Annotated in this window: 53 protein-coding genes (2 of these 53 cut by a window edge); 23 read left to right on the plus strand and 30 right to left on the minus strand. The window is 68.3% G+C overall.

Annotated features, from left to right (window positions below; translation table 11 throughout):
• Both C8K36_RS07575 and C8K36_RS07580 read left to right on the plus strand, forming a co-directional pair.
• Positions 1–2,510: the 3' portion of an ABC transporter ATP-binding protein gene (locus C8K36_RS07575; RefSeq protein WP_107983876.1), read on the plus strand. The gene continues 1,318 nt to the left of window position 1, outside the view; only the last 2,510 of its 3,828 coding nucleotides appear in the window; its start codon lies off the left edge, out of view; the stop codon is at positions 2,508–2,510.
• 112 nt (positions 2,511–2,622) lie between these two features.
• Positions 2,623–6,393: a multifunctional oxoglutarate decarboxylase/oxoglutarate dehydrogenase thiamine pyrophosphate-binding subunit/dihydrolipoyllysine-residue succinyltransferase subunit gene (locus tag C8K36_RS07580; protein WP_107983877.1), complete on the plus strand. Its 3,771-nt coding sequence runs from the start codon at positions 2,623–2,625 to the stop codon at positions 6,391–6,393.
• Positions 6,394–6,553: 160 nt separating this feature from the next.
• On the opposite strand, the gene C8K36_RS07585 is transcribed toward C8K36_RS07580, so the two are convergent.
• Positions 6,554–7,165: a TetR/AcrR family transcriptional regulator gene (locus tag C8K36_RS07585; RefSeq protein WP_107983878.1), complete on the minus strand. Its 612-nt coding sequence runs from the start codon at positions 7,163–7,165 to the stop codon at positions 6,554–6,556.
• A gap of 70 nt (positions 7,166–7,235) precedes the next feature.
• Between C8K36_RS07585 and C8K36_RS07590 the strand changes: the two genes are divergently transcribed.
• The 3 genes from C8K36_RS07590 to C8K36_RS07600 are packed head-to-tail and all read left to right on the plus strand — an operon-like array spanning position 7,236 to position 10,625.
• Positions 7,236–8,849 carry a flavin-containing monooxygenase gene (locus tag C8K36_RS07590; protein ID WP_107983879.1) on the plus strand — a complete coding sequence of 538 codons (1,614 nt, stop codon included), beginning with the start codon at positions 7,236–7,238 and terminating at the stop codon, positions 8,847–8,849.
• Positions 8,846–9,676: an SDR family NAD(P)-dependent oxidoreductase gene (locus C8K36_RS07595; protein WP_107983880.1), complete on the plus strand. Its 831-nt coding sequence runs from the start codon at positions 8,846–8,848 to the stop codon at positions 9,674–9,676. The genes C8K36_RS07590 and C8K36_RS07595 overlap by 4 nt, the downstream gene beginning before the upstream one ends.
• 13 nt (positions 9,677–9,689) lie before the next feature.
• Positions 9,690–10,625: an alpha/beta hydrolase gene (locus tag C8K36_RS07600; protein WP_107983881.1), complete on the plus strand. Its 936-nt coding sequence runs from the start codon at positions 9,690–9,692 to the stop codon at positions 10,623–10,625.
• Here C8K36_RS07600 and C8K36_RS07605 read toward each other — a convergent pair.
• A complete protein-coding gene (locus C8K36_RS07605) occupies positions 10,584–11,447 on the minus strand; it encodes an ABC transporter substrate-binding protein (RefSeq protein ID WP_258195312.1) in 864 nt (287 codons plus the stop codon). The two genes, C8K36_RS07600 and C8K36_RS07605, sit on opposite strands and share 42 nt — an antisense overlap.
• A 246-nt stretch (positions 11,448–11,693) precedes the next feature.
• Here C8K36_RS07605 and C8K36_RS07610 point away from each other — a divergent pair, with 246 nt between their 5' ends.
• The 4 genes from C8K36_RS07610 to C8K36_RS07625 are packed head-to-tail and all read left to right on the plus strand — an operon-like array spanning position 11,694 to position 15,160.
• A complete protein-coding gene (locus C8K36_RS07610) occupies positions 11,694–12,641 on the plus strand; it encodes an ABC transporter substrate-binding protein (protein WP_107983883.1) in 948 nt (315 codons plus the stop codon).
• Positions 12,638–13,759, plus strand: a complete 1,122-nt coding sequence (locus C8K36_RS07615) for an ABC transporter ATP-binding protein (protein WP_107983884.1) — start codon at positions 12,638–12,640, stop codon at positions 13,757–13,759. Before C8K36_RS07610 ends, C8K36_RS07615 begins: the two co-directional genes overlap by 4 nt.
• A gap of 4 nt (positions 13,760–13,763) precedes the next feature.
• A complete protein-coding gene (locus C8K36_RS07620; protein WP_107983885.1) occupies positions 13,764–14,453 on the plus strand; it encodes an ABC transporter permease in 690 nt (229 codons plus the stop codon).
• Complete coding sequence (locus C8K36_RS07625) at positions 14,453–15,160, plus strand: ABC transporter permease (protein WP_107983886.1); 708 nt, start codon at positions 14,453–14,455, stop codon at positions 15,158–15,160. The genes C8K36_RS07620 and C8K36_RS07625 overlap by 1 nt, the downstream gene beginning before the upstream one ends.
• On the opposite strand, the gene C8K36_RS07630 is transcribed toward C8K36_RS07625, so the two are convergent.
• From C8K36_RS07630 to C8K36_RS07650, 5 genes are all read right to left on the minus strand, one after another.
• On the minus strand, positions 15,123–15,998 hold the full coding sequence (locus C8K36_RS07630) for an alpha/beta fold hydrolase (protein WP_181319462.1): 876 nt from the start codon (positions 15,996–15,998) through the stop codon (positions 15,123–15,125). The two genes, C8K36_RS07625 and C8K36_RS07630, sit on opposite strands and share 38 nt — an antisense overlap.
• Positions 15,999–16,121: 123 nt before the next feature.
• On the minus strand, positions 16,122–17,312 hold the full coding sequence (locus C8K36_RS07635; RefSeq protein ID WP_107983888.1) for an NAD(P)-dependent malic enzyme: 1,191 nt from the start codon (positions 17,310–17,312) through the stop codon (positions 16,122–16,124).
• A 368-nt stretch (positions 17,313–17,680) separates the two neighbouring features.
• On the minus strand, positions 17,681–18,001 hold the full coding sequence (locus C8K36_RS07640; RefSeq protein WP_107983889.1) for a hypothetical protein: 321 nt from the start codon (positions 17,999–18,001) through the stop codon (positions 17,681–17,683).
• Positions 17,998–18,885 (minus strand): PHP domain-containing protein, encoded by an 888-nt coding sequence (locus C8K36_RS07645; protein WP_107983890.1) that lies wholly within the window; start codon positions 18,883–18,885, stop codon positions 17,998–18,000. Before C8K36_RS07645 ends, C8K36_RS07640 begins: the two co-directional genes overlap by 4 nt.
• 104 nt (positions 18,886–18,989) lie before the next feature.
• Positions 18,990–19,577: a suppressor of fused domain protein gene (locus C8K36_RS07650; protein ID WP_107983891.1), complete on the minus strand. Its 588-nt coding sequence runs from the start codon at positions 19,575–19,577 to the stop codon at positions 18,990–18,992.
• Positions 19,578–19,794: 217 nt separating this feature from the next.
• Between C8K36_RS07650 and C8K36_RS07655 the strand changes: the two genes are divergently transcribed.
• Positions 19,795–21,306, plus strand: coding sequence for an MFS transporter (locus C8K36_RS07655; protein ID WP_107983892.1), 1,512 nt, complete (start codon positions 19,795–19,797; stop codon positions 21,304–21,306).
• Here C8K36_RS07655 and C8K36_RS07660 read toward each other — a convergent pair.
• Both C8K36_RS07660 and C8K36_RS07665 read right to left on the minus strand, forming a co-directional pair.
• Positions 21,237–21,725, minus strand: a complete 489-nt coding sequence (locus tag C8K36_RS07660) for a general stress protein (protein WP_107983893.1) — start codon at positions 21,723–21,725, stop codon at positions 21,237–21,239. The genes C8K36_RS07655 and C8K36_RS07660 overlap by 70 nt on opposite strands.
• A 150-nt stretch (positions 21,726–21,875) precedes the next feature.
• Positions 21,876–22,835, minus strand: coding sequence for an HpcH/HpaI aldolase/citrate lyase family protein (locus C8K36_RS07665; RefSeq protein ID WP_107983894.1), 960 nt, complete (start codon positions 22,833–22,835; stop codon positions 21,876–21,878).
• 56 nt (positions 22,836–22,891) lie between these two features.
• Between C8K36_RS07665 and C8K36_RS07670 the strand changes: the two genes are divergently transcribed.
• The 4 genes from C8K36_RS07670 to C8K36_RS07685 all read left to right on the plus strand — a co-directional run bounded on the left by C8K36_RS07670 (position 22,892) and on the right by C8K36_RS07685 (position 27,139).
• On the plus strand, positions 22,892–24,166 hold the full coding sequence (locus C8K36_RS07670; RefSeq protein ID WP_107983895.1) for a magnesium transporter MgtE N-terminal domain-containing protein: 1,275 nt from the start codon (positions 22,892–22,894) through the stop codon (positions 24,164–24,166).
• On the plus strand, positions 24,159–24,701 hold the full coding sequence (locus C8K36_RS07675) for a DUF1003 domain-containing protein (RefSeq protein WP_107983896.1): 543 nt from the start codon (positions 24,159–24,161) through the stop codon (positions 24,699–24,701). The genes C8K36_RS07670 and C8K36_RS07675 overlap by 8 nt, the downstream gene beginning before the upstream one ends.
• A 166-nt stretch (positions 24,702–24,867) precedes the next feature.
• The gene (locus tag C8K36_RS07680; protein WP_107983897.1) at positions 24,868–25,956 is read left to right on the plus strand and encodes a lytic transglycosylase domain-containing protein; all 1,089 of its coding nucleotides are present in this window, start codon (positions 24,868–24,870) and stop codon (positions 25,954–25,956) included.
• Positions 25,957–26,002: 46 nt separating this feature from the next.
• A complete protein-coding gene (locus C8K36_RS07685) occupies positions 26,003–27,139 on the plus strand; it encodes an Mrp/NBP35 family ATP-binding protein (RefSeq protein ID WP_107983898.1) in 1,137 nt (378 codons plus the stop codon).
• 101 nt (positions 27,140–27,240) lie between these two features.
• On the opposite strand, the gene tatB is transcribed toward C8K36_RS07685, so the two are convergent.
• The 4 genes from tatB to sigE all read right to left on the minus strand — a co-directional run bounded on the left by tatB (position 27,241) and on the right by sigE (position 30,349).
• Positions 27,241–27,645 (minus strand): Sec-independent protein translocase protein TatB, encoded by a 405-nt coding sequence (gene tatB, locus C8K36_RS07690; protein ID WP_107984299.1) that lies wholly within the window; start codon positions 27,643–27,645, stop codon positions 27,241–27,243.
• Positions 27,646–27,717: 72 nt separating this feature from the next.
• Complete coding sequence (locus tag C8K36_RS07695) at positions 27,718–29,217, minus strand: trypsin-like peptidase domain-containing protein (protein ID WP_181319463.1); 1,500 nt, start codon at positions 29,215–29,217, stop codon at positions 27,718–27,720.
• 79 nt (positions 29,218–29,296) lie between these two features.
• Complete coding sequence (locus tag C8K36_RS07700) at positions 29,297–29,656, minus strand: RNA polymerase subunit sigma-70 (protein ID WP_181319464.1); 360 nt, start codon at positions 29,654–29,656, stop codon at positions 29,297–29,299.
• A gap of 18 nt (positions 29,657–29,674) precedes the next feature.
• A complete protein-coding gene (gene sigE, locus C8K36_RS07705) occupies positions 29,675–30,349 on the minus strand; it encodes an RNA polymerase sigma factor SigE (RefSeq protein ID WP_107983900.1) in 675 nt (224 codons plus the stop codon).
• 283 nt (positions 30,350–30,632) lie between these two features.
• On the opposite strand from sigE, the gene C8K36_RS07710 reads away from it, so the two are divergent.
• Positions 30,633–31,265, plus strand: a complete 633-nt coding sequence (locus tag C8K36_RS07710; RefSeq protein WP_107983901.1) for an O-methyltransferase — start codon at positions 30,633–30,635, stop codon at positions 31,263–31,265.
• 21 nt (positions 31,266–31,286) lie between these two features.
• Here the strand turns inward: C8K36_RS07710 and glgC are convergent, their stop codons facing one another.
• Entirely contained in the window at positions 31,287–32,501 is a 1,215-nt protein-coding gene (gene glgC, locus C8K36_RS07715; RefSeq protein WP_022594859.1) for a glucose-1-phosphate adenylyltransferase, read from the minus strand.
• A gap of 101 nt (positions 32,502–32,602) precedes the next feature.
• On the opposite strand from glgC, the gene glgA reads away from it, so the two are divergent.
• The gene (glgA, locus tag C8K36_RS07720) at positions 32,603–33,775 is read left to right on the plus strand and encodes a glycogen synthase (RefSeq protein ID WP_107983902.1); all 1,173 of its coding nucleotides are present in this window, start codon (positions 32,603–32,605) and stop codon (positions 33,773–33,775) included.
• Here glgA and C8K36_RS07725 read toward each other — a convergent pair.
• From C8K36_RS07725 to dapE, 10 genes are all read right to left on the minus strand, one after another.
• Positions 33,748–34,605, minus strand: a complete 858-nt coding sequence (locus tag C8K36_RS07725; protein WP_107983903.1) for a putative RNA methyltransferase — start codon at positions 34,603–34,605, stop codon at positions 33,748–33,750. The genes glgA and C8K36_RS07725 overlap by 28 nt on opposite strands.
• A 133-nt stretch (positions 34,606–34,738) precedes the next feature.
• Complete coding sequence (locus C8K36_RS07730; protein WP_003406247.1) at positions 34,739–34,906, minus strand: DUF3117 domain-containing protein; 168 nt, start codon at positions 34,904–34,906, stop codon at positions 34,739–34,741.
• A gap of 150 nt (positions 34,907–35,056) precedes the next feature.
• Positions 35,057–35,629, minus strand: coding sequence for a DNA-3-methyladenine glycosylase I (locus tag C8K36_RS07735; protein ID WP_107983904.1), 573 nt, complete (start codon positions 35,627–35,629; stop codon positions 35,057–35,059).
• Positions 35,626–35,955, minus strand: coding sequence for a DivIVA domain-containing protein (locus C8K36_RS07740; RefSeq protein WP_107983905.1), 330 nt, complete (start codon positions 35,953–35,955; stop codon positions 35,626–35,628). The genes C8K36_RS07735 and C8K36_RS07740 overlap by 4 nt, the downstream gene beginning before the upstream one ends.
• A 49-nt stretch (positions 35,956–36,004) precedes the next feature.
• Positions 36,005–36,928: a glucosyl-3-phosphoglycerate synthase gene (locus tag C8K36_RS07745; RefSeq protein WP_107983906.1), complete on the minus strand. Its 924-nt coding sequence runs from the start codon at positions 36,926–36,928 to the stop codon at positions 36,005–36,007.
• The gene (folP, locus tag C8K36_RS07750) at positions 36,925–37,851 is read right to left on the minus strand and encodes a dihydropteroate synthase (RefSeq protein ID WP_420910861.1); all 927 of its coding nucleotides are present in this window, start codon (positions 37,849–37,851) and stop codon (positions 36,925–36,927) included. The genes C8K36_RS07745 and folP overlap by 4 nt, the downstream gene beginning before the upstream one ends.
• A gap of 29 nt (positions 37,852–37,880) precedes the next feature.
• Positions 37,881–39,662 carry a long-chain-acyl-CoA synthetase gene (locus tag C8K36_RS07755; protein ID WP_107983907.1) on the minus strand — a complete coding sequence of 594 codons (1,782 nt, stop codon included), beginning with the start codon at positions 39,660–39,662 and terminating at the stop codon, positions 37,881–37,883.
• Between the two features lie 83 nt (positions 39,663–39,745).
• Positions 39,746–40,285 carry a TIGR00730 family Rossman fold protein gene (locus C8K36_RS07760; RefSeq protein ID WP_420910867.1) on the minus strand — a complete coding sequence of 180 codons (540 nt, stop codon included), beginning with the start codon at positions 40,283–40,285 and terminating at the stop codon, positions 39,746–39,748.
• Positions 40,286–40,299: 14 nt separating this feature from the next.
• Positions 40,300–41,106, minus strand: coding sequence for a TIGR00730 family Rossman fold protein (locus C8K36_RS07765; protein WP_107983909.1), 807 nt, complete (start codon positions 41,104–41,106; stop codon positions 40,300–40,302).
• An 18-nt stretch (positions 41,107–41,124) separates the two neighbouring features.
• Positions 41,125–42,222 carry a succinyl-diaminopimelate desuccinylase gene (dapE, locus tag C8K36_RS07770; RefSeq protein WP_107983910.1) on the minus strand — a complete coding sequence of 366 codons (1,098 nt, stop codon included), beginning with the start codon at positions 42,220–42,222 and terminating at the stop codon, positions 41,125–41,127.
• 118 nt (positions 42,223–42,340) lie between these two features.
• Here dapE and dapD point away from each other — a divergent pair, with 118 nt between their 5' ends.
• From dapD to C8K36_RS07795, 5 genes are all read left to right on the plus strand, one after another.
• Positions 42,341–43,294 carry a 2,3,4,5-tetrahydropyridine-2,6-dicarboxylate N-succinyltransferase gene (gene dapD / locus C8K36_RS07775; protein WP_107983911.1) on the plus strand — a complete coding sequence of 318 codons (954 nt, stop codon included), beginning with the start codon at positions 42,341–42,343 and terminating at the stop codon, positions 43,292–43,294.
• A gap of 11 nt (positions 43,295–43,305) precedes the next feature.
• Positions 43,306–44,703 (plus strand): amino acid permease, encoded by a 1,398-nt coding sequence (locus C8K36_RS07780; protein WP_107983912.1) that lies wholly within the window; start codon positions 43,306–43,308, stop codon positions 44,701–44,703.
• A 76-nt stretch (positions 44,704–44,779) separates the two neighbouring features.
• A complete protein-coding gene (locus C8K36_RS07785) occupies positions 44,780–45,589 on the plus strand; it encodes an enoyl-CoA hydratase (RefSeq protein ID WP_107983913.1) in 810 nt (269 codons plus the stop codon).
• 161 nt (positions 45,590–45,750) lie between these two features.
• Positions 45,751–46,413 carry a TetR/AcrR family transcriptional regulator gene (locus C8K36_RS07790; protein WP_420910862.1) on the plus strand — a complete coding sequence of 221 codons (663 nt, stop codon included), beginning with the start codon at positions 45,751–45,753 and terminating at the stop codon, positions 46,411–46,413.
• Entirely contained in the window at positions 46,410–47,372 is a 963-nt protein-coding gene (locus C8K36_RS07795) for a TauD/TfdA dioxygenase family protein (RefSeq protein ID WP_107983914.1), read from the plus strand. Before C8K36_RS07790 ends, C8K36_RS07795 begins: the two co-directional genes overlap by 4 nt.
• Positions 47,373–47,375: 3 nt before the next feature.
• On the opposite strand, the gene C8K36_RS07800 is transcribed toward C8K36_RS07795, so the two are convergent.
• A complete protein-coding gene (locus tag C8K36_RS07800) occupies positions 47,376–48,407 on the minus strand; it encodes an NADP-dependent oxidoreductase (RefSeq protein WP_107983915.1) in 1,032 nt (343 codons plus the stop codon).
• A gap of 92 nt (positions 48,408–48,499) precedes the next feature.
• Between C8K36_RS07800 and C8K36_RS07805 the strand changes: the two genes are divergently transcribed.
• Positions 48,500–49,357 (plus strand): 3-hydroxyacyl-CoA dehydrogenase, encoded by an 858-nt coding sequence (locus tag C8K36_RS07805; RefSeq protein WP_107983916.1) that lies wholly within the window; start codon positions 48,500–48,502, stop codon positions 49,355–49,357.
• A gap of 65 nt (positions 49,358–49,422) precedes the next feature.
• Here the strand turns inward: C8K36_RS07805 and C8K36_RS07810 are convergent, their stop codons facing one another.
• Positions 49,423–51,546: an ABC transporter permease gene (locus C8K36_RS07810; RefSeq protein ID WP_219909994.1), complete on the minus strand. Its 2,124-nt coding sequence runs from the start codon at positions 51,544–51,546 to the stop codon at positions 49,423–49,425.
• Between the two features lie 216 nt (positions 51,547–51,762).
• On the opposite strand from C8K36_RS07810, the gene C8K36_RS07815 reads away from it, so the two are divergent.
• Positions 51,763–52,404: a TetR/AcrR family transcriptional regulator gene (locus C8K36_RS07815; RefSeq protein ID WP_258195314.1), complete on the plus strand. Its 642-nt coding sequence runs from the start codon at positions 51,763–51,765 to the stop codon at positions 52,402–52,404.
• 28 nt (positions 52,405–52,432) lie between these two features.
• Here the strand turns inward: C8K36_RS07815 and C8K36_RS07820 are convergent, their stop codons facing one another.
• The 4 genes from C8K36_RS07820 to dapC all read right to left on the minus strand — a co-directional run.
• On the minus strand, positions 52,433–53,830 hold the full coding sequence (locus C8K36_RS07820) for an acyl-CoA synthetase (protein ID WP_107984303.1): 1,398 nt from the start codon (positions 53,828–53,830) through the stop codon (positions 52,433–52,435).
• A 27-nt stretch (positions 53,831–53,857) separates the two neighbouring features.
• On the minus strand, positions 53,858–54,826 hold the full coding sequence (locus C8K36_RS07825) for a proline dehydrogenase family protein (RefSeq protein WP_107983918.1): 969 nt from the start codon (positions 54,824–54,826) through the stop codon (positions 53,858–53,860).
• Positions 54,826–56,469 (minus strand): L-glutamate gamma-semialdehyde dehydrogenase, encoded by a 1,644-nt coding sequence (gene pruA / locus C8K36_RS07830; protein ID WP_107983919.1) that lies wholly within the window; start codon positions 56,467–56,469, stop codon positions 54,826–54,828. Before pruA ends, C8K36_RS07825 begins: the two co-directional genes overlap by 1 nt.
• Positions 56,470–56,667: 198 nt before the next feature.
• A protein-coding gene (gene dapC / locus C8K36_RS07835) for a succinyldiaminopimelate transaminase (protein ID WP_107983920.1) crosses the window boundary here: on the minus strand, positions 56,668–57,671 show its 3' portion. Its footprint extends 97 nt past the window's final position; the window shows 1,004 of its 1,101 coding nt (coding positions 98–1,101); its start codon lies off the right edge, out of view; it ends in the stop codon at positions 56,668–56,670.

Here is a 57,671-nt window from a genome sequence, read left to right on the forward strand (position 1 = left end):
CCGACACAATCGCGGCGAACATCGCGCTCGGCCGTCCCGAAGCCAGCGCCGAGGAGATCCGGGCCGCCGCGAAACTGGCTCAGGCCGACGAGTTCATCGCGGCGCTCAGCGACGGCTACGACACCGTCGTCGGCGAGCGCGGCCTCACCCTGTCGGGAGGCCAGCGGCAGCGCGTCGCGCTCGCCCGCGCGCTGCTCGTCGACCCGCGGGTGCTCATCCTCGACGACGCGACGTCCGCAGTGGACGCCACCACCGAAGCCGTCATCTTCGACGGCATCCGCAGCGGCCGGGAGCGGACGACGCTCATCCTGGCGCACCGCCGGTCCACGCTCACCCTCGCCGATCGTGTCGCGGTCCTCGAAGGGGGACGCATCATCGACATCGGCACCGTCGACGAGCTCGACGAACGGTGCCCGCTGTTCCGCACGCTGCTCGCGTCGCCGGATCCGTCCGACACCACCACCACAGACGACGCCGCACCCGTCGCCGCCGTCCCCGAGCCCACCGAGGCCCAGCTGTGGCCCGAGGCCGACACCGAACGCGCGACAGGCGACGGTGCCCCCGCGCAGCCGGGTCTCGGGCACGGCGGCGGTGGCGGCGGCGGGCACATGTCGGGCGCGCTCGGTGGCGTGGCCGCGACGCCGGAGTTGCGGCGCGCTGTCGAGGCCCTGCCGCCGGCGGACGAGGATCCCGATACCGACACCGGCCGACTACGGCGCGACGACCCAGAGTTCCGGCTGGGCCGGCTGCTGCACCCGGTGCGGTGGATCCTCGCCGGTATCGTCGCGTGCCTCGCACTGGACTCGCTGATCGGCATCGCGTTCCCGGCGATCGTCCGCTACGCGATCGACCACGGCGTGGTTCCCGGTGACACGGCTCCGCTGTGGGCGGCCGCTGCCGTCGGCACGGTACTGGCGCTGGTCGGCTGGCTCGTCGTCGCGATCCTCACGGTGATCACGGCCCGGGCCGGCGAGCGGGTGCTGTTCGGGCTGCGTGTGCGCAGCTACGCCCACCTGCAGCGACTGGGTCTGGACTACTACGAGCGCGAATTGTCGGGGCGGATCATGACCCGCATGACCACCGACGTCGACGCGCTGTCGTCGTTCATCCAGACCGGCCTGTCGACCGCGGTGGTATCGCTGCTGACGCTCGTCGGGATCGCGGTCGCGCTCCTGGTCACCGATGTCACGCTCGCGCTCGTCGCGCTCGCCGCGCTCGTTCCGCTGACGGCCGCCACGGTGGTCTTCCGGCGAGTGTCGAGCACCGCGTACTCGGTGTCGCGTGAGCGGATCTCGCTGGTCAACGCCGAGTTCCAGGAGAACGTCGCCGGGCTGCGCGCCGCACAGGCCTATCGCCGCGAGGAGTTCACCGCGCAGCGATTCGCCGAACGCGCGGACAGCTACCGCCGCAGCCGCATGCGGTCGCAGCGGGCGATCTCGGTGTACTTCCCCTTCATCACGCTGCTGTCGGATCTGGCGCTGGCCGCGGTCGTGTTCGTCGGTGCGCACCGGGTCGCCGACGGCTCGGCCACGGCCGGCACGCTCGTCGCGTTCGTGCTGTACCTCGGACTGCTGTTCGGCCCGATTCAGCAGCTGTCGCAGGTGTTCGACGGCTACCAGCAGGCCGACGTCGGACTACGACGCATCGGCGACCTCCTCGCCACACCCAGTTCCATCGAGACCGCCGACGCCGAACGGACCGTCCCCATCACCGGGCACCTGCGCGGCGACGTGCTGTTCGACGACGTCACCTTCCGCTACCAGGGCGCCGAGTCGGACGCCCTCAGCGACATCTCGCTGCAGATTCCGTCCGGGACGACGGTCGCGCTCGTCGGCCGGACCGGGGCGGGCAAGTCGACCGTCGTGAAACTCCTCGCCCGCTTCTACGACCCGACGACGGGATCGGTCCGGGTCGACCACGAGGATCTGCGCCGTTATCCGCTCCACGACTATCGGCGGCGGCTCGGCGTCGTGCCGCAGGAGGCCCACCTGTTCACCGGCACCGTCGCGAGCAACATCGCGTACGGCCGACCGGACGCGTCCCGCGCCGACATCGAAGCCGCCGCGCGAGCGGTGGGCGCCCTGCCGACGATCGCGGCGCTACGCGGGGGTATGAACCAGCCCATCGGCGAGCGCGGACAGGGACTGTCCGCGGGGCAACGTCAGCTGATCGCGCTCGCGCGCGCCGAGATGGTCGATCCGGACCTGTTGCTGCTCGACGAGGCCACCGCGACCCTCGATCCGGCGACCGAGCGGATCGTCCTCGAATCGAACCGCATGGTCACCCGGAAACGCACGTCAGTGGTGGTCGCGCACCGGCTCGCGACTGCCGCGCGCGCCGATCTGGTGGTGGTCGTCGACGGCGGCAGAATCGTCGAAAGTGGTGCTCACAGCACCCTTCGCCATGCGGGCGGTCACTACTCGCGGCTCTGTGATGCGGCGGCGCGTGAACAGGGGAATAATTCGTCCGCGAGAACCGTCTTCGATGGTGACCCCATCGCAACAGTGTGAGACAGCCAACACGCGGCGGACCGGATGGCCACGTCCGCCGTACGGACGCTAGCCTCATGTGTATAGGCGCTCTGATCGGGTACCGAAGAAAGAAACGAGGCGAACACCTGCCGTGAGCAGCAGCTCTACTTCCCAGTTCGGACAGAACCAGTGGTTGGTTGACGAGATGTACCAACGCTTCCAGGATGATCCCTCATCCGTGGACGCGAGTTGGCACGAGTTTCTGACGGATTACTCGCCCGACGCGGCGAATGCCGCCGGGAACGGTGAGGCGCTGAACGGCGCCGGTGATGTCGCCACCAAGGCCGCGAACGGGGCCACCGCCCCGGCACCGGCAGCTGCAGCTCCCGCCGCACCGGCACCCGCTGCTGCTCCCCCGGCCGCGCCGGCTCCCCCGGCCCCGAAGCCCGCCTCCGCTCCGGCACCCAAGGCGGCAGCGCCGGCCCCCAAGGCTGCGACGCCGGCCCCCAAGGCTGCCGCGGCTGCTCCCGCGGAGACCTCCACGCAGGCCGCCAACCAGGTCCTGCGCGGTGCGGCCGCCACCGTTGCCCGCAACATGTCCGCCTCGCTCAGCATTCCGACGGCCACCAGTGTCCGCGCCATCCCGGCCAAGTTGATGTTCGACAACCGCATCGTCATCAACAACCACCTCGCCCGGACCCGTGGCGGCAAGATCTCGTTCACCCACATCCTCGGGTACGCGATCGTGCAGGCGGTCAACTCGTTCCCGAACATGAACCGCCACTTCGCCGAGATCGACGGCAAGCCCAACGTCGTCACCCCGGCACAGACCAACCTCGGTCTGGCCATCGACCTGCCCGGCAAGAACGGCAGCCGTTCGCTGGTCGTCGCTGCCATCAAGGGCACCGAGTCGATGAACTTCGTGCAGTTCTACGGCGCCTACGAGGACATCGTCCGTCGTGCCCGTGACGGCAAGCTCACTGCCGAGGACTTCTCCGGTGTCACGATCTCGCTCACCAACCCGGGCGGCATCGGCACCGTGCACTCCGTGCCCCGCCTGATGCAGGGCCAGGGCGCCATCATCGGCGCCGGCGCAATGGAGTACCCGGCCGAGTTCCAGGGTGCGAGCGACGAGCGCATCGCGGACATGGGCGTCGGCAAGCTCATGACGCTGACCTCCACCTACGACCACCGCATCATCCAGGGTGCCGAGTCCGGCGACTTCCTCCGGACCATCCACAACCTGCTGATCAGCGACGAGTTCTACGACGAGGTCTTCCACTCGCTGCACATTCCTTACGAGCCGGTCCGCTGGCGCAAGGATGTGCCGGAGGGCGCAGTCGACAAGAGCACGCGAGTGCTCGAGATGATCGCGGCGTACCGCAACCGTGGTCACCTGATGGCCGACACGGATCCGCTGCAGTTCGTCAAGGACAAGTTCCGCAGCCACCCCGACCTGGACGTCACGAGCCACGGCCTGACACTGTGGGACCTGGACCGCGAGTTCAACGTCGGCGGCTTCCACGGCAAGTCGCGGATGAAGCTCCGCGATGTGCTGTCGATCCTGCGTGATGCGTACGCACGCCACATCGGCGTCGAGTACACGCACATCCTCGAGCCCGAGCAGCAGTCCTGGCTGCAGGAGCGCGTCGAGGCCAAGCACGTCAAGCCGACGGTCGCGCAGCAGAAGTACATCCTGAGCAAGCTCAACGCCGCCGAGGCGTTCGAGACGTTCCTGCAGACCAAGTACGTCGGCCAGAAGCGCTTCTCGCTCGAGGGTGCCGAGTCGGTCATCCCGATGATGGACGCCGTCATCGACCAGAGCGCCGAGCACGCCCTCGACGAGGTCGTCATCGGCATGCCGCACCGTGGTCGCCTCAACGTGCTCGCGAACATCGTGGGCAAGCCGTACTCGAAGATCTTCACCGAGTTCGAGGGCAACATGAACCCGGCGGCCGCGCACGGCTCCGGCGACGTGAAGTACCACTTGGGCGCCGAGGGCACCTACATCCAGATGTTCGGCGAGAACGACATCAAGGTCTCGCTCACCGCGAACCCGTCGCACCTCGAAGCGGTCGACCCGGTCCTCGAGGGCTTGGTCCGCGCGAAGCAGGACATCCTGGACAAGGGCCAGGAAGGCTTCACCGTCCTGCCGCTGATGCTGCACGGCGATGCGGCGTTCGCCGGCCAGGGTGTCGTTGCCGAGACCCTGAACCTGGCGCTGCTGCGCGGCTACCGCACCGGCGGCACCGTGCACATCGTGGTCAACAACCAGGTCGGCTTCACCACCGCCCCGGAGCACTCGCGTTCGTCCGAGTACTGCACCGACGTCGCGAAGATGATCGGCGCGCCGATCTTCCACGTGAACGGCGACGACCCCGAGGCATGTGTCTGGGTGGCCCAGTTGGCCGTCGACTTCCGTGAGAAGTTCGGCAAGGACGTCGTGATCGACCTCATCTGCTACCGCCGTCGCGGTCACAACGAGGGCGACGACCCGTCGATGACGCAGCCGGCGATGTACGACCTGATCGACACCAAGCGCAGCGTCCGCAAGAGCTACACGGAGGCCCTGATCGGCCGCGGCGACATCTCGCTCAAGGAGGCCGAGGACGCCCTGCGCGACTACCAGGGCCAGCTGGAGCGGGTGTTCAACGAGGTTCGCGAGCTCGAGAAGTTCAAGCCGGAACCGTCGGAGTCGGTCGAGCTCGACCAGACCCCGCCGGCCCGCCTCACCACCGCGGTCGACGCGGCGACACTCGCCCGCATCGGCGACGCGTTCGTCAACGTCCCCGAGGGCTTCACGGTGCACCCGCGCGTCAAGCCGGTCATCGAGAAGCGCCGCGAGATGTCCCGCGAGGGCAACGTCGACTGGGCGTTCGCCGAGCTGCTCGCGTTCGGTTCGCTGGCCGAGCAGGGCGCCATGGTGCGCCTGGCCGGGCAGGACTCGCGCCGCGGCACGTTCACGCAGCGTCACTCCGTGCTGATCGACCGCAAGAACGGCGACGAGTACAGCCCGATCGCGGATCTCGCGACGAGGGCCGACAACGGCGGCAAGTTCATGGTCTACGACTCTGCGCTCACCGAGTTCGCGGGCCTGGGCTTCGAGTACGGCTACTCGGTCGGCAACCCCGACGCCCTGGTGCTGTGGGAAGCGCAGTTCGGCGACTTCGTCAACGGCGCGCAGACCATCATCGACGAGTTCATCTCGTCCGGTGAGGCCAAGTGGGGTCAGCTGTCCGACGTCGTGCTGCTGCTGCCGCACGGCCACGAGGGCCAGGGCCCGGACCACACGTCCGGCCGCATCGAGCGCTTCCTGCAGCTGTGCGCCGAGGGCTCGATGACGGTGTCGATGCCGTCGACCCCGGCCAGCTACTTCCACCTGCTGCGTCGCCACCACCTGGACGGCATCCGCCGCCCGCTCGTGGTGTTCACGCCGAAGTCGATGCTGCGCAACAAGGCTGCGGTCAGCAATCTCGAAGACTTCACCACGGGCAAGTTCCGCTCGGTGTTCGAGGAGCCGTCGTACGAGTCCGACGGTGGCGACCGCACCAAGGTCAAGCGTGTGCTGCTGACCGCGGGCAAGATCTACTGGGAGCTGCTCGCCAAGAAGCAGAAGGAGAATCGCGACGACGTCGCGATCGTCCGGATCGAGCAGCTGTACCCGATCCCGCGCCGCCGCATCGCGGAGACGCTGGACCGCTACCCGAATGTCACCGAGTTCAACTGGGTGCAGGAGGAGCCGGCGAACCAGGGCGCATGGCCGTTCCTCGGCCTGGCCCTGCCGGAGCTGCTTCCCGAGAAGCTCGCGGGCATCAAGCGCGTCTCGCGTCGTGCGATGTCGGCACCGTCGTCGGGCTCGAGCAAGGTCCACGCCGTCGAGCAGCAGGAGATCATCGACGCGGCGTTCTCGCCCACGAAGTGATCCGCCTGATCGGCTGAGACAACGACACCGGCCCGTCCACTCTTCCCGAGTGGGCGGGCCGGTGTCGTCTCTTCGGCTCCTCTGAAACCGCGATAAGTGCGCAAAGCGCGGCTTCGGGCCCTCGAGAGCCGCGATAAGTGCGCGAAACGCGAGAGACCGGTCAGCCGCCGAGCAGGGCTGCGGCCGCTCCGGCGCTGAGCGCGACCGCGGGCAGTGCCGTGACCAGCATTTCGATCAGCTCGTCGCGGGGGATCTCCGGTGTGCGCAGCCACGTGATGGTGGCCTCCTCGACGAAGGCGATCCAGCCTCGCACCGAGAGGGCGATACGGGCATCGGGTTCGATTCCGAGTGTCGGGAGTTGCTCGACAACTCGGCGGGCCATCTCGGCGCGGGTCGCCTCGAAGACCTCCCGCATCGCGGGGTCACCACTGGCCGTGCCGCGCAGCAGTGACACGTAGGTGTCGCAGTTGTCGGAAACGTAGTCGACGTACGACGCCATGACGTCGCGCAGGATGTCGATGGGCGCGAGGTCGAGGTTCGGAGCGGTGCGGGCGAGCATCTCGGCGCTCGTGTGTCGCACGATCTCGACGTGGAAGTCGTGCTTGGACGCGAAGTAGTGGAACAGCAGGCCACGCGAAACGCCGGCCTTGTCGGCGATGTCCTCGACCGAGATCTGCTCGAGTGGACGATCTGCCAGCATGCGGACGCCGAGGTCGATGAGCTGGGCCCGCCGCTCTTCCGGGCTCAGTCGTACGCGTTTGACTGCATCCATGCGACCACCTTACTGAATCGCAGTCAGTAAGCTATTGACTGTCGATCAACAAGCTCCTACGCTCCCATATATGAGTCTTCCAGTCACAGATACTTCCGCCAGGGCCGCGTCCCCGCGCCAGGTCGACACCCTGATCATCGGCAGCGGCTTCGCGGGTCTCGGCGCTGCTATCAAGCTGGCACAGGCGGGCAAGAAGGACTTCCTCGTTCTCGAGCGGGGCGACGACGTCGGCGGCACGTGGCGCGATAACACGTACCCCGGTGCCGCGTGCGACGTCCCCTCCCACCTGTACTCGTACTCCTTCGCCCTGAACCCCGAGTGGACGCGATCCTTCTCGCCGCAGCCCGAGATCCAGAACTACATCTCGTCGGTCGCGCGCCGGTACAGCGTCCTCGACAAGCACGTCTTCGGGTGCGAGGTGCAGTCCGCGCACTGGAACGAGACGTCTGCGCACTGGGAGGTGCAGACGTCGAAGGGCAACTTCGTCGCCAAAATCGTCGTCGCCGCCGTCGGCGCCCTGTGCGAGCCGTCGCTGCCCGACATCGAGGGCATCGAAGGCTTCGAGGGCGAAATCTTCCACTCCGCGCAGTGGAACCACGACGCCGACCTGAGCGGCAAGCGGATCGCCGTGATCGGCACGGGCGCGTCGGCCATCCAGATCGTGCCGCAACTCGCGGCGAAGGCCGCACAGCTCGACGTCTACCAACGCACCGCGCCGTGGATCCTGCCGCGCGCCGATCGCGAGTACACCAAGGCCGAGCACCTCGCGTTCAAGTACCTGCCCGGCTTCCAGAAGCTGTGCCGCACCGGCATCTACTGGATGCGTGAGACTCAGGTCGTCGGCCTCGCGAAGGCCCCGATCTTCATGAAGCCGCTGCAGTTCGCCGCCGAGCGGCACCTTCGCCGGCAGATCAAGGACCGGGACCTGCGCCGCAAGGTCACCCCGAACTTCCAGATCGGCTGCAAGCGCATGCTGATCTCCAACAACTACTACCCCGCGCTCGCGCAGCCGAACGTCGACGTCGTCACCGACGGTATCGCCGAGGTCCGCAAGGATTCGGTCGTCGACCGGGGCGGCGTCGAGCGCAAGGTCGACGCAATCGTCGTCGCCACCGGCTTCCATGTCACCGACTCCCCCACGTTCGCAGGCATTTTCGGCAAGGATGGGCGTTCGCTCGCACAGACCTTCGACGACGGAGGCCAGCAGGGTTACAAGGGTTCGGCGATCGCGAACTTCCCCAACATGTTCTTCCTGGTCGGCCCCAACACCGGACTCGGCCACAGCTCGATGGTGTTCATGATCGAGTCGCAGCTCAACTACGTCGTCGATGCGATCAAGGTGATCGAGCGCTACGACATCGGCACGATCGAGGTCCGCAAGGACGCGCAGGACACGTACAACCGAGAACTGCAGAACAAGCTCTCGAAGAGTGTGTGGAACAACGGCGGTTGCGCCAGTTGGTATCTCGACAAGCACGGCAACAACACGACGCTGTGGCCGGGTTTCACGTTCGAGTTCCGCAACATGACCAAGCAGTTCGATCTGGGGGCCTACCGCAGCGTGACGACCGGCGATCTGCCGGTGCCCACGATCGCGGCGCAGAAGCCGGCCGTGAATACCGCCTCCATCGAAGCGGACCTGGCCGATACCGATCTCGACGACGACAAGGTGGCAGCACAGTGAGCGAGTTCGCAGGCAAGGTCTGCGTCATCACCGGCGCAGGATCGGGTATCGGCCGCGCCGTGGCGCTGAACCTGGCCGGGCGGGGCGCGAAAATCGCCCTGTCCGACATGGATTCGACAGGGCTGGCCGAGACGGTTCGTCAGGTGGAGGCACTCGGCGCCGACGTCAAGTCCGATCATCTCGACGTCACGCAGCGCGAGGCGGTCCTCGCGTACGCCGACGCCGTGGTCGCCCACTTCGGCAAGGTGAACCAGGTGTACAACAACGCCGGCATCGCCTTCCACGGCGAGGTGGAGCGCTCGGAGTTCAAGGACATCGAGCGCATCATGGACGTCGACTTCTGGGGTGTCGTCAACGGCACCAAGGCGTTCCTGCCCCACGTGATCGCGTCCGGTGACGGACACATCGTGAACATCTCGAGCCTGTTCGGCCTGCTGGCGATCCCGGGCCAGAGTGCCTACAACGCAGCCAAGTTCGCGGTCCGTGGATTCACGGAGTCGCTCCGCCAGGAGATGCTCATCGCGAAACACCCGGTGAAGGTCACGTGCGTGCACCCCGGCGGCATCAAGACCGCGATCGCGCGGAACGCAACGATGCCCGACGGCGACGACCAGGTGACCTTCGCCCAGTTCTTCGACAAGCGTCTCGCGCGCACAACACCCGAGGATGCCGCGAAGACCATCGTGAACGGCGTCCGCAAGGGCAAGGCGCGCGTGCTGATCGGCGCGGATGCCAAGTTCCTCGATGCATGGGTACGGATCGTCGGCCCGAGCTATCAGCGGGTCGTCGCGACGATCACCTCACGCGTGATGCCGAAGTCCAAGTAGCGAAGGATCCACGGTGCGTTCGATCGATCTCCCACTGCCCCTCGTCGAGGCGAGCGTCAAGCCCTTCTACCGTCTGGCGCTCAATGCTCGTCTCCCGTTCCGGGTACAGCGCGCACTGTTGGACCTCGCCGCGCCGATCCAGACACTGCCCGACGGGGCGGTCGTCGAGAAGACCACTCTCGCCGGCCGTCCCGCAGAGCGCATCACGGTCGGCGCCACCGAGCGTCGGTGCGCGGTGCTCTATCTGCACGGCGGTGCCTACACGATCGGGTCCCTCGCGACACACCGCTCGCTCGCGGCGTACCTGGCGCGCGAATCCGCCAGTGTCGTATACACGCTCGACTATCGACTCGCCCCCGAGCATCCGTTCCCTGCCGGGCTGGACGACGCGGTCGCCGCGTTCACCGAACTCGTCGCCGACCACGGATTCTCGGCCGATCGGGTTGCCATCGCCGGAGATTCGGCCGGCGGTGGACTCTCGCTCGCCACGGCTCGCCGCCTGATCGACACTCGCAGGCTGCGTCCCGCCGCGCTGGCCCTCATCTCGCCATGGGTCGATCCCGGTTCACGCACAGCGCCGTTCGATCGCGACGTCGTCGTGAACACCGCCTGGGCGTATGCGTCGGCCGGGGCGTATCTGGGCGGCGGGGATCCCACCGATCCCGGCTACGCGCCGCTGCACGGCGATCTGACCGGCCTACCGCCGACCGCCGTGCATGTGGGCGCGAAAGAGGTGCTCTATCCGCAGATCGCCGATCTGCGGGCGAAACTCGAGGCGGCGGGCAACGGCCTGCACTACGTCGAGTACCCCCGCCTGTGGCATGTCGCGCACCTGCAGGCGTCGGTGCTCGGGGAGGCCGCGGACGCCGTGGCCGACCTGGGCGCGTTCCTGCGCTCGGTGTTCCCGTCAGGTGTGTTCGCCGAGCCACTCACCGGCGACCTCGGCTGACGAGACCTCGCCGTCGCGCACCCGCGCCGCCATCGCCGTCAGGTCTCCGGTGCTCAACTGCAGGATCACACTCAGTGCCCTGACGTCGTCGGCGTTCAGCACGCCACTGCGGAAGAGCGGCACCACGTTCTGCGCCGTGAAGGCGGCCTCGTCGTCGGCGAGTACCACCAGTTCGTTCTGCGCGACAACCGGATCGGCGGTAGTGGCCCCGCCGACCGCCGAGACTCCGGCGATCAGTTCCCGTGCGACGTCGGACGTCGCACCGGCCGGGACGACCCCTCCGAAGGTGCACCCGTACCGCGACTGCAGCCGCTCGAGCGCGTGCGTGTCCTCCGAGAAGGTGGTGGACGCGTGAAGAGTGAGCGCGGAGCACCGGTCGGCGAGGTCGGCGACCGAGCGCGCCCCCGACGACTCCGCCTGACCCGCCGTCAGCACGAGCGCCGCCCGGTCGTCCGCAGGCGCATACTCCGACACCGAAATCCCGTCCGGCAGAGACCTGTTGAGCGCCTCGTACACGTCCTCCGACTCGGTGACCTCGGACGAGGGATCGAACCGCCACAGCAGTCGACCCGTGTGCTCGGGCACGAGCGAGACGCGGTTGTCGTCCAGGGCAGCCAGGCGATCCGTCTGGTCGCCCAGACCCAGGACCAGTTCGGTGGCCCTACCGCTCGCGCCCAGCGCGCCCTCGTAGAGACGCGCGACGAGTTCGCCCTCGACGGTGTCGGCGGCACCGATCACGACCGGTGCGGGCGCGGGCGGCCCACCGGTGACGCTGCTCAGGTCGACCCCGCACCCCGCCACGACAGCCACGGTGGGAATCACCGCGAGGCAGGCTGTGAGACCTGTCGCACGTCTGAGGATGCGCCCATTTCCGTTCGGTGCCACCGTGTCCCTCTCCGATCGAGCGTGCTGCACACCTGCATCTGTCGTGCCGTGCGTTTGTCGTACCTATCGTTACACTGAGTCCGCGCACCATCACGAGCGGTCGAGAGATCCGGCTTGCCACCGCGCGACGACCACTCTCGAGTTGCGGGGGTGCCGTCACGCCGGATCCGATGGAAGGACGACATGAAGGTTTTCCGGGTTCGAAATCGCGGCCGCTTCGGCGCGGGCCTCATCGCACTGCTCGCGCTGCCCCTCGCGGCGTGTGGCGGTGACCCACTCGAAAGCGGCGGGTCGAACACGGACGGCGACACCGTCGTCGTGGGCTCCGCGAACTTCCCGGAATCGGAGACGGTGGGTTTCGTATACGCCGAGGCGCTGCGGGCCAACGGGTTCGACGTGCAGACGAAGATGAACATCGGCACCCGCGAGGTGTACGTCCCGGCCCTGCGCGACGGTTCGCTCACAGTGATCCCCGACTACACCGGAAACCTGCTCGAATACCTCGAACCTGCATCGACGGCCACCACCGCCGCGGACATCGAGGCGGCACTGCCTGCCGCGCTGGCACCGGATCTCGCGATCGCGACCCCGGCTCCGGCCGAGGACAAGGACGCCGTCGTGGTGACCCGCGAGACCGCCGAGAAGTGGAACCTGACGTCGATCGCCGACCTCGCAGCGCATTCCGCGGAGGTGACCTTCGCGGCGCCGGCCGAGTTCCAGGAGCGGTCGGTGGGGTTGCCGGGCCTGCGCGAGATCTACGGCCTCGACATCTCGGCCGCCAATTTCGTTCCCATCGCCGACGGCGGCGGTCCCGCAACGGTGAAGGCACTCACGTCCGGGCAGGTGACGGCCGCGAACATCTTCACCACGTCGCCCGCGATCGAGGCCAACGACCTCGTCGTGCTGACCGATCCCAAGAGCAACTTCCCCGCCCAGAATGTGGTCCCGCTGCTGCGGGCGTCGGCGCAGACCGACCGGTTGACGCAGATCCTCGATGCCGTGTCGGCCAAGCTCACCACCGAAGAACTGGTGGGGCTCAACGACGCAGTGTCCGGCGACAGCAAGACCGAACCTCAGGCTGCGGCGAAGCAGTGGGTCGCACGTCAGGGCCTGGACACCCCCATCTCGTGATCTCGTTCTCCGCTGTCTCCAAACGTTTCCCGGATGGCACGGTGGCCGTCGACGGACTCGACCTGAAGATCGACGCGGGTTCGTTCACAGTCTTCGTCGGCCCGTCCGGCTGCGGCAAGACGACGTCGATGCGGATGGTCAACCGGATGGTGGTGCCCACGGCGGGCACCGTCACCGTCGACGGCCGCGACGTCGCCGCGACGGACGCCGTCGAACTGCGCCGCGGCATCGGGTACGTCATCCAGGGCGGCGGCCTGCTGCCGCACCGCACCGTCCTGGACAACATCGCGACGGTCCCGGTCCTGCGGGGACAGACCCGCCGGGCGGCGCGGCGCGCCGCACTCGACGTCCTCGATCGGGTGGGCCTCGACCCGATTCTGGCGGGACGGTATCCGGCGCAACTGTCCGGCGGTCAGCAGCAGCGGGTGGGCGTGGCGCGGGCGCTCGCCGCGGATCCGCCGATCCTGCTGATGGACGAGCCCTTCAGCGCGGTCGATCCGGTGGTACGCGCCGAACTCCAGGCCGAGATGCAGCGACTGCAGGCCGAACTGCGCAAGACCATCGTGTTCGTCACCCACGACATCGACGAGGCCGTCCGACTCGGTGACCGGGTCGCGGTCTTCGGCCCGCACGGCCGCCTGCAGCAACACGACACTCCGCGCATCGTGCTCGCGGCTCCCGCAACCGATTTCGTAGCAGATTTCGTCGGCCGCGACCGCGGCTACCGCGGGTTGTCCTTCCGTGGCGCCGACGCCGTGCCCCTTCACGCCCTCCGCAGGTTGCGCGAGTCGGAGATCGCCGCCGCAGCACTTGCTCCCGGGGATTGGGCACTCGTCGTCAGCGACGCCGAGCACCCGCGAGGCTGGATCGATGCGGCGGGCCTGGACGCCGTGCGGGCGGGTCGCTCCGTCGCGGAGGCATCGGCGGCGGGCGGGTCGCTGTTCACGGTCGGCACGGATCTACGCCAAGCGCTCGACGCCGCCATCTCGTCGCCGTCGGGTGTCGGTGTGGCGGTCGATACGTCCGGCGCCGTGGTCGGCGGGATCGACGCGGCCGACGTCGTCGCACTGCTCGCCGAACAGCGTCGCGCAGAGGATCGCCTGCGGAACGGCCGGTGACGGTGTGCGCTACCTGACCGAGAATTTCTCGTACGTGCTGGATCTGACGCGCGAGCACCTGTATCTGGCACTGCTCCCGCTGCTGCTGGGGCTCGTGATCGCGATCCCCCTCGGCACGGCCGTCCGGGGCGTCCCGTGGCTGCGCCGCACCACGCTGGTGGTCGCGAGCATCGCGTTCACGATTCCCTCACTCGCGCTGTTCGTCACGGTCCCCACGGTCTTCGGGCTGGCGATCCTCGATCCGACCAACGTCGTGATCGCGTTGACGATCTACTCGACAGCCCTCCTGGTCCGCGCGGTGCCGGAGGCGCTCGACGCGGTGCCGGCCGACGTCGTGGACTCTGCGACCGCGATGGGGTTCACGCCGCTTCGACGCGCGCTCACCGTCGAACTACCGCTGGCTCTTCCGGTGCTCGTCGCGAACGTCCGCGTCGTCGCGGTCACCAACATCTCGCTCGTGTCGGTCGGTGCACTGATCGGTGTGGGCGGCCTCGGTGAACTGTTCACGAAGGGCTACCAGCGGGACTACCCGGAGCAGATCCTCGCCGGCATCATCGCGATCGTCGTGCTCGCGCTGATCTTCGACGCAGCGCTGTATCTCGTCGGCCGGTTCCTGACGCCGTGGCAGCGCGGCGGCACCCGACGGGTCCGCTCACGGGGCACGACCGTCACGCTGTCGGAGGGTCCGGCCTGATGTTCACAAGCGCCTGGGACTTCCTCGTGGATCCGTCGAACTGGCAAGGCCCGACGGGCATCGGCACGCGGATCCTCCAGCACCTCTGGTACAGCGTGCTCGCCGTCGCGGGCGCGGCGGTGGTCGCGGTGCCGATAGGGCTGGCGATCGGGCACTCTCGCCGCGGCGAGATCGTCGTCGTCGGTATCGTCAACGCGCTGCGCTCGCTGCCGACCCTCGGTGTGCTCACGCTGCTGGTCCTGTTGCTCGGGCTGGGGCTGATCCCGCCGATCCTCGCGCTGGTGCTGCTCGGCATTCCACCACTGCTCGCCGGCACGTACGCGGGCGTCGCGAATGTCGATCGGCAGGTGGTCGACGCCGCGGAGGCGATGGGCATGACACCGCTGCAGGTGCTGCTGCGGGTCGAGATTCCCAACGCCCTGCCGCTGATTCTCGGCGGACTACGCAGCGCAACGCTCCAGGTGATCGCGACCGCCACGGTGGCCGCGTACGTCAACCTCGGTGGTCTGGGCCGCTACATCTTCGACGGACTCGCGCTCCGCAGCTACGACCGCGTCCTCGTGGGCGCCATCCTCGTCGCGGCACTGGCGCTCATCATCGACGGCGTTCTCGCGGCCGCGGTGTGGGCGTCCGTGCCCGGCACCGGACGCCTGCGCCGTCCGGTCGCGGTCACACCGCCGCGAGGAACTTCAGAATTCGGGCGTTGACGTCGTCGGGCTGCTCCAACTGCAGGAAGTGACCGGCATCGGCGACCACGTGCGCGTCGCTCCCCGGCGGTAGTGCGGGCGCCACGAGCGCCGCGAAACGCGCATCGAGGCACCCGTCGCGATCACCGTGCAGGTAGAGCGTCGGAGTCACCGGGAGGCGCATCTCCGCGCCTACCCACCGCCGGTAGCGCGCGGGGGGACGTGGGAACGGTCGAGCCATGTTGCGGTAGTAGCCGATCGCTGCGCGCCGGTGCTCCGGATCGGCCATCGCGGCCGCCACGGCCGGCAGATCCTCCGTCGCGTCGTAGCCGGGCGACCAGTCCGCCCACAGTATGGGGACCACCCGTTCGGCCCATCGTTCGGGCAGCACCGGAAGCTGGTTGAATAGGATGTACCAGCTGTTGCGGACCTGCCGGGGCAGTACGCGCAGCGCGGCCGGTGTGCGCAGGGCCGGGAACGGCGGCACCGACAGCGCGGCGACGGCAACGAACGGGTTGTCCGGATGGGCCGCAAGCGCATTCGCTGTGATCGCACCCCAGTCGTGCCCGATCAGGACCGCGTCGGCTCCCCCGTCCATGCGGGCATGGATCTCGACGGCGTCGTCCATCAGTGCGGCGACGTGGCCGCTGCGATCGTCCGGCACCGCGGACGGCGCGTAGCCGCGGGTGAACGGGGCGACCACCCGCCAGCCTTCGGCCGCCAGGGCCGGCCCCAAGTGTCGCCAGGTGTGGGCCGTGTCCGGGAAACCGTGCAGCAGGACCGCGAGCCGGCCGGTCTCGGGACCCCAGCTCAGCGCCCGCAGTCGGACCGCGTCGAGGTCCAGGGTGATCTCACGCATGCCGACAATCCTGACCGAGAGCGGTCGAACGCGCGCCGGATCCGCCGACATCGGCGCACGGGGAAGACAGCGGGGCCCCGTCGCTGCTGCGACGGGGCCCCGCTACTGCTGTGTGTCGAGCCGTCAGGCGACGCCTTCGTCCTTGGCTGCCTGCGCGACGGCGGCGGCCACGGCCGGCGCGACCCGCGGATCGAGCGGGCTCGGGACGATCATGTCGACCGACAGCTCGTCACCGACCACCGACAGGATCGCCTCGGCAGCAGCCAACTTCATGCCCTCGGTGATCCGGCGTGCACCGGCATCCAGCGCGCCCTTGAAGACACCCGGGAACGCGAGCACATTGTTGATCTGGTTCGGGAAATCGCTACGACCGGTCGCGACGATCGCCGCGTACTTGCGGGCGATGTCCGGGTGGATCTCCGGGTCCGGGTTCGACATCGCGAAGATGATCGACTCGGGCGCCATCGTCGCGATGATCTCCTCGGGCACCGTGCCCGCGGAGACCCCGAGGAACACGTCGGCACCGTCGAGCGCCTCGACCAGGCCGCCACTGCGGCCGGCCGGGTTGGTGCGGGACGCGAGATCGACCTTGATCTCGTTGAGGTCCTCACGATCCGAGGAGACGATGCCCTTCGAGTCGAGGACCGTCACGTCGGCGATGCCCGCGGCGAGGAGGATGTTCGCGCACGCGACACCGGCAGCACCGGCGCCCGAGATCACTACGCGCAGGGCGGTGATCTCGCGGTTCTGGACCTTCGCGGCACCACGCAGCGCGGCGAGCGCGACGATCGCGGTGCCGTGCTGATCGTCGTGCATCACCGGGCAGTCGAGTGCCTCGATGACGCGACGCTCGATCTCGAAGCAGCGCGGTGCGGAGATGTCCTCGAGGTTCACTGCGCCGAAACTCGGGCGCAGACGCACGAGGGTCTCGACGATCTCGTCGGGGTCCTTGGTGTCGAGAACCAGCGGAATCGAGTTGAGACCGGCGAAGTTCTTGAACAGCGCCGACTTGCCCTCCATGACCGGCAGCGACGCGCGGGGGCCGATGTCACCGAGGCCGAGCACGGCGGAACCGTCGCTCACGACCACGACGAGCCGGTTGGTCCACGTGTAGCGATCGGCCAGCGTCTCGTCCGCGTGAATTGCACGGCTGACCTGCGCAACACCGGGCGTGTACGCGATGGACAACGCGCGCTGGGAGTCGAGGGGTGCGGTCGTCTCGACCGAAAGCTTGCCACCGATGTGGCCAGCGAAAATTTCCTCGTCGGTTATTTCGACCTTTGGCGTAACGGAAGCTTCAGACACAGGGGACACGATGACACTCCTCTTGAGACCAGACTCACTCGGGTCCTGGTTACTGAGAAGTAACCGAATCGTGAAGGTGAAAACGACGCGGCACTTGACGAACGCAGGATTGATCGGTTGCAGCTACCGGGACGCGCGATCGTTGCACTGCTGCCGGAGCGTGATGGCGCCGGGCGGGGTGGGCCCTGGCTCGAGTTCTGCCATCTGAAAAACTCCGACGAAGGGCGGTAGCACCCGCGCGGAGTGCAATGATTTTGCACCATGGGGAGGCAGGAATCAAATCCGTCAGAACGGTCCGGAACTCACAGAAACAACCCTCTACCTGTGAGGATGCCCGGAAACGTCGAACTGTGACGCGCCCCGTGGTCGCGGCGGGGTCAGGACCACCACTGGGTCCACAGCAACAGACCGGTAACCGCGAGTATCAGGATCGCAGCCATAGCCGCGACTCCCCCGCGGCGACGATCGGCAAATACCTGCAGCCCGACGACGACGCCACTCGCGGCGATGTGCGTGGCTATCGATTCCGCGCCCGGTCCCGGGAAGTCCCGATTCGATGCGAGGTACGCCGTGACGAGCACGACGGCCGTCAGCACGACGACGCCACCCGCGACGACGCCGGACAACCCGCGCAGCAACCGGGCCGCCCACGGATCGCGGTGCCGGCGACGGACGGAGCCGAACTGGTCGTGGGTCACCGACCCGCTCCACGGGTGGCGCGGGCGTCACTGCCCGTGAGGACCCGGACACCGGTCGCGCGGGCGACAATCGCTTCGTAAGCCGCCTCCGCGGTCGTGTGCTGCCCGAGTTCGATCGTCTTGTTCGTTCCGTGGTAGTCCGAGGACCCGGTGACAATCAGGTCCAGTTCGGCTGCCAGCGAACGCAGCAGGGCCTTGTCCTGGTCGACATGGTCGGGATGATCGACCTCGAGCCCGCCCAGTCCGTGCGCGGCGAGTTCACGAATGTGATCGAGCGCGAGGAGTCGACCGCGGGATCGCGCCCGCGCGTGCGCGATCACGCTGACACCGCCCGCGTCGGCCACCATCTCGACCGCGCGCTCGAGCGGGGTGTCGGCCTTCGCCACGTAGTAGGGACTGCGTGTGGAGAGCAAGTCGGTGAATGCCTCACCTACGGTGGCGACGACTCCCGCGCGGACCAGTGCCCGCGCCAGGTGCGGGCGCCCCACCGCCGGCCCGGCTTCGGCCAGGATCGCGTCCGGGTCGATCGGCAGTCCCGCGTCGGCCATCCGGACGGCCATGGCCCGTAGCCGGGTGATTCGTTCACCACGAAGACGCTCACGCTCGACGGCGAATTCCCGCGACTCGGGGTCGAAGAGGTACGCGAGCAGGTGCACGGCGACCGGACGCCCGTCCTCACCGCGACCCTCACACGACATCTCCATTCCGCGGACCAGGTTCAACCCCGACGGAAGCGCCGCCGCGGCTTCCTTCCACCCCGCAGTGGTGTCGTGGTCGGTGATGGCGATGACATCGACACCGGCCGCCGCGGCCGTTCGCACCAGTTCTGCCGGTGAGTCGGTGCCGTCCGAAGCGGTCGAGTGTGTGTGGAGATCGATGCGCACCGAACCAGTGTGTCAGGTCCACCCGGCGCCCGCCGAACGCCTTCCTCGACGCTGCCCATTCCGATTGCATTGCAATGGAATTGGACATAACGCCGACAGCACCGTCACAGTGCGGCGGCCCCACGACCAGGGTCTCGGACGTCGATTCCGGCCTCCGTCCACGCCTCGCGCAGCGCTGCCGCTCCCTTGAGTCGGACCCACGCCGCTTCCGTCCCGGTGAGGGGCACCACCTCGAGGAACTGCACCGGATCGAACGGTTCGGGCAGCACGAGATCCGGGATGTCACTCTCGCCGAGTAGGACGGCCGTGAACGGCACTCCCTTCCACAGCGGTTCCCCGAGGTCGATCAGGCCGTCCGGTCGCAGCACGACGCCCTCGACGGACGGCGCGGCCGCGAGCACGGCCAGCGTTCGGTGCACGCCCGACGCGACACCGGCGCCCCCGACCAGACTCAGGACGAGTTCGGCGCGCGGACCGCGCGTCGGATCGGCGATCATGTCGCTCGGGTCACCCATCGGGTGTCGTGAGCACCCCAGGCTCACGTACCGGATCGGCCTGTCGCCGTCACCCGGGTAGCGCAGGACGTCTACGGGTTCGACGCCCAGGAACGTCACCGACGCGGCAGTGGGTTCGGGCCCGCCGATGCACTGGTCGAGATGGGCACGCACGGCGGAGACAACGCTGTCGGTCACACACCCATCTAACACCCGTGCCACGCACGCCCGATCGACGCATCGAACCTCCCTGCGCCCGAGCCCATTCGACCCTCTCCCGGCTACAGGGAAGCGGACTGGACAGCGCGGCCCGGACGCACTAGTTAAATGAACTAACCAATTTGTACGTCTTTGATTTGCCTACACCATCGATTCGACTTCGCTCGATTTCGCACGGATTCACCCAGGAGCTCTCTTGTCTCGCCCCGACGCCCGCGCGCCCCGCGCGGGCACGCCCGGAAATCTGTTGACCGCAGCACTCTGTTTCGTCATCCTCGTCGTCTCCATTCAGCAGACCGTCGTCCTCCCACTGTCGGGCGTGATCAGCTCGCAGTTGGGCATCGGCACCACCGCGGTCGGCTGGACACTCACGGCGGGGTTCCTCGCGGCCGCCGTCATGACACCCGTCGCCGGGCGACTGGCCGACCTGCGCAGCAAGAAGATCGTGCTGCTCGCGGTGTTGGGCATCGTGCTCGCCGGGTCGGTCGTCGCGGCGGTGACCGAATCCCTACCGCTGCTGATCGTCGCCCGCATCCTCCAGGGCGTGTCGTTCGCGGCCTTCCCCGTGAGCCTGGCGATCGTGCGTGAGGAACTGGCACCGGAGAAACTCGCCTCCGCTATGGGCCTGCTGTCCGGAACTCTCGGCTTCGGCGGCGCCGTCGGCATGGTCCTGACCGGGTTGGTCGTTCCCGACGGCGCGGACTACCGGCACGCCTTCTGGCTCGCGGCGGCACTGACCGTGGTCGCGATCGTGCTCGTCATCGTCATCGTGCCGGCGCGCGCCAATCCCGCCACCGGGCGAGTGGACTGGGTCGGCGCAGCACTGCTCGGCACAGGATTGGTGCTGATCCTGCTCCCGCTGTCGGAGGGTGGCACATGGGGATGGGCGTCCGCCCGGACGCTCGGTTGCGCGCTCGTCGGCGTCGTCGTGCTCGTGTCGTGGTTCGTCCTCGAGCGGCGAATCCCCCATCCCCTGGTGCCGACCGAGATGCTGACGCACCGCCCCGTCCTGTGCACCCACCTCGCCGGACTACTGGTCGGCGCGGGCATGTTCGTGAACATCACGACACTCACGTACTTCGTCCAAACGTCACGAGAGAACACCGGTTACGGCTTCGGCGCCAACCCGATGGAGTCCGGGCTGGTCTACATCCTGCCCGGCGCATCGGTCGGCGTGATCGCGTCGATCTGCTCGGGCACCCTCATCACCCGCTTCGGGGCACGCAACGTCATGGCCGCCGCCGGTGTGCTCGGCGTCGTCGGGTTCGGCTCACTCATCGTGGCGCACGACCTGTCGTGGCAGGTGATCGCGGGATCGATGGTGGCCTCGGCCTTCACGAGCCTGGCTTACGCCGCGATGCCGGCACTCCTCAACGCCGAGGTGAGCCGCGACAACACCGGCGTCGCCAACAGCGTCAACTCGATTGCGCGCACCGTCGGCAGTTCCGTCGCGAGCGCCGTGCTGGCGACGCTCCTTGCCGGCCTCACGATCGGCGACACGCACTTCGCCCGAGTCGACGCGTATTTGATCGCCTTCGGGTTCGGTGTGGTGTGCGCCGTCGTGTCGACAGTGCTGGTCTACATCGGCGGCGGAGGCCGTCGCATCCCGAGGACACGAGAGGACGGCACATCGTCCGATCAGAGCGCGAGCTTCGCCAGCATGTCCCGGGCCGATTCGGCGGTCTTGGGGTCGCACAGCACGTCGTAGCGGCCGGCAACCAACTGCATCGTCGACGAGAAGTCCCGGGTGCCGCGGGCGGCGGCATACGGGATGGTGGTCGAGATCAGGCCGAACACGATGCCGCCGAGGATGCCTACCAACAGCGGAGCGAGGAACCCGCCGGTGAAGATGCCGAGCAGCAGGCCGAAGAACACGCCCAGCCAGGCACCCGAAAGGATGCCGCCACCAATGACTTTCGACCACGTGAGACGTCCGAGCACCCGCTCGACCTGCATCAGGTCGACACCGACGATCGTGACGTCCTCGACGGAAAACTGTTGGTCGGACAGGTAGTCCACGGCCCGCTGCGCCTCGGCGTAGGTGGGGTACGAGCCTATCGGCCACCCGGTCGGCGGTGTCGGCAACCCTCGCCCCTGTCGGTTCGGCTGTGAGAGTGGATTCGTCATCGTCTTCGTCTCTCCTGGTCGGGGCGTGCGGTATGTCCGGTTCTATCGTTCTCCGGTCCTTGATATCAATTGTGCCCGTACAGCCGTCCGAGTGCCTCCTCCTCGGACGGCACACTCGGACTGCACACTCGGACTGCACACTCGGACGGCCTACTCGGACGGTGGAGTGAAGGACGTCGTCCGGGCCATTCCCGCGGCGCGTCCCTTCGCCGAGATCACCAACGCCATCTTGCGACTCGCCTCGTCGATCATCTCGTCGCCGAGCATCACGGCCCCACGCCCGCCACCCGCCGCAGACGTGTGGAACTCGTACGCGTCGAGGATGAGTTCGGCCTGGTCGAAGTCGTCCTGTCGCGGACTGAACACCTCGTTGGCCGCATCGATCTGACTGGGGTGCAGCACCCACTTGCCGTCGAATCCGAGCGCGGCCGTGCGTTGGGCCGACCTCCGGAACGCCTCGAGGTCCCGGATCGCGAGGTAGGGGCCGTCGATCGCTTGCAGGTCGTGTGCCCGGGCTGCCATCAGGATGGTCATCAGGATGTGGTGGTAGGCGTCGCCGCGGTCGTAGCCGTCGGGCTGCTCACCGACGACCAACGTGCGCATGTTGATGCTGGCCATGAAGTCCGCCGGCCCGAAGACGAGAGTCTGCACGCGAGGGCTCGCGGCCGCGATCGCATTGATGTTCGTGAGGCCGATCGCATTCTCGATCTGCGGCTCGATCCCGATCCGACCCACTTCGAGTCCGTTCGCCTTCTCGATCTGTGTGAGGAGGAGGTCGAGTGCCTGAACGTGACTGGCGTCGGGCACCTTCGGCAGCAGCACTGCATCGAGATGGGCGCCTGCACCGCCCACGACGGTCGCGATGTCGGCGTGCGTCCACTCGGTGGTCCAGTCGTTGACCCGTACCACCTTGGTCTGGTCGCCCCAGCCGTCCTCGCCCAGCGCCTCGACGATGCGATTTCGCGCCTCGGCCTTCGCGATCGGCGCCACCGCGTCCTCGAGATCGAGGAAGATCGCATCGGCGGGAAGACCCTTGGCCTTGTCGATCATCTTGCGGCTGGATCCCGGGACTGCGAGAACCGACCGACGCGGTCTGAAGCGAGAAGTCATGACCGTCGGCCCTTCGAATTCAGTGGATAACCCTGCGAGGATCTAGCCTTTTCATCATGGCAGCTGTGCACAAGGTATTCGCAGCCAGGCTCGCCGGCCTGGTGGTTCTCGGACCGGACGGCGAGTCCATCGGGCGTGTCCGGGACGTGGTCCTCACGATCCGCATGGGTAGACAACCACCACGAGTACTCGGTCTCGTCATCGAGATGTTCACGCGCAAGCGAATCTTCGTGCCGATGCTCCGTGTCACCGCGATCGAGCCGGGCTCCGTCACGCTCAAGACCGGCAACGTCAGTCTGCGCCGGTTCGATCAGCGTCCGACCGAGGTTCTCGCGCTCGCCCAGGTGCTCGATTCCCATGTCACGATCGACGATCCGGAGGTCGGCGACACGATCGGATCGGACGCGGTCGTCGTCGATCTCGGCATCGAACTCACCCGAACGCGCGATTGGGTGGTCTCCCGGGTCGCCGTGCGGGCCCACCGCGGCCGACTCGGACGCCGGTCGGCGATCCACGTCGTCGACTGGCAGCACGTCCACGGTCTGACGCCGACCGCGCTGTCGATGCCGGGGCAAGGCGTCTCGCAGTTGCTGATGCAGTTCGAGGGCATGCGTGCCGCCGACGTCGCGCACGCGATGCGTGAACTGCCCGAAAAGCGCCGGCACGAGGTGGCGCTCGCGCTCGACGACGAGCGCCTGGCGGACGTCGTGCAGGAGTTGCCGGCCGACGACCAGACCGACCTGCTGCTCCATCTCGAGGTCGAACGCGCGGCCGACGTGCTCGAGGCGATGGATCCCGACGATGCCGCCGACCTGCTCGGCGAGCTGCCCGAGACCGACGCCGAGTCGCTGCTGCAGTTGATGGACCCGGAGGACTCCGAACCGGTCCGACGACTACTCGAACACTCCCCCGACACCGCCGGCGGCCTCATGACCCCCGAACCCGTCGTGCTGACTCCGTCGACGACGGTGGCCGAGGCACTCGCGCGGGCCCGCAACTCCGATCTCACCCCGGCGCTCGCGAGCATGGTGTTCGTGGCGCGACCGCCCACCGCGACACCCACCGGCCGCTACCTCGGATGCGTCCACCTGCAACGACTGCTGCGAGAACCACCCGCGAGTCTGGTCGGTGGCGTCCTCGACGACGATCTGCCGCGGCTCGACCCCGAGGACTCGCTCGCAACGGTGACCCGGTACTTCGCGACCTACAACCTGGTGTGCGCGCCCGTCGTCGACGACGAACACCACCTCCTCGGTGCGGTCACGGTCGACGACGTCCTCGACCACCTGCTGCCGACCGACTGGCGCGAGGAGGAGGCCGGCGATGAGTGACCTGAGCCCGCGCCAGCGCCTCGAGACACCACGGGGCACCCGCAGCCTGCGCATGCACATCGATGTCGAGGCCGTCGGCCGCGTCAGCGAGAACATCGCCCGCTTCCTCGGTACCGGCCGCTACCTGCTGATCCAGACGCTGATCGTGATCGTGTGGGTCCTCATCAACATCTTCGCGGTGACGCTGCAGTGGGACCCGTATCCGTTCATCCTGCTGAATCTGGCGTTCTCGACGCAGGCCGCGTACGCCGCGCCGCTGATCCTCCTGGCGCAGAACCGGCAGGAGAATCGCGACCGCGTCTCCCTCGAGGAGGACCGGTCACGCGCAGCCCAGACCAAAGCCGACACCGAGTTCCTGGCCCGCGAACTCGCGTCGCTGCGCCTGGCGGTCGGCGAGGTCGCGACCCGCGACTACCTGCGCCGCGAACTCGACGACATCCGGCAGATGCTCACCGACCTCGGCGAACGGGAGTCCGGGCACTCCGACGACGACTCCGCGCCGCCGGTCACGAAGCCGCGGACCGGGCGGAAGTAGCCTCCGAACCTCGTCCGCCGGACGTTCCCACCACTCGACTCCGTTCTCCGGCACGACTCGTCACCGATATGTAACGTGTGTCACATCGGCCGAGATGTACCGCACGTCAGCGCTCGGTCGTGCGCTGCGAATGGATGCAGGTTTCCTGCGAGGAGGGGTCTGAAGAGTGCGTGTTCGTGGAATCGTCGGTGCATCGTCCCTCGTGCTCGCCGGCGTGGTGACCGCCGCCGCATCGGTCGGCGGCGTCTTCGACCCCTCGTCGCCGGAGTCCACCTCCGCAGCCTCGACGTATTCACTCGAGACGACCACCGAGGCACCCGAGGCGCAGGCGGCGCTGATCCCGACAGTGGGACTCGTGCCCCCGGCACCGCGACCCGAACGACAGCTGCGGACGGCCAAACCGGCACCCTCCCCGGTCCTTCCGGACGTGACGGCGCTGCTGCCCGGCACCGCACCGAGGTCCGTGCCCGTTCCGGTGGTGGTCGGCCCCCTCGGCATTCCGGAGATCGTGCTCAACGCCTACCGGTCGGCCGAACTGGCGATCGCGGGAGCGCAACCGGGTTGTGGCCTGCAGTGGAACCTCCTGGCCGGCATCGGCAAGATCGAATCGGGACACGCGGGTGGTGGCCAGACCGACGCGGCCGGCACCACCGTGACGCCGATCCTGGGTCCGACACTCAACGGTCACCTCGCCGGTAACGAGATCATCACCGACTCCGACCGGGGCGCTCTCGACGGCGATGCGGCCCACGATCGTGCGGTCGGTCCGATGCAGTTCATCCCGACCACCTGGGTGCGCTACGCGTCCGACGGCAACGGAGACGGCGTCGCCGACCCGAACAACGTGTTCGACGCCTCCCTCGCCGCCGCGCGGTACCTGTGCGCGGGCGGGCTGAACCTGAGCGACCCGTCGCAGCTCTCACGCGCCGTGCTCCGCTACAACAACTCGACGTCGTACATGGCGAACGTCCTGGGGTGGTCCGCCGCGTACCGGACGGGCGGCACGCCCGCCCCCGCCGTTCCGGTCGCCCCCGCGCCGCCCGAGCGGTCCACCGACTCGGAAGCGGTAACCGATCCCTCCGCAGCATCGACCCCGCCCGCACCGACATCGGCGCCGGCGGTGCCGCCCGCCGACCAGGCTGCGGCTCCGGTCCCCGCACCGATGCTGCCCACGATCCCGGGCCTGCCGCCGCTGCCGTGCCTGGTCTTCTGCCCGCCCCCGGCACCTGCCCCGGCGCCCGGCCCTGCCGCGTAGGCAGCACCGCCGACGGCGCCGCGAGCGCGCCGCCTAACATGGGGGCATGGCCGCCCTGACCGAGACCGCCGTCCGCACCGCATTGTCGAAGGTGCAGGACCCCGAAATCCGTAAACCCATCACGGAACTCGGCATGGTCAAGAGCATCGACATCGGCGCCGACGGCAGCGTCGACGTCGGCATCTACCTGACCACGGCAGGATGCCCCCTGCGCACCGAGATCACCGAGCGGGTCACCAAGGCCATCGCGGACGTCGAGGGTGCCGGCGCCGTCCGTGTGGAACTCGACGTCATGAACGACGAGCAGCGCACCGAGCTTCGGCGCTCGCTGCGCGGCGACACCACCGAACCGGTGATCCCGTTCGCGCAGCCCGGCAACCTCACCCGCGTGTACGCGGTGGCGTCGGGCAAGGGCGGCGTCGGAAAGTCCAGCGTCACAGTGAACCTGGCGGCCGCCATGGCCGCGAAGGGCCTGTCCGTGGGTGTGCTCGACGCGGACATCTACGGCCACTCGGTGCCCCGCATGCTCGGCACGGACGCCAAGCCCACCCAGGTGGAGCGGATGATCATGCCGCCGCAGTCACACGACGTGAAGCTCATCTCCATCGCCCAGTTCACGCAGGGCAACACCCCGGTCGTGTGGCGCGGACCGATGCTGCACCGTGCGCTGCAGCAGTTCCTCGCCGACGTCTTCTGGGGCGATCTCGATGTGCTGCTGCTCGATCTGCCGCCCGGCACCGGTGACGTCGCGATCTCGGTCGCCCAGCTCATCCCGGGTGCGGAGATCCTCGTCGTGACCACGCCGCAGCAGGCCGCCGCGGAGGTGGCCGAGCGGGCCGGAGCGATCGCCCTGCAGACGCGTCAGCGCATCGCCGGTGTCGTCGAGAACATGTCGTGGATGGAGCTGCCCGACGGCAGCCGCATGGAGGTGTTCGGCTCGGGTGGCGGCCAGGCCGTCGCCGACCGGCTCACGCAGGCCGTCGGCGCCAAGGTGCCTCTGCTGGGCCAGATTCCGCTCGAGCAGGCCGTCCGTGAGGGCGGCGACGCCGGCCTCCCGATCGTGCTCAGCGCCCCCGATTCTCCCGCCGGCACCGCGCTGCGCGACATCGCCGACAAGTTGTCGGTCCGCTCGCGCGGGCTGGCCGGCATGTCGCTCGGCATCGATACCGTCCGCCACCTCTAGCCGGACGGCAACGACCCATACGAAACCGAAGGGCCGGATCGCCTCCGTGGAGGTGATCCGGCCCTTCGATCATTTCAGGTCCGATTCGACTGGGGTCCGGGTCAGGTGGCGTCCGGATCGACCGGTGGTCGCTCACCGGCCCCGAGCGGCTTCTGCTCGGGCGCGGCGGCGGCGCCGGTCGAGGCGCCCGTCCCCTTGGCGAACGGCTTGCCGTCGAACGTTCCGCTGATGACCGAGTCGTCGCCGTCGAGGAGGTGCTTGGTGATGACCGCGCGCGGCGTCATCCCGCGCAGTTCGTTGAGATCGGCGAGTGGTTTGCGGAGGTCGTCGAAGTCCGGCCCCAACTCGTCCTTCAGTTGCTGGCTGGCACCGCTGGCGTAGTCACGCACCTGCCGGATCGACTTGGTGACCCAGCTGACGGCGCCGGGCAGCCGCTCGGGACCGAGGATGACGAGCGCTGCGATGAGGAGCACCATGAACTCGCCCCAGCCGATGTTGCCAAACACGGGTTCAGAGTACGTGCCCGAACGCGGAACCGCTCGCGCGATCCGCAAATATCACACGGACAATTGGTGAAATCAGTCCGAAGTCGGGGTGACCTCGACGTCGACGAGCCGTTCGGAGCGGAACAACTGCACGGTCACCGGCTTTCCGACCGCCTGGTCGTGCACCGCCACGATCAGTTCGTCGGCGCTGGACACGGACCGGTCCCCGACCTTGACGATCACATCGCCCTCCACGATTCCGGCCTTCTGCGCCGGGCCGTCGGCCTGCACGTTCGCCACCTCGGCGCCGCTGGTCTTGTCGTTGATGACGGTCCGGGCATTGACGCCGATCTCGGGGTGGTGGACCACCCCGTTTCGGATCAGCTCCTGCGCAACCTCGGTGACATCGTCGATCGGGATCGCGAAACCGAGGCCCACCGAGCCGCCGCTCTCGGATCGGATCGCGGAGTTGATCCCGATGACCCGTCCGTCCATGTCGATCAGCGGGCCGCCCGAGTTGCCCGGGTTGATCGCCGCATCGGTCTGCACGGCGTCGATCACGGCGTCGGTGTCGGTGCCGGAACCGCTGAGCCGGACGGGACGGTTGAGCGCGCTGACGATGCCGCGGGTCACGGTCTTGTTCAGGCCCAGAGGCGAGCCGACCGCCACGACGTCCTGGCCGACCTGCACGTCGGACGACTTGCCGAGGTCGGCGACGGTGAGGTCGGCCACGTCGGTCTTGAGCACGGCAAGGTCGGTCTTGATGTCGCGGCCGACGATCTGCGCGGGCACCTTCGTCCCGTCGGAGAAGGTCACCCGGATGGTCGCGCCCTCCGGAGCCGTCGCGGCCATCGAGATCACGTGGTTGTTGGTGACGATGTAACCGGCGCCGTCGACCACCACTCCCGATCCGGTACCGGACTGATCGCCCTGGGTGACCTGGATGGACACCACCGACGGCAGGACGGCGTCGGCGACCGCAGCGATCTGCCCGGCAGGAGCGTCGTCCCCGTCGTCGGACTGGGACAGCGTCACGCTCCGACTGGTGAGGCTGTCACGATCAGACGTGACCGCGATTCCGATGAGCCCACCGACCAGGCCGACCGCGAGGGCGAGGGCCGCCAGCGCAGCGAGCGCTTTCCCCTCGACGTGATCGCCCAGCAGGACGTCACGGACACCGAGTTTGGGGGCGTCCGGCATCCGGGCGGGGCCGGACGGTGCTTCCGCCGGCGCGCCCAGTCGCACGGGAGCGTCAGGATCGCGCCACGGATCGGCGGGTGTGTCATCAGCGGCCACCTCGACCACGGACTCGGGAACACGCTGGATCGAATCGGCTTCCCCGGCCGGACGACCGAAAGCCTCGGCGAGTACGGGATCGGGCCGCGCCACTCGGATGGTGGACGGCCCGGCGGCCTCCGGAGACGACACGGAGTTCGACGCGAACGAACCCGCGACATCGACCGGGCGACCGAACGCGTCTGCTGCGGCCGGATCGACGTCGGGGCGATACACCGGACGCGGGGCCAGCCGGGGCCCCTCACGTCGATCCGATTCGGCGTCCGCCGCGCCGGGCGCCCTCGAGTCAGCCGTCACGCGCGTGTAATCCCCCTCGTGTGCGTCGATCACGGATGCCAGTATCGCCGATTCGGGCGACCGCGCGGGCCGCGGCACGTCAGCGGCGACGGCGGAAAGGCCAACGCCGGGTGATGTCGCTGTCGCGATCGAAGGAGATGATGCCGTGCACGGAATCCCGCCCGGGCGCAGGATCGGGCTCGGCCGGGTGGCAGCGAGGTATCTGGCTCAGCAGGCCGAGCAGTGAACTCGGCATCGACACCTCGTCGGCGCGGCGCAACGCGATCCGGGCCTGCTGCTGGGCCTCGACCTCGGCGGCGCAGTCCGGGCACAGGGCCAGATGCTGGGAGGCGCGCAGGTAGGCATTCATGCGCAGTTCGCCGTCCACGTACGACGCGATCGCCTCGCTCGCAAGGTGTTCGGTAGAGCCGAACTGACGAGGTCTACGCGCCTGCGTCATCAAACCCTCCTGCATTGCCTACCCGACACCGATCTGGTCGGCCTCAACCTTCCCATTCGCGGCGAGGTGCTCGCGCAGCGCCTGTCGTCCACGATGGATCCTGCTGCGAACAGTACCCAGCTTGACGCCCAGTGTCGCACCGATCTCCTCGTACGACAGGCCTTCGATGTCACACAGGACCACGGCGGCACGGAACTCGGGCGCGAGGGAGTCGAGCGCCGACTGCAGGTCGGGAGCCAGTCGGGCGTCGTGGTAGATCTGCTCCGGGTTGGGCGAGTCGGAGGGGACGCGGTCGTAGTCCTCCGGCAGTGCCTCCATCCGGATGCGGTTGCGGCGGCGCACCATGTCCAGGAAGAGGTTGGTGGTGATGCGGTGCAGCCAGCCCTCGAACGTGCCGGGCTGGTAATTCTGCAGCGACCGGAACACGCGGATGAACGTGTCCTGAGTCAGGTCTTCGGCGTCCTGCGCGTTGCCGGACAGACGGTAGGCCAGGCGATAAACCCGATCGCCGTGCTCCCGGACCAGCTCGTCCCACGACGGCATCGCGGACTTGTCGCCCGTCGCGTCGAAGGCAGCCGTGCCGGTCGGTTCGTCCAATCCTGATTCGATGCCGAGGACGGACACACCTGAATCTGTGCCCGCCGCGAGAGTACGGTCGGCGGTGTCGGCGTGGGTGCGTTCGGCATTGATCATGTGGATGGGTGGATCCTCCTACTCAGGACCGCTGATCACGAGACATCGGACTCTGCCGGTTCAACTCCCGAGAACGCGGAATTGTTCCCACCGATCCGCCGCCGACGTGATCTTCACGCCGTGCGGTCTACTCGTCCGGCGATGTGACTACCTTCCCGCACCCCGATATGTGCCGCGTGTGAGCAACCTGAGCAGGGCCTGAGAATGTTGTGCAGGTCAGCATGGGACGTCTGGCGAGCGAGCCTCGACGACGCGCCGGGGCGGCAACGCTAGCCTCTATTGCGTGCTCACCAACGCCGAACGAATTCTCACTCACACCGAGGACTCGATCCTCGAGGACGAGATGCTGGCCACCGCGCGCGATCGCGCCGCGGAACTCGGCGCTGCACCGGTGCCCCCGCCCGTCGGCGCTGCACTGGCACTCTTCGCCAAGATGCTCGACGCAAAGACGGTTGTCGAGGTCGGAACGGGTGCGGGAGTCAGTGGGCTGTGGCTGCTGCGGGGCATGCGTGACGACGGCGTGCTCACGACGATCGACAGTGAGCCCGAACACCAGCGCGCCGCCAAACAGACATTTCGCGTCGCGGGGATCGCTGCGTCGCGCACCCGCCTGATCAACGGTCGTGCACTCGACGTGCTCCCTCGACTCGCCGACTCTGCCTACGACCTCGTGTTCGTCGACAACTGCCCCGCCGACCACCCGCACTTCGTCCGTGAGGGCGTGCGCCTGCTGCGCCCCGGCGGCGTGATCGTGCTGCACAACGCGCTCCTCGGAGGTCGGGTCGCCGATCCCAGCCAGCGCGACGCGGCGACGGTTGCGGTTCGCGAGGCTGCGCGCGCGGTCGCGGAGGACGAGCGCCTCACCCGCGTGCTCTTCCCCGTCGGCGACGGCCTGCTGTGCGCCGCGCGCCTCTGACGCCTGCACCCGACGAACGCGTCAGATCCAGACGCCCTTCCCGATCGTCACGACGCCGCCGTTGCTGACGGCGAACCGCTGACGGTCGCGCTCGAGATCGACACCGATGATCTCGCCCTCCCCCACCACCACGTTCTTGTCCAGGATCGCGCGGCGCACCACGGCGCCCTTGCCGACTCGGACGCCGGGCATGAGGACACTGCCCTCGACGGTGGCGCCGTCCTCCACCATGACATTGGAACTGAGGACCGAGTTACGGACCGTGGCCGCGGACAGGATCGAGCCCGCACCGACTACCGATTCCTGAGCGAGTCCGCCCTTGACGAACTTGGCGGGCGCGAGGTTCTCGGCGCCGCCGCGGATGGGCCAGCGCCGGTTGTACAGGTTGAATACCGGGTGCACCGAGACCAGGTCCATGTGCGCGTCGTAGAACGCGTCTATGGTCCCGACGTCGCGCCAGTAGCCGCGGTCCCGGTCCGTCGCCCCCGGCACCACGTTGTTCTTGAAGTCGTAGACCGATGCGACGCCCGCGTCGACGAGCGCGGGGATGATGTCGCCGCCCATGTCGTGGTCGGAGTCGGAGTTCTCGGAGTCGGCGCGGATGGCGTCGACGAGAACCTTCGTGGTGAACACATAGTTACCCATCGACGCGAACGTGACGTTGGGGTCGTCCGGGGTGCCGGGCGGATGCGCGGGCTTCTCGAGGAACTGGGTGATCCGCCCGGATTCGTCGCTGTCGATGCACCCGAACGCGTAAGCCTCGCTGCGCGGCACCCTGATGCCGGCGACCGTGACCCCGGCGCCGGAGTCGATGTGATGCTGGACCATCTGCTCGGGATCCATCCGGTACACGTGGTCGGCACCGAACACGACGATGTACTCGGGGTCCTCGTCGTACACGAGGTTGAGCGACTGGAAGATCGCGTCGGCGCTGCCGGTGTACCAGCGCGGGCCGAGGCGCTGCTGAGCCGGTACCGGGGTGATGTACTCGCCCGCGAACCCGGACAGTCGCCACGTCTGCGAGATGTGCCGATCGAGCGAATGCGACTTGTACTGGGTGAGCACGCAGATCCGCAGGTAACCGGCGTTGACCAGGTTGCTCAGCACGAAGTCGATGAGCCGATACGCGCCGCCGAACGGCACGGCAGGCTTGGCGCGGTCAGCCGTGAGCGGGTACAAGCGTTTACCCTCGCCACCGGCGAGCACGATCCCGAGCACATGGGGCTGACTCCTCACACCAGTCAACCTATCGGGCGGCCCGGGGCCGCCGCCAGCGTTGCAGGGAACACGCCCGCCGCCGCTGGCAGGAAACGGGTTCCGGCGGTTACGTTTAGCCGGTGCGGGTCGCGATGATGACGAAGGAGTACCCCCCGGAGATCTACGGCGGCGCGGGTGTCCACGTGACCGAACTGGTCTCGCACCTGCGCGCGCTGTGTGACGTCGACGTGCACTGCATGGGCGCGCCTCGCCCGGGCGCGACGGTGCACGGGCCCGACCCGGACCTGCTCGACGCCAACCCGGCCCTGCGCACCCTGTCGACGGAACTGCGGATGGCGAACGCCGCAATCGGCGCCGACGTCGCGCACTCGCACACGTGGTACACCGGCCTCGCCGGACATCTCGCCGGTGCCCTGTACGGCATCCCGCACGTTGTCACGGCGCATTCGCTCGAGCCGCGGCGGCCGTGGAAGGCCGAACAATTGGGCGGCGGGTATCGGATCTCGTCGTGGTCCGAACGCAACGCGATGGAGCACGCGGACGCGGTCATCGCGGTCAGCGCGGGTATGCGCACCGATCTCCTCGATACGTATCCGGCAATCGATCCCGCGCGAGTGCACGTGGTGCACAACGGGATCGACACCGGCGTCTGGTACCCCGGTCCGCCCGGACCGGGGGTGCCCTCGATCCTGGCCGCGCACGGCGTCTCCGGTGATCGGCCGATCGCGGTTTTCGTGGGCCGGATCACCCGGCAGAAGGGGCTCGCACACCTCGTGGCGGCGGCGCACCGGTTCGACCCCGCAATTCAGTTGGTGCTGTGCGCGGGTGCACCGGACACCGTGGAACTTGCGGAGGAGACGGAACGCGAGGTCACTCGGCTCGCCGCAGCACGCCACGGGGTGTTCTGGATCCGGGACATGCTGCCCACCACACAGGTCCGCGAGATCCTCTCCGCCGCGACCGTTTTCGTCTGCCCGTCGGTATACGAGCCGCTGGGGATCGTGAACCTCGAGGCGATGGCGTGCGAGACGGCGGTGGTCGCCTCCGACGTCGGCGGCATCCCGGAGGTGGTGCAGGACGGCGTCACGGGCCGTCTGGTCCACTACAACTCGTACGAGGCCGAGGCCTACGAGCACGCGCTCGCCGACGCCGTCAACGCCGTGGCCGCGGACGCGGACGTCGCAGCGGCGATGGGGCGAGCGGGACGAGCCCGCGCGACAGCAGAGTTCTCGTGGGCCCGGGTAGCGCAGCAGACCCTGGACGTCTACCGGGACGTACTGGCGCGCCGGTAGGTCGAGACCACGACCGACGCCGTCACCGGGAACGGTTCGGGCAGAGCGCCGATCGCTTCGGCACGGCGCTCGGCCGACAGGTGCCGGGCGGAGGGGCCCATCCCCACGAGGTGGTCGACGTCGCGGCGCGACAGCATCATGGTGACCTCGACGGGCGTCCGGTGGTCGCGCTCGAACCGCCCCGCCATCGTTTCACCGAGACGTTCGACCTTGCGGTCGTCGACCCGCACCATCCCGAGCAGCTCGACCAACTCGTACAGGTGACGGTCGGTGGGGGTGAGGACGACGAGCACACCGTCTTCGGCGAGGACCCGGTCGATCTCGGCCGCGTTGCGCGGGGCGAAGATCGACAGCACGTGGGTGAGAACACCGCCCAGGACCGGCAGTTGCCGCCACACGTCGGCGACGACCGCAGCGGCCCGCGGGTGAGCCCGGGCCAACCGGCGCGCCGCCGGCTTGGAGACGTCCAGTCCGATGCCCTGCGCGGACGGTGATGACGCGTCCAGCACCCGGGCCAGATAGTGGCCGGTGCCGGCGCCCACCTCGAGCACGCGAGGCGCGACGTCGTCGGGAGTGGACTGCACGACCGCGTCGGAGACTGCCGCCATGAGCGGGTCGAAGTGACCTGCGTCGAGGAAATCACAGCGGGCCGCGATCATCTCGGGACTGTCGCCCGTGAACTTGGTCGCCGTTCCGGTCAGCAGGGTGACGTAGCCCTGTCGGGCGATGTCGAAGCTGTGCCCACGCGAGCAGACGAGGGTCCGCTCGACAGGGTCGAGTCCGTCACCACACTGAGGACACGCGAGAAGTGCACTCACATCCGCCAGCACCGGTACCGCCGTGCCCTTTCCGAAAAATCCATCGTTCGAGTAGCCGCGCGGCGCTCAGCACACAGGCATCGGCCGGGCTGTCTCACGAAATCGTGAGCCGACCCGGCCGAGACACCGCGAAGGGGTGCACCGATCAGCTGGTGACACCCTTGAGTTCGTCCCCGAGCGCCGCAGCCTCATCCGGGGTGAGTTCGACGACCAGACGTCCACCGCCCTCGAGTGGAACCCTCATGACGATTCCTCGTCCCTCTTTGGTTGCCTCGAGGGGACCGTCCCCGGTCCGGGGCTTCATGGCCGCCATCCTCTGCTCCCTCCAAATCTGCGCCTGACTCCGCTAGCGCCTCGGGTTACCGATTGCCCCGCCAGCACTTAGCGAGGCTCGTGGTCCATTCTTCCCTATCGAGCGGGTTGCCGGGTAGCTGAGGCGGAAAACCGCTCGAATCCGGCGCCGTCAGGGGCCCGGTGTCACCCAGCAGGACTCGAGGTGATCGTCGACCATCCCGGTAGCCTGCATCAGCGCATATGCCGTGGTAGGACCCACGAAACGGAAGCCGCGACGCTTCAATTCCTTGGCCATCGCGGTCGACTCGGATGTGACGGCCGGAACGTCGCCGACTTGCTCGAACCGCCTGGCGCGCCGCGGCGGCGCGAAAGACCAGAGGAGCGTGTCGAGGTCGGTTCCGGACAGGTCGAGGACCGCCCGAGCGTTCCCGATGACGGCCTCGATCTTCGCGCGATTGCGCACGATCCCGGTGTCGACGAGGAGTCGCTCCACATCGGCCTCGGTGAACGCCGCCACGGCCTCGGGATCGAAGTCCGCGAACGCCTCCCGGAACGCGGGACGTTTGCGCAGGATCGTGATCCACGACAGCCCGGCTTGGAAGGCCTCGAGGCACAGGCGCTCGAACAGTTCGTCGCGTCCGTGCAGCGGCTGTCCCCACTCGAAGTCGTGGTAGTCGGTATACGTGCGCGAGCCGTCGGAGTCGACGGCCCACGGGCATCGCGCGCGGCCTGCGTCCGTCATCGCGGCGTCTCCGATTCCCCGGACACTCCGACGTCACCGATCCCCGCGCCGCGATCCGCCAATTGCGCTCGCAGCGAGTCGATTTCCTTACCGAGCCGGTCGAGCGCCCAGTCGACCTCACTGGCCTTGTAGCCGCGCAACGTCTGCTGGAAGCGCAGCGCTTTCACGTCCGCCGCCGTGACGTTCTCGGCGGGCAGCACCGTCGCGGTGGTACCCGGCGGCAGCGGCGGCAGTTCTTCGGAACGCCCGAACACGGCACTCGCACCGAGGAACAGCAGGCCACCGACCAGCACCATGACCAACAGGTAGATCAGGACCGTCAGCATGCCCCGATCCTGTCACGAACCTCCGACACGAGTCGTGCGGCGTGAGCGCTCAGCGGCGAACCGTGTTCATCGGCGGGCGGTCCGCGAGCGAGACGTCGGTACGGGCCGGGACGAACGAGTCGCCGTCGACGAGGAACTGCGTCAGCCCGGCACCGGTGTCCTCGACGCCGCAGCGCCGCAGCATCGTGCCGATGATCTGCCGGCTCATCACGCCGAGGTCGGACAGCGGCCGATTGCGGTGCTTGCGCACCCCCAGGTTGACCTGACCGATCGCGCCGAGGCCCAGCCTGTCGTAGGTGTCGAGCAGCAGGCCGATCTCGACGCCGTAGCCCGGCGCGAACGGCACCGACGACAGCAGCTCTCGGGTGCCCGCGTACTCGCCGCCCAGCGGCTGCAGGACGCAGGTCAACTCGGGGCGGAGCGCCGCCAGCATGGGTCGCGCCACGAGTTCGGTGACTCGGCCACCGCCGTTGGCGTCTTCGGTCCCGCTGACCCGCAGCGGCCGACGGTAGTAGCCCTTGACCAGGTGGATGCCGTCGACGGTGAGCAGCGGGCCCAGCAGCTTGGGGACGAACGCGGGGTCGGGTTCCACGAGATCGGAGTCGACGAACGCGATCAGGTCTCCGGTGCTGGCCGCGATCGACCGCCACAGCACCTCACCCTTGCCGGGCACCGGAGGCAGCCCCGGCACGGCGGACTCCCTGCTGATCACGGTCGCGCCGGCAGCAGCGGCCCGCTCGGCCGTCGCGTCGCACGATCCCGAGTCGAGCACGATCAGTTCGTCGACAAGTCCTCCCAGCAGTGGGTGGATGGTGTCGACGACACCGGCGACGGTCTTCTCTTCGTTGAGCGCCGGCAGCACCACGGACACGGTGCGGCCGGCCTTCGCGCGCTCGAGTTCGGCGATGCTCCAGTCGGGGTGATCCCAACTGTTCGCGTCCGTCCAGGTGCGTGACGCTTCGGTGATGCTCATGCCAACCCCCGTACGGTCCGGACGGGCTGCCGAGTTCCCATGATCGCGGCGACCATGTCGACCACCCGACGGGTCGAGGCAACCTCGTGGACGCGGAACACACGGGCTCCCCCGGCTGCCGCGAGTGCGGTAGCCGCCAGAGTGCCCTCCAACCTGTCGGCCAGTTCCACCCCTAGAGTCTCCCCGACGAAATCCTTGTTGCTCAGCGCCATCAGGACAGGCCACCCGGTGTTAACGAGATCTTCCACGCGGCGCAACAATTCGAGCCCGTGAAAGGTGTTCTTCCCGAAATCGTGGGTCGGGTCGACGAGGATCGAGTCGGGCTTCACACCCAACCTGGTCGCGTGTTCGGCTGCGCGCACCACCTCGTCGACGACGTCGGCGACCACGTCGGTGTAGCGGACCCGGTGCGGCCGGGTGCGGGGCACCGCTCCCCCGGTGTGCGAGCACACGATTCCGGCGCCCAGTTCCGCGGCTACCTCCACGAGACCCGGATCGGCGCCGGCCCACGTGTCGTTGATGAGATCGGCACCCTCACCGCACGACAACCGGGCGACCTCGCTGCGCCACGTGTCGACACTGATGATGACGTCCGCGTAGCGGGCCCGGATCGCCTCGACGAACGGAACCACCCGGCGGATCTCCTCGGCGGCGTCCACCAGCGCGCCCGGGCCCGCCTTCACCCCGCCGATGTCGATGAGGTCGGCACCCTCGGTGACCGCACGGTCGACGGCGGCCATCGCGGCCTCGTCGGAGAAGGTGGCGCCGCGGTCGTAGAAGGAGTCGGGGGTGCGGTTCACGATCGCCATCACGAGAGCACGATCGGTCGCGACCGGCCTGCCACACAATGTGGGCAGGACGTGGCCGGGTGCCGAGTGAGCCGAGGTCACCGAAGCGTTGTCGGAGGCGGGGCGCAGTGCCATGCCCCCATCGTCGCATGACCGACGTCTCACTACGCTCCGGGAGCAGTCCCGTCGGCCACCGCGCGCGCGTATCCGTCATAGGCGGGCCGATATCCGCCCTGCCGACCTGCCAGCACGTACAGCCGGTCGACGGTATCGGCGTACCCCTCCTCACGCAGTTCCACCTTGCGGCTCTTGAACGTCGAGGTCGCCTCGAGTGAGTCCACGATCCGCACGAAGAGCGGCATTGCATACGACGGCAGTCGGTCGAACAGATCGACGGCGAGCCGTGCACCGTCGAACTCGTGCCCCTCCCGCACCGTGACCGCGGCCATCCCCGCCTTGCCGTCGGTACCGGGCACCGCGACGCCGTAGACCACCGCCTGCTCGATCGCCGGATGCGCCGAGACCGCGCCCTCCACTTCGGTCGTCGCGACGTTCTCCCCCTTCCAACGGAAGGTGTCGCCGAGCCGGTCGACGAACGCGACATGCATGAACCCCTGACTCCGGACGAGGTCGCCGGTGTCGAACCAGCAGTCGCCGTCCTTGAAAGCGTCTCGCACGAGCTTGCTTTCGCTGGCATCCGGATCGGTGTAGCCGTCGAACGGCGCACGATCGGTGACCTTGGACAGCAGCAGTCCCACCCCACCGGTGCCCACCCGTCGCAGCCGCCCGTCCGCGGCCCGCCGCGCCCGACCGGTGTCGGGGTCGAACTCGACCACGGCGTACGGCAGCGGGCATATACCCGCGGTGCGCTCGACGCCCAGCGCGTTGACGAACGCGATGTTGCACTCGCTGGCTCCGTAGAACTCGGCGACGCGGTCGATGCCGAAGCGCTCGGTGAACTCGGTCCAGATCTCGGGTCGCAGTCCGTTGCCGACCATGAGCCGAATCCCGTTGTCACGGTCCGACGGTCGGGCCGGCTGGTTGAGCAGGTAGCGGCACACTTCGCCGATGTACACGAACGCGGTGGCGCCGTTGAGCTTCGCGTCGTCCCAGAAGCGCGAGGCGGAGAAGCTGCGGGCGATCGCCAACGTTGCCCCGGCCGAGAGCACCGACGACAGCGATACCGTCAGCGCGTTGTTGTGGTAGAGCGGCAGCGCGCAGTACAGGGTGTCGTTGCGGCGCAGGCGAACCCCCATCGCACCGAGTCCCGACATACTCTTGAGCCAGCGGAAGTGAGTCATCAGACTGGCCTTGGGCAGCCCCGTCGTCCCGGACGTGAAGATGTAGAACGCCCGTTCCTTCGCCTGGATACTCTCGCACACAGCGGGATTCGACGGGTTCGCGTCCGCCGCCAGCTTCTCCAGCTCGTCATCCGAGAGCACCGTCTCCGCCTGCGGATCGGCGGGCAGCGACAGGATCGCCTCGTCGCACTCCTCGCCGACGACGAGCACGCGGCCGTCGAGCAGCGACAGGCTGTGCGCCAGTACGTCGCCGCGCTGGTTGTGGTTGAGCATGCCGGCGACCGCGCCGAGCTTGACGGCCGCCAGCGTCAGCAGCAACGTCTCGGGGCGGTTCTTCATCAGGATCGCAACGACGTCGCCGCGCCGGACACCGTGCTGCACCAGCACGTCGGCGAACCGGTTCACGCGCTCGTTCGCGTCTCCGTAGCTGATCGAGGCGCCTTCGAACCGGATGAACGGCCGGTCCGGCTGTCGCCGCGCGAGTTCCTGGAAGACACTGCCGACGGAGTCTCGCGCATCGGGCTTACGGGTGAGGCCGATCGCACCGCGCACCAGGCTCGGAAGTTCGGTCGCCATCCGCGGTAGTTGCAGTGCCAACTGCACGAGACTGATCTTCGAAGCGGCGGCGTCGGAACTCATCGGCATCCTTGTCGGGAGGGGACGGGTCGTTTCTTACTCCACAGTAACCTTTGTGACCCGTCCCCGGAACCCCTCGAGGGGAACCACTTTCACCTGATGCAGGCGTCCAGTGCCGCCTCGACGTCTCCCGTCACGAACAGCCCGTCCAACGCACGCTGGGCGACGAAACCCTGACCACGCAGCCCCTCGAGCCAGTGCAGCAGGCCGCGGAAGTGGTCGACCGGATCGAGCATCACCACCGGCTTCGCGTGCATCCCGAGGTACCCGGCGGTCCACGTCTCGAACAGTTCCTCGAGGGTGCCGATGCCGCCGGGCAGCGTAATGAACGCGTCCGCCCGGTCCTCCATGATCTTCTTTCGCTCTCGCATCGTGTCGGTGACGATCAACTCGTCCGCGTCGACGTCCGCAACCTCCTTGTGCACGAGCGCCTTCGGGATCACTCCGACTGTCCATGCACCGGCCTCGCGCGCAGCCGTGGCCACCGCCCCCATCATCGAGACGTTGCCGCCGCCCGAGACGAGTTGCCAGCCGCGACGACCGATCGCCGTCCCGACCTCCGACGCCAACTGCAGGAACTGCTGGTCCACCGGCCCCGACGCGCAGTACACGCAGACCGCGAACTTCTCCATACTCTCCTCTTCACTCACCATTCGTCCTCGTCTCCCAGTAGTGCTGCCTCGTCCGCGCCCAGTTGCGACTGCGCGACGATCTGCACGGCTTCCTCGACACTGTCGGTCACGTGGATGAGATCGATGTCGCCGGGCGAGATCTTGCCGGTGCGCTCGAGCGTGTCGCGGAGCCAGTCGACCAGGCCGGACCAGAACTCGGTGCCCATCAGGACGATCGGGAAGCGCGTGATCTTGCGGGTCTGGACCAGCGTGAGTGCCTCGAACAACTCGTCGAGGGTGCCGAAGCCGCCCGGCAGGCAGATGAATGCCTGCGAATACTTCACGAACATCGTCTTGCGCGCGAAGAAGTAGCGGAAGTTGATGCCGAGGTCGACCCACTCGTTGAGCCCCTGCTCGAACGGCAACTCGATGCCGAGGCCGATCGAGTAGCCACCGGACTCGCTGGCGCCACGGTTGGCGCCCTCCATGATGCCGGGGCCACCGCCCGTGATGACGGCGTAGCCCTCCTGCGCGAGCGCCGTCCCGAGCTCGCGGGCCATTTCGTACTCCGCGGATTCCTGGGACGTGCGCGCGGAACCGAACACAGTGACCGCGCGCGGAACCTCCGCCAGAGCCCCGAAACCTTCGATGAACTCGCTCTGGATCCGCAACACGCGCCACGGGTCGGTATGCACCCAGTCGGTGGGCCCGCGCTGATCGAGAAGGCGCCGGTCTGCGTTGGTGGACTCCGCCTTGCGCTCGCGCCGCAACATGATCGGCCCGCGGTGCTTCACCGATGAACTACCGCGCCGGGCGGCGCCGGACTTCCTCTCAGGTGCCATGCGGCCCAGGCTAGGCGCTCACGCGCTCAGGTAAGCGCGCAGCACCCGGGTCACGTCGGTGATCTGGTGCACCGGCACGTGCTCGTCGCGCTTGTGCGCCAGGTTCGGGTCGCCCGGGCCGTAGTTGACCGCGGGAATACCCAGCGCCGAGAACCGCGACACGTCCGTCCAGCCGTACTTGGCCCGGAACTCTCCGCCCGCCGCAGCGATCAGCGCCGCGGCCGCGGGGTTCGCCAGTCCCGGCAGCGCGCCCGGCGAACTGTCGGTGATCTCGAAGCCGAGTTCGAGTCCGCCGAGCGCCGACGCGTCGAAAATCTCCCGTACGTGCGCGATCGCCTGCTCGACGCTGCGGTCGGGCGCGAACCGGAAGTTGACGTCCATTTCCGCGGCGTCCGGCACGACGTTGCCGGCCACCCCGCCCGAGATCCGCACGGCCGACAAGCCCTCGCGGTAGACACAACCGTCGATGTCCACGGACCGTGCCTCGTACGACGACAGTCGCTCCAGCACCGGCGCGAACTTGTGAATCGCGTTGTCGCCCAGCCACGACCGGGCCGAGTGCGCCCGCACGCCCGACGCGGTCAGCCGCACCCGGAGCGTGCCCTGGCAGCCGGCCTCGATGAGCCCACCGGTGGGCTCGCCGAGAATCGCGACGTCGGCGCGCAGCCACTCCGGGAGTTCCCGCTCGATCCGGCCGAGGCCGTTGTACTGCGCGGCGATCTCCTCGCAGTCGTAGAACACCAGCGTCAGGTCGTGCGCGAGGTCGGCGATGGTAGCGGCGAGGTGCAGGAACACCGCATCACCCGACTTCATGTCGACGGTGCCGCAGCCGTGCAGCACGTCGCCCCGCTCGTCGACGGTGCGCCGGCTCGGGACGTTGTCGGCGATCGGCACGGTGTCGAGGTGTCCGGCGAGCATGACCCGGCTGGGCAGACCGCGATTGGTGCGCGCGAGCACGGCGTCGCCGTTGCGGATCACCTCGAATCCCGACGTCTGCTCGCGCAGCGCCGCCTCGACCGCGTCGGCGATGGCGCGCTCGTCGTGCGACACGCTGGGGATGTCCACCAGCGCGGCGGTGAGATCGATGGGATCGGCGTGCAGATCGAGAAGGCTCACGGGTTCCAGCGTAGGGGCTCGCCGGCGCGGCTACCCGACCGGTCGGAACGCGCGACCTGGGTGCCAACGCCTCACCGCGTCCGGTGCCCGCACCACGACTCGCGTAACCTTTGCACCCGTGAGTGCACAGGGAGCAACTGCAGTAGGCGTCGCCAACGTGACCGAGTCGGGCACGGTTCTCGACACCTGGTACCCGGCCCCCGAACTGGGCGAGTACGAGGAGAGCGGAACCGTCGCGCTCGAGGGCACCGACATTCCGTCGGACCTCGCGCTGCTCGCCGGCCACGACGAGGCCCGCGAGGTCAAGCAGGTCGTCGTCCGTACGACGATCGCCGATCTGTCTGCCGCACCGGTCGACGCGCACGACGCCTACCTGCGTCTGCACCTCTTGTCGCACCGTCTGGTCACTCCCCACGACGTCAATCTCGACGGCGTCTTCGGCCTGCTGGCCAACGTCGTGTGGACCAACTACGGCCCGTGCGCCGTGGACGGCTTCGAGCTGGTCCGTTCCCGTCTGCGGATCCGCGGACCGGTCACGGTCTTCGGCGTCGACAAGTTCCCGCGCATGGTCGACTACGTCGTCCCGTCGGGTGTCCGGATCGCCGACGCCGACCGCGTCCGCCTCGGCGCCCACCTGGCGAGCGGTACCACCGTCATGCACGAGGGCTTCGTGAACTTCAACGCCGGCACGCTCGGCAGCTCGATGGTCGAGGGCCGCATCTCGGCGGGCGTCGTCGTCGGTGACGGCTCCGACGTCGGCGGCGGCGCATCGATCATGGGCACGCTGTCCGGTGGCGGCAAGCAGGTCATCTCCGTCGGTGAGCGCTGCCTGCTCGGCGCCAACGCCGGCCTCGGCATCTCGCTCGGCAACGACTGCGTTGTCGAGGCGGGCCTCTACATCACCGCCGGCACCAAGGTCACCGGACCGGACGGCACGGTCGTCAAGGCCGCCGACCTCACCGGCCAGTCCAACATCCTGTTCCGTCGCAACTCCGTGTCCGGCGCCGTCGAGGTGGTGCCGTGGAAGGGCACCGGCGTGGAACTGAACGCGGCACTGCACGCCAACGACTGATTCCAAGGCTTGTGAGCTCCACCGAAACCCCAGTCCGATTAGGGCATGGCCTCAAGGTCCGTCATCTCACGATGATGGGCCTGGGGTCCGCCATCGGCGCCGGTCTCTTCCTCGGGACAGGCGTCGGGATCGCGAAGGCCGGCCCCGCGGTCCTCATCTCGTACCTGATCGCCGGTTTCGTCGTGGTGTGTGTCATGCGCATGCTCGGCGAGATGGGCGCCGCACTTCCTGCCAGCGGATCCTTCTCGCACTACGCGCGCATCGGTATCGGCGAATGGGCCGGCTTCGTCATGGGCTGGCTGTACTGGTTCATGCTGATCATGGTGCTGGGCGCCGAGATCACCGGCGCCTCCGCGATCGTCAACGACTGGCTGCCCGGCGTCCCCCAATGGGTGATCGCGCTGGTGTTCGTCACCTTCTTCGCCGTCGTGAACCTCGCGAAGGTCAGCAACTTCGGCGAGTTCGAATTCTGGTTCGCGGCCCTCAAGGTCGCCGCGATCATCGGCTTCCTCGTCGTCGGCGTCCTGCTCGTCTTCGGTCTGCTGCCGGACACCGACCCCGTCGGATTCACGAACCTGCTCGGTGAGGGCGGGTTCATGCCCAACGGGTTCAGCGGCATCGCGGCCGGTCTGCTGGTCGTCGCGTTCGCGTTCGGCGGCATCGAGATCGTCACCATCGCCGCGGCCGAGTCCGAGGACCCCGAGCGCTCGATCGCCACCGCCGTCCGCACCGTCATGTGGCGGATCAGTGTCTTCTACATCGGCGCCATCGCCATCATGGTCCTCGTCCTGCCGTGGAACGATCCCGAACTGCAGGACGGCCCCTTCGTCGCCGTGCTCGAACGGGCGAACCTGCCGTACGTCTCCGGGCTGATGGAACTGGTCGTCGTGATCGCGCTGCTGTCGGCGTTCAACGCGAATGTCTACGGCACGTCGCGCATGGCGTTCTCACTGGCGCGGCGCAACGACGGCCCGAAGGCCCTCGCGAAGCTGTCGACAACCGGGGTGCCCACCAATGCGGTACTGCTGTCGGTGTTCTTCGGGTTCGTCAGTGTGCTGCTCAACTGGCTGCTGCCGAACGACCTGCTCGGCATCCTGCTCAACGCCGTCGGCGCGGCCCTGCTGGTGATCTGGGTCTTCATCGTGATCTCGCACCTGCGACTGCGCCCGAAGCTCGAGCGCGAGGGCAAACTGTCGGTGCGGATGTGGCTCTTCCCGTACCTGAGCTACGTCACGCTGGCACTGCTGGCCGGATTCGTCGTGCTCATGCTGTTCGACGCCGACGCCCGCGAACAGCTCGTCTCCACCGCGGTGCTGTTCCTGGCCATTCTCGCGCTGTCGCTACTCAATTCGCGCCGCCGCGCGCGGAAGGGCGGCAAGGACACCGCCGTCACGGAGTCTGCCTCCTAGCTCGCAAGAACGGGCACATGGGATCTTCCTGCGGCGTAGGGTCGGCGAAAATCGACCCCGCGCCGTAGGAGATCCCTTGAGTTTCATCCTCGTCGAACGGCCACGCGAGAACGTAGCGCTGGTGACCCTCAACCGTCCGGAGCGGATGAACGCGATGGCGTTCGATGTCATGGTCCCGTTCCGCGAATCGCTCGAGGCCATCAGCAACGACAACTCGGTGCGCGCCGTCGTGATCACCGGTGCGGGGCGGGGATTCTGTTCGGGCGCCGACCAGACGTCGGCGGGCAAGCCCCCGCACATCGACGGACTCACGCGACCGACGATCGCGCTGCGTTCGATGGAGATGCTCGACGACGTCGTACTGACGCTGCGGCGCATGCACCAACCCGTCATCGCGGCCGTCAACGGCGCCGCGATCGGCGGCGGATTCTGCCTGTCGATGGCCGCCGACATCCGCCTCGCCGCACCGGAGGCGTATTTCCGTGCGGCCGGCATCAACAACGGCCTGACCGCGAGCGAACTGGGCCTGAGCTACCTGCTGCCGCGCGCGATCGGATCGTCGCGGGCGTTCGAGATCATGCTCACCGGTCGCGACGTCGACGCCGACGAGGCCTCGCAGATCGGCCTCGTCTCCCGAATCGTCGCGCAGGAAGACCTCCTCGACGACGCCTTCGACCTGGCGGAGCGGATCGCGATGTTCTCCCGCCCCGGCGTCGAACTCACCAAGCGGACGTTGTGGTCGAGCCTCGACGCGTCCTCGATGTCGCAGCACATGAACCAGGAAGGGCTCGGCCAGTTGCTGATCCGCCTGCTCACCGACAACTTCGAGGAGTCCACCCTCGCCCGCCGCGAGAAGCGCGATCCGCTCTTCCGCGACACCCGCTAGTCCCCCGACTCCACTGCCGCCTTCCCTCCCGTCTTCCCCGCGATCAGTGCGCAAAGCGCGGATTTCCGGGCCGGATTCCCGCGATAAGTGCGCAAAACGCGGGGAGAACGAATCTCGGCAAACCGTTGACAGGTTAAGGCCGCGGCCTTAACGTCGTCGTTGTGACTCAGACCACGTCCCGGCAGGCGATGCTCGAAGCAGCAGAGCAGATCATCGCCGAACGGGGAATGCCCGCGCTCACGCTCAAGGACGTCCAGATCGCGGCCAACCAGTCCAACAAGTCGGCGGCGAAGTACCACTTCGGGTCCCGCGAGGGCCTCATCGAGGCACTCGTCGAACTCCGCATGGGGCCCGTGAACGCCCGCCGCCAGGAACTGCTCGACGAGATGGAACGGCTCGGCACCCCGCCGACCGTACGACAGGTCGTCGAGGCACTGGTCCGACCGCTGGCGGCGGAGACCCTCGGCCGCCCCGGCAGCAGGTATGCGCGTTTCCTGGTCCAGGCCCTGTTCGACCCGGCGCTCGCGGACACTATCCAGAAGCACCTGCGGGCCGAGACCTACCGGCACGTGCACCACCTGCTGACCGACCTCTGCCCCCTGCCGGACGAGATCGCGGCCTGGCGCACCGACAACATCGTCATGCTCGGCATCACCACGTTCGCCGCGCGAGAGGGCACCGATCGTACGCCGGCGCAGACCGCGGCAATCGTCACCGACCTCGTCGACACCTGCGTGGCCGTACTCGCGGCCCCCACCTCCGTTCCCACCAGCAGCACTCCCGATACGACGGAACAGACCGATCCCCAAGGAGTTTCGCTATGACCGCATCCGCCACTCCCAACATCTTCCAGACCTTCATCGAGCCCCGCCCGACGGACCCGCTCTACGCCGTGGGCCCGCTCGTCGCACGACGAACCACCGAGACCGCCGACGATCGCCCGTACGAACTGTTCTCGCTCACGCCGAAGACCCCGACCATCGGTGCCGAGATCTCCGGGATCCGGCTGAGCGGCGACCTGTCCGACGACGTGCTGGCCGAGATTCGCCGCGCACTGCTCGAATGGAAGGTGCTGTTCTTCCGCGATCAGGAGATCGACCGCGCCGACCATCGCGCGTTCGCGGCCCGCTGGGGCGACCTGGAGCAGCACCCGTTCTTCAAGTACACCCAGCCCGGGCAGAGCGATGCGGACGTCGCCACTCTCGCGAAGGACGCGGTCGCGGCGGGCGTCGAGAACATGTGGCACAACGATGTCACCTGGCACGAATTCCCCTCGTTCGCAGCGATTCTGCGCGGTGTCGAGGTTCCGGCCGTCGGCGGTGACACGCTGTGGACCGACACCGGTGCGGCGTACGACCTGCTCCCGGACGACCTCCGTGCCCGCATCGAGCACCTCCAGGCGGAACACGACTGGATCAACTCGTTCGGCCGCGGCATGCCGGCAGAGACCGTCGAGATGCTCCGTCCGGCCTTCCCGCCGGTCACTCACCCCGTGGTCCGAGTGATTCCCGAGACCGGACGTCGCGTCCTGTTCGTCAACTCCGTCTTCACGCAGCGCATCGTCGGCGTGTCCGAGGAGGAGTCCAACGACATTCTCCGCATGCTCTACCGCCAGGTCCAGCGTCCCGAGTTCCAGGTGCGACTGCACTGGCGTCCCGACACGATTGCCTTCTGGGACAACCGCACGTGCCAGCACTACGCGTCCAGCGACTACTTCCCGGCCCGCCGCGTCATGGATCGCATCTCGATCGTGGGTGACAAGCCGGTCGGCATTTCGTCCTGAGACTCACTCCTCGGGACCCACCCGTACGACGAGTTTCCCGAAGTTCTTGCCGCGCAACATTCCCAGGAATGCCGGCGGCGCATTGTCCAGGCCGTGCACGACGTCCTCCCGGTACTTCAGCCGTCCTTCGGCGATCCACCGGGAGGCGTCGCGTTCGAAGTCCTCGTACATCTCCCGGACGAACTCGGACTGGATGAAGCCGCGCACGGTGAGACTCTTCGTGAGCACCAGACCCATGAACCCCGGCAGCCGGTCCGGCCCCTCGGGCGCGGTCGCCGCGTTGTACTGAGAGACCAATCCGCACACCGGAATCCGGGCGTAGAGGTTCAGCAGGGGTAGAACCGCGGCGGTGACGGAGCCGCCGACGTTCTCGAAGTAGACATCGATGCCGTCCGGCACCGCCGCCCTCAACTGTTCGGCGAAGTCCGGTGCGCGGTGGTCGATCGCGGCGTCGAACCCCAGTTCACCCTGCACGAACGCGCACTTGTCGGGCCCACCGGCGATCCCGACGGCCCGCGCACCGTAGATCTTCGCGATCTGACCGACAGCCGAGCCCACGGGACCCGACGCCGCCGCGACGACGACGGTCTCGCCGGGTTGCGGGCGTCCGATCTTCAGCAGGCCCGAGTAAGCGGTGAAACCGGGCATTCCCAGTACACCGAGCGCGGTGGACAACGGCGCCGCGGACGGGTCCAGAACCCGCACCGTGTTGTCGTCGACCACGGCGCGCGTCTGCCACCCGGAGTAGGCCAGGACGTAGGATCCTGCCGCGACCTGCGGACTACGCGACTCCAGCACCTGAGAGACCGTCGCCCCCACCATGACGTCGCCCACCTCGACCGGATCGGCATACGACTCGGCGGCACTCATGCGACCGCGCATGTACGGGTCGAGCGAGAGGTAGACGGTGCGCAACAACACCTGCCCGTCGGACAGCTCGGGCAATTCGATTGTCTCCGTACGGAAATTGTCCGTCGTGGGCTCACCGTCCGGTCGTGAGGCGAGAACGATTCGGGTGCTCGTGACAGCGCTCATACCCCGACCGTACGCCCGCTCCCACTCGGCGGGGATATGGTCGAAGGGAACCGGCCGGCGCCCGATGCGGCCGAACGCAACCGGGAGGATTCATGACGGACATTCGGAAGGTCACCGTACTGGGCGCGGGAGTTCTGGGTTCCCAGATCGCATTCCAGACGGCCTTCAAGGGCTTCGACGTCACGTCCTACGACATCGACGACAAGGCCCTCGACGCCGCGCGCGGACGCTTCGACGGCCTGGTCGACACGTACCGGAGAGAGGTTCCCGGTGCCGACGACGGCAGTGCCGCGGCCACGCTGGACCGCCTGACGCTGACGTCCGATCCCGACGCGGCGGTGGCCGACGCGGATCTCGTCATCGAGGCGATTCCCGAGATCCTCTCGCTCAAGCAGGACACCTATCGCCGGATCGGCGCCGCCGCGCCGGAGCGCACGATCTTCGCGACGAATTCGTCGACACTGCTGCCCAGCGACCTCGCCGACGCCACCGGACGTCCGGACCGCTTCCTGGCGCTGCACTTCGCGAATCGGGTGTGGACCTCCAACACTGCGGAGGTCATGGGTACCGAGCGCACCGACCCCGCGGTGTACCGGGCTGTCGTCGACTTCGCGACCGCGATCGGCATGGTGCCGATCGAACTGCACAAGGAGAAGGCCGGCTATGTGCTGAACTCTCTGCTCGTGCCGTTCCTCAACTCCGCAGCCGGTCTCGCCGCCGGAGGTTACGCCGAACCGGAGGACGTCGACAAGACCTGGAAAATCGCCACCGGCGCGCCCCTGGGCCCGTTCCAGATCTTCGACATCATCGGCCTCACCACGCCGTACAACATCATGGCCCACGGTGACGCGGCCTCCCAGAAGCTGGCGGTGTGGCTCAAGGAGAACTACATCGACAAGGGCAAGCTCGGCATCGCGTCGGGCGAGGGCTTCTACCGCTACAAGGAGTGACGGCCCTATCGCGGGTCTCGCACAGATCGAGGGACGGGTGCCGGCACCCGTCCCTCGACCGCTTGTCAGACCGCGGCCGCCTCCCGTTCCGGCTCGAGCTCCAGCGGTTCCGTCCGGACGGGCCGGAACCGGTCGATGATCACGACGCAGAGCAGGGAGACGGCCCCCCAGATCACGAACGTGAGCAGGTGGCTGCCGACGGTGTCACCGCCGAAGTACAAGATCGACCGCACCGATTCGACGGCCGCGGGCATCGGCAGGATGTCGTGCAGGAACCGGAAGAGCGCCGGCTCCATGTAGATCGACAGCGCACCACCCGAGGCCGGGACCCCGAGGAACATCAGGATCGCGACGACCGGCAGCACCGCCAGCAACCCCATCAGTCGGACGAACACGGTCGTGAACAGCGCCGTGGCGATGATCGCGACGATGCCGGTGCCGACCAGTGGCAGGAAGTGACCGTCGACGGCTCCGACGATCGGGCCCGCGATCAGCCAGACCACGACGGACATGAACACCGCCCACCCGGCCAGGACCGGCAGCAGCTTGCGCAGGCCCATCACCATCGGCGCGGCGTTGGCGGCCACGACGATGATCATGAAACCTGACATGATCCAGCCCATCGCGACGTACAGGCTCACCGTGCCCATCGTGTCCCCGCCGTCGAGCGAGGCGACGGTCTCACTGGACATCGGCACCTGTTGGCCCGCGGCCACCTGACCGAACACCTGGGTGACCACCTGGTGCTGGCTGACGCCCGCGGCCTGGTTGGTGATCAGTGTGGCGGAGGGGTTGTCCGCCGACGGCAGCACGTAGGCGGCCACCACGGTGCGGTCCTCGACCTGGGCGCGCGCCTCGTCGACCGAATCGGATGCACGCAGGTCGAACAGGCCTGGCATGTTCCGGTCGAGACCGCCCACGGCCTGCTCGGCCTGCTCGGTGTTCGCGGCGACGACGGTCACCGGCATATCCTGCGGCGCAGGCTGATACATCGCGCCGAGCATGAACGTGATCATCATGGCAACCATGCCGAGCGGGAAGATCGCCAGCGTGGCGTAGCGGACCTTGGTGCTCGTAGGACGTGGACCCGCAGTCAGGGACGGCATGGACACCTGGGGTGTCCCGGCGTCGGGGTTGCGTCGGCGTTTGAGCGCGTCGACGCCGAGCGTTGCGGCCAGCGCCAGCACCGCGCCGATGCCCAGCACCGTCAGGTGGGTGCCGACTCCGTTGCCGCCGAAGTACAGCACCGAGCGCAGGGCTTCACCGGTCGCGGGCGTGGGCAGGAACTTGTGCAGCGTCGCGTAGAACGAGGGCATCGTGTAGACGGACATGCCCATGTTGGACGCCGGCACGCCGAGCACCATCAGGAACAACATGCCTGCCAGGACCGCCATCGGGCCGAGGATCCTGGTGAGGAACAACTGCACCGTGCCGACCGCGAACACCGCGAGCCAGCTGATTCCCAGGACCGCCGCGGTGTTCCCCTCGAGCGCGCCGAGGATCGGTCCGGCGACGAACCACACCAATCCGGCGATCAACGCGGACCAGCCGGCCAGGATCGGCACGAACCTGCGGAAGCGCAGCAGTTCCGGCGAGTTCGACAGCATGACGCTCAGTGGCATGTAGCCGGCCAGCATCAGCGCCGTCGTCATGAACATCGCGGTGAGCCCGGCGGAGTCGCTCGCCGGGAGCGGTGCGAGATCCTCGGCCTCCAGCGTCAGTCCCTGTGCAAGCACCTGGGGTGCCAGAAGTCCGGTGACCGTGCCGACCTGCGACGCACCGGCCGCGGTGGCGGTCAGGACAGTCGCCGTGCCCGCCGCCTGATCCGACAGCACGACCGCTCCCGCGACCTCGCGGTCGAGGACCGACTGCCGGGCGTCGGCGTCGGTCGCGACCACCCGGATGTCGACCCCAGAAGGATTCTCGGCGGCGAGCGCTTGGGCGAACTGCTCGGCCTGCGGCGCCGGGCCCGACACGGCGATCGGCATGTTGTGCGGGGTGGGCGCGTGCATCGTCGCCAGATAGCCCGTGATCATCATGCCGACCATGAGGAACGGCAGCAGGATCATCGCGACGTAGCGACCGATCCGCTCCTTCTTGGCACGGGATGCTTCGACCTCGACCTCGGAATCGACCTCGGAATCGTGCGCCGGTGGACCCTCGTCGGTCGCCGTAGGTGTGGATGTCACAGTCGTGCTCCCGCTGGTCGCTGATGTCTGTATATGAACGCGTCGATCCGAACCGACACCCCAAAATTACGCCGCTTGACTTAAATTGCACAATTGGTTGGCGTGGTGACGTTCGTCCCACCAGCACCCCGAGGCCCGCGGCACGACCGACGGTCACGGCGTAGCGCGGAACGACACGGCACGAGGGGAAACACATTGGGACAGCACAGCGACCGGGTGCGAAACGCACTGCTGGATGCAGCCGAGGAACTGTTCGCCACCGACGGCATCGACGCCGTGTCGAACCGGCGCATCGCCGAACACGCCGGCAACTCCAACCATTCAGCGGTGAGCTACCACTTCGGTGGGCGCGACGAACTCGTGCGGGCACTGCTCGATCGCCACACCTCGTTCGCACGGGCACGACGAGCCGAACTCGTCGCGGAACTCCGCGAGGACGCCCCCATCACCGACCTACTGGCCTGCATGATCCTGCCGTTCACGGACCTCCTGGCAGCGCGTCCCGCGCCCAGTTGGCGGGCACGGTTTCTGCAGCAGTTGCGCACGGTGCCGTCCGTGGCCGCGTCGGTCGCCGAGTCCGTGCGGGCCGATCCGCTCACCGATCAGTTGATCCTCCGGACCCGACAACACTTTTCGACGGTTCCCGACGGGGTGTTCGCCGGACGCGCTCGGATCCTCGGACACGTGACACTCGACGCGTGCGCGGAGTACGAATCGCGCGTCCAGGCCGGGTCCGTCACCGCCGACTGGACGGGACTCGGCTACTTCCTCATCGACTCCGCCGCGGGCATGCTCGGCGCACCTGTCACCCACGCCGGGGACTTCCTCGGGGAGTCGGCTGCGACGTATCTGCTGTAGCGGGACCGGGGACGGCCCCTGCGCCGATTCAAGCGAGCAACTTCTTCTGCACCTTGCCCATCGCGTTGCGCGGCAGTGACTCCACGATCCGCACCTCGCGCGGCCGCTTGTGCACCGACAGCTGCGACGCGACGTGGTCGATGAGCACCTGCTCGTCGACCGCATCGCCGACGACGAACGCCACGATCCGCTGACCGAGGTCGGCGTCGGGCAGTCCGACGACTGCGGCCTCCTTCACACCCGGATGCCCGAGCAGCGCGGTCTCGACCTCGCCGGCACCGATGCGGTACCCGCCGGACTTGATGAGGTCGGTGGACTCGCGTCCGACGATCCGATGGAACCCGCCCTCGTCGATCACTGCAACGTCACCGGTCTTGAACCAGCCGTCGTCGGTCCACGACTCGGCGGTCGCCTCGGGGCGGTTCAGATAGCCGTCGAACAGCGTCGCCCCACGGACCTGCAGGCCGCCGATGCTCTCGCCGTCGTGCGGCACCGGGCCCCCGTGCTCGTCGCGCAGCCGGGTCTCGACGCCACGGACCGGCAGACCCACCCAGCCGGGGCGGCGCTCGCCGTCGACGCGAGTGCTGATCGTCAGCATCGTCTCACTCATGCCGTAGCGCTCGATCGGGGTGAGCCCGGTGAGCTCGCGCAGCCGTTCGAACACCGGCACAGGCAGCGGCGCACTGCCCGACACCAGCAGCCGGGCATCGCTGAGAGCGCGCGCCGACTCCTCGTCCAGGGCGATCCGCGACCACACCGTGGGCACGCCGAAGTACAGCGAACCGCGCGCCGCGGCATACGCCTGCGGTGTGGGCTTGACGGTGTGGATCAGTCGGCTTCCCACACGCAGCGGGCCGAGCACACCGAGGATCAAACCGTGCACATGGAACAGCGGAAGGCCGTGCACCAGAACGTCCTTGGACGTCCACTGCCATGCCTCGGCAAGCGCGTCGATGCCCGCGGCGATCGCGCGGCGGCTGAGCAACACGCCCTTCGGCGGGCCCGTCGTGCCGGACGTGTAGAGCACGAACGCGGTCGACGACGGGTGTGGTTCGGGATGGCTGTGCCAGTCCCGCGAATGTACGCGCACCGGGACCACCGGCAGCGCGGATCCCTCGGGCGCCCGCCCGAGCCATGCCTGGGCGCCGGAATCGGACAGGATGTGATCGAGTTCGGCCGGACCCGAATCCGGCGGAACGGGAACGACGGTGACCCCGGCGAGCAGGCATCCGACGACGGCGATCACCGTCGCGGGTGTCGGATCGGCGAGCACCGCGACCACGCGGGCACCGGCGATGCGCTTGGCCAGCGCCCCGGCGGCCCCGAGGATGTCGGTGCGCGAGAGCGCGGTGTCACCGATCCGGACGGCGTCGGGCATGTCGTCGCCGCGCGCGACGGCGAGGGGGTTCAGCGAACTGAGCAGCACGACGCCCACTGTCTCACAAGCGCCGCGTCAGCCTCGCGTGAGCGTCGAGCGCAGGAAGAACTTCAAGTTCGACGGCCGCTCCGCGAGACGCCGCATGAAGTAGCCGTACCACTGCGCGCCGTACGGAACGTAGACCCGCATCCGGCGGCCCGCATCGACCACCCGCGCCTGCTCGAGATCGCGGATGCCGAACAGCATCTGATGCTCGAAATCGTCCGGACCCCTCCCGGTTTCCCGAATCATCCCGTCGACCACGTCGATGATCGCGGGATCGTGGGTGGCCAGCATCGGGTACCCTTTGCCGCGCATCAGGATCTCGAGGCACCGCAGGTACGACGCGTCGACGTCGTCCCGGGCCCGGTACGCCACCGACTCAGGTTCCCGGTACGCGCCCTTGCACAGCCTGATCCGCGATCCCGGGCCGGCGAGGCCCCGACAGTCTCCCTCGGTGCGGCGCAGGTACGCCTGCAGCACCGTGCCGAGCCACGGGAAGTCGGCCCGCAACTCCCGCACGATCGACAGCGTGGAATCGGTGCGGGAGTGGTCCTCGGCGTCGACGGTCACCCACACGCCGTGCTCGTGCGCCGCCGCGCAGATAGTCCGCGCGTGGTCGAGGGCGATCTTGTCGCCGTCGACCGGCAACCCCTGCCCCAGCGCAGACAGCTTCACCGACACCTCGAGCGGGCGTATCCCGGAGGTGTCGGCGTGCGGCAGTCGTGCGAGTTCGGCGAGCAGTTCGAGATACGCGACGACGGTTTCCCGGGCCTGCCCGACATCGCGAGTGTCCTCGCCGAGGTAGTCGATGCTGACCGACCTGCCCGCGACGAGCAGTGTCGACGTCGCGGCCATCGCATCGGCGAGCGACTCCCCCGCCACGAAGCGGCGGACGATCGACTTGGTGACCGGTGCCCGGGTGACCGCGCTCTTCACCCGCGGCGAGCGCGCCGCAGCGAGGATCGCGGGCCGCAGCGGGTTCGACAGGACACCCGGCGTCATCAGCCGCCGTCCGGGCCCATGTGCGGGTAGCGGTGATCGGTGGGCGGGACGAACGTCTCCTTGATCGTGCGCGCCGACACCCAGCGCAGCAGGTTCAGTGGCGACCCGGCTTTGTCGTCGGTACCCGATGCCCGCGCGCCCCCGAACGGCTGCTGACCCACCACAGCACCGGTCGGCTTGTCGTTCACATAGAAGTTGCCCGCCGCGTATCGCAGTGCGGCCGAGGCCTGTTCGATCGCGGTGCGGTCGGTGGCCACCACCGCACCGGTCAACGCGTACGGGGAGGCTGCGTCGACCGCGGCGAGCACGTCGGCGAACGAGGTCGGTGCGGAATCGTCGTAGACGTGGACCGCGAGGATGGGGCCGAAGTATTCCTTCGACAGCGCCTCGTCCCCCCGATCGTCGACCAGCAGCACCGTGGGACGGACGAAGTACCCGACGCTGTCGTCGTACTTACCGCCCACCACCACCTGTACGCCGTCGGCGCCGCGGGCACGTTCGATCGCCGCGACGCTCTTGTCGTAGGCGCGTCGGTCGATGAGCGCGCCACCGAAGTTCTCGAGATCGCTGACGTCGCCGTAGGTCAGTGCGTCCACCTCGGCGAGGAACTGGTCTTTCATCCCGCTCCATATCGATTTCGGGATGTAGGCGCGCGACGCCGCGGAGCACTTCTGCCCCTGGTACTCGAACGCGCCGCGGATCAGCGCCGTCGACAGCACCGCCGGGTCGGCCGACGGGTGCGCGACGACGAAGTCCTTGCCACCCGTCTCGCCCACCAGTCGCGGATAGCCGCGATACTTTCCGATATTCGCCCCCACCTCGCGCCACAGGTGCTGGAACGTGGCGGTGGACCCCGTGAAATGGATGCCCGCCAGCCGCGGATCGCTCAGTGCCACATCCGATACGGCCAGTCCGTCGCCGGTGAGCAGGTTGATCACACCGGGGGGCAGGCCGGCCGCCTCGAGCAGTCGCATCGTCCGGTACGCGGCGAGCGTCTGGGTGGGCGACGGCTTCCAGATCACCGTGTTTCCCATCAGCGCCGGCGCGGTCGGCAGGTTCCCGGCGATCGCGGTGAAATTGAACGGCGTGATCGCGTAGACGAACCCCTCGAGCGGGCGGTACTCGAGCCGGTTCCACACCCCCGGCGACGACGTGGGTTGCTCGGCGAGGATCCCGCGCGCGAAGTGGACGTTGAACCGCCAGAAGTCGATCAGTTCACACGGCGCGTCGATCTCGGCCTGCTGGACGGACTTGGACTGCCCCAGCATGGTCGCCGCGGCCATCTTCTCCCGCCACGGCCCGGACAGCAGGTCCGCGGCCCGCAGCAGCACCGCGGCACGCTCGTCGAACGGCAACCCGCGCCACGCCGGCGCCGCGGCGGTCGCGGCGTCGATCGCGGCGCGCGCGTCGTCATACGTGGCGTTGGCGTAGGAGCCGAGGATCGCGGAATGCCGGTGTGGTCGAACCACTTCCATCGGTTCGCCGTTGCCGTGGCGGTCTTCGCCGCCGATGATGTGCGGGATCTCGATGGCGGACGAGCATTCCTCGAGGGCCCCGCGAAGGCGTTCGCGTTCGGGACTCCCCGGCGCGTAGGAATGGACCGGCTCGTTGTACGGCGCCGGTACGTGCGTGACGGCATCCATGCTGCCCTCCTCAGCCCGAGCCAAGTGACTGCAACCAAGCTCAGGCTACGCCCGAGACCACCCCGAGCGCCGCGCAACAAGTGCGCTGAGCGTCGGAATCTTCACCCGGCCGGCGCGACAAGTGCGCAAAACGCGGGAACCCGGGCCTCACGCGCGCGACAAGTGCGCAAAACGCGGGAACCCGGGCGTCCGGTGGGGTCAGGACAAGCGCGCTGCCGCCGCGGAGATCCGCTCGTCCGAGGCGGTCAGGGCGATCCGTACGTGCTTCCGCCCACGCGGGCCGTAGAAGTCGCCCGGCGCGACGAGGATGCCGCGGTCGGCGAACCAGTCGACCGTCGCCCGGCAGTCCTCACCGCGAGTGGCCCACAGGTACAGCCCGGCCTCCGAGTTGTCGACCGTGAAGCCCGCACCGCGTACGGCGGCGAGCAGGATCTCGCGGCGCTTGCGGTACCGCTCGCGCTGCTCCTTCTCCTGGTCGTCGTCGGCGAGGGCGGCCGCCATCGCGGCCTGGATCGGCGTCGGCATCATCATGCCGGAGTGCTTGCGCACCTCGAGCAGTTCGGAGATGAGCGCGGGGTCGCCGGCGAGGAAACCGGCCCGGTAGCTGGCCAGGTTCGACGTCTTCGACAGCGAATGGATCGCGATCAGGCCCGTGTGGTCGCCGTCACACACCCGCGGATCGAGGATCGACACCGCGTCGTCCTCCCACGTGAGACCCAGGTAGCACTCGTCGGACGCGACGATCGCCCCGCGCTCACGCGCGAACGCGACCACCTTGCGCAGATGCTCTACGCCGAGCACCTTGCCGGTGGGGTTGGACGGCGAGTTCACGAAGATCAGTGCCGGCTTCTGCGGACCCAGCTGCGCGGTCCCGTCGGCGCGCAGCACGCGCGCACCGGCGAGCAGCGCGCCCACCTCGTACGTCGGGTACGCGACCTCGGGGATGACCACCAGATCGTCGGCGCCGAGACCGAGCAGGCTCGGCAGCCACGCGATGGCCTCCTTGGTGCCGATCACCGGCAGGATCGCGGCCGGATCGACGCCGGTCATGCCGTAGCGCCGGGCCAGCGACGCCGACGTCACCTCACGCAGCTCGTCGGTCCCGTGCGTCGTCGGGTATCCCGGTTCGGCAGAGACCGCCGCCAACGCCTCCCGGATCACCGGTGCGACGGGGTCGACGGGCGTCCCGACGGAGAGGTTGA

This window comes from Rhodococcus sp. OK519 (assembly GCF_003051005.1).
GTDB lineage: Bacteria > Actinomycetota > Actinomycetes > Mycobacteriales > Mycobacteriaceae > Prescottella.

What these genes read in the sequence shown, in the direction of transcription:
- C8K36_RS07585 (WP_107983878.1), bottom strand. Translation starts at nt 7,165, where the DNA reads ATGGATGCAGTCAAACGCGTACGACTGAGCCCGGAAGAGCGGCGGGCC.
- C8K36_RS07590 (WP_107983879.1), top strand. Translation starts at nt 7,236, where the DNA reads ATGAGTCTTCCAGTCACAGATACTTCCGCCAGGGCCGCGTCCCCGCGC.
- C8K36_RS07610 (WP_107983883.1), top strand. Translation starts at nt 11,694, where the DNA reads ATGAAGGTTTTCCGGGTTCGAAATCGCGGCCGCTTCGGCGCGGGCCTC.
- C8K36_RS07625 (WP_107983886.1), top strand. Translation starts at nt 14,453, where the DNA reads ATGTTCACAAGCGCCTGGGACTTCCTCGTGGATCCGTCGAACTGGCAA.
- C8K36_RS07630 (WP_181319462.1), bottom strand. Translation starts at nt 15,998, where the DNA reads ATGCGTGAGATCACCCTGGACCTCGACGCGGTCCGACTGCGGGCGCTG.
- C8K36_RS07660 (WP_107983893.1), bottom strand. Translation starts at nt 21,725, where the DNA reads ATGACGAATCCACTCTCACAGCCGAACCGACAGGGGCGAGGGTTGCCG.
- C8K36_RS07665 (WP_107983894.1), bottom strand. Translation starts at nt 22,835, where the DNA reads ATGACTTCTCGCTTCAGACCGCGTCGGTCGGTTCTCGCAGTCCCGGGA.
- C8K36_RS07670 (WP_107983895.1), top strand. Translation starts at nt 22,892, where the DNA reads ATGGCAGCTGTGCACAAGGTATTCGCAGCCAGGCTCGCCGGCCTGGTG.
- C8K36_RS07675 (WP_107983896.1), top strand. Translation starts at nt 24,159, where the DNA reads ATGAGTGACCTGAGCCCGCGCCAGCGCCTCGAGACACCACGGGGCACC.
- C8K36_RS07685 (WP_107983898.1), top strand. Translation starts at nt 26,003, where the DNA reads ATGGCCGCCCTGACCGAGACCGCCGTCCGCACCGCATTGTCGAAGGTG.
- C8K36_RS07700 (WP_181319464.1), bottom strand. Translation starts at nt 29,656, where the DNA reads ATGACGCAGGCGCGTAGACCTCGTCAGTTCGGCTCTACCGAACACCTT.
- sigE (WP_107983900.1), bottom strand. Translation starts at nt 30,349, where the DNA reads ATGATCAATGCCGAACGCACCCACGCCGACACCGCCGACCGTACTCTC.
- C8K36_RS07730 (WP_003406247.1), bottom strand. Translation starts at nt 34,906, where the DNA reads ATGGCGGCCATGAAGCCCCGGACCGGGGACGGTCCCCTCGAGGCAACC.
- C8K36_RS07735 (WP_107983904.1), bottom strand. Translation starts at nt 35,629, where the DNA reads ATGACGGACGCAGGCCGCGCGCGATGCCCGTGGGCCGTCGACTCCGAC.
- C8K36_RS07740 (WP_107983905.1), bottom strand. Translation starts at nt 35,955, where the DNA reads ATGCTGACGGTCCTGATCTACCTGTTGGTCATGGTGCTGGTCGGTGGC.
- C8K36_RS07745 (WP_107983906.1), bottom strand. Translation starts at nt 36,928, where the DNA reads ATGAGCATCACCGAAGCGTCACGCACCTGGACGGACGCGAACAGTTGG.
- folP (WP_420910861.1), bottom strand. Translation starts at nt 37,851, where the DNA reads ATGGCACTGCGCCCCGCCTCCGACAACGCTTCGGTGACCTCGGCTCAC.
- C8K36_RS07755 (WP_107983907.1), bottom strand. Translation starts at nt 39,662, where the DNA reads ATGCCGATGAGTTCCGACGCCGCCGCTTCGAAGATCAGTCTCGTGCAG.
- C8K36_RS07760 (WP_420910867.1), bottom strand. Translation starts at nt 40,285, where the DNA reads ATGGAGAAGTTCGCGGTCTGCGTGTACTGCGCGTCGGGGCCGGTGGAC.
- C8K36_RS07765 (WP_107983909.1), bottom strand. Translation starts at nt 41,106, where the DNA reads ATGGCACCTGAGAGGAAGTCCGGCGCCGCCCGGCGCGGTAGTTCATCG.
- C8K36_RS07795 (WP_107983914.1), top strand. Translation starts at nt 46,410, where the DNA reads ATGACCGCATCCGCCACTCCCAACATCTTCCAGACCTTCATCGAGCCC.
- C8K36_RS07800 (WP_107983915.1), bottom strand. Translation starts at nt 48,407, where the DNA reads ATGAGCGCTGTCACGAGCACCCGAATCGTTCTCGCCTCACGACCGGAC.
- C8K36_RS07805 (WP_107983916.1), top strand. Translation starts at nt 48,500, where the DNA reads ATGACGGACATTCGGAAGGTCACCGTACTGGGCGCGGGAGTTCTGGGT.
- C8K36_RS07825 (WP_107983918.1), bottom strand. Translation starts at nt 54,826, where the DNA reads ATGACGCCGGGTGTCCTGTCGAACCCGCTGCGGCCCGCGATCCTCGCT.
- pruA (WP_107983919.1), bottom strand. Translation starts at nt 56,469, where the DNA reads ATGGATGCCGTCACGCACGTACCGGCGCCGTACAACGAGCCGGTCCAT.